The sequence below is a fragment of the Pantoea sp. FN0307 genome (genome assembly GCF_050113815.1).
Taxonomy (GTDB): domain Bacteria; phylum Pseudomonadota; class Gammaproteobacteria; order Enterobacterales; family Enterobacteriaceae; genus Mixta; species Mixta alhagi.
This window is the reverse complement of the sequence record NZ_JBNJSO010000005.1, coordinates 115,343-173,013: the sequence shown is the minus strand read 5'-3', so window position 1 is coordinate 173,013 and position 57,671 is coordinate 115,343. Positions and strand designations below refer to the sequence as shown.

The 57,671-nt window shown below is 53.7% G+C and carries 49 protein-coding genes and 1 pseudogene (1 of these 50 cut by a window edge); 18 read left to right on the top strand and 32 right to left on the bottom strand.

Annotation, left to right across the window (positions count from 1 at the left end; all coding sequences use genetic code 11):
- Nucleotides 1–463 precede the first annotated feature (463 nt).
- The 5 genes and pseudogenes from ACQE3Z_RS15570 to pdhR all read right to left on the bottom strand — a co-directional run bounded on the left by ACQE3Z_RS15570 (nucleotide 464) and on the right by pdhR (nucleotide 9,255).
- Nucleotides 464–1,606 (bottom strand): annotated as a pseudogene (locus ACQE3Z_RS15570) (acyltransferase family protein).
- A 504-nt stretch (nucleotides 1,607–2,110) separates the two neighbouring features.
- On the bottom strand, nucleotides 2,111–3,535 hold the full coding sequence (gene lpdA, locus ACQE3Z_RS15565) for a dihydrolipoyl dehydrogenase (protein WP_085067978.1): 1,425 nt from the start codon (nucleotides 3,533–3,535) through the stop codon (nucleotides 2,111–2,113).
- 219 nt (nucleotides 3,536–3,754) lie between these two features.
- Complete coding sequence (gene aceF, locus ACQE3Z_RS15560; protein ID WP_426974489.1) at nucleotides 3,755–5,638, bottom strand: pyruvate dehydrogenase complex dihydrolipoyllysine-residue acetyltransferase; 1,884 nt, start codon at nucleotides 5,636–5,638, stop codon at nucleotides 3,755–3,757.
- Between the two features lie 13 nt (nucleotides 5,639–5,651).
- Nucleotides 5,652–8,315: a pyruvate dehydrogenase (acetyl-transferring), homodimeric type gene (gene aceE, locus ACQE3Z_RS15555; RefSeq protein ID WP_426974488.1), complete on the bottom strand. Its 2,664-nt coding sequence runs from the start codon at nucleotides 8,313–8,315 to the stop codon at nucleotides 5,652–5,654.
- A gap of 175 nt (nucleotides 8,316–8,490) precedes the next feature.
- A complete protein-coding gene (gene pdhR, locus ACQE3Z_RS15550; RefSeq protein ID WP_085067981.1) occupies nucleotides 8,491–9,255 on the bottom strand; it encodes a pyruvate dehydrogenase complex transcriptional repressor PdhR in 765 nt (254 codons plus the stop codon).
- A 537-nt stretch (nucleotides 9,256–9,792) separates the two neighbouring features.
- Between pdhR and aroP the strand changes: the two genes are divergently transcribed.
- From aroP to ACQE3Z_RS15535, 3 genes are all read left to right on the top strand, one after another.
- A complete protein-coding gene (aroP, locus tag ACQE3Z_RS15545; RefSeq protein WP_426974487.1) occupies nucleotides 9,793–11,148 on the top strand; it encodes an aromatic amino acid transporter AroP in 1,356 nt (451 codons plus the stop codon).
- Nucleotides 11,149–11,313: 165 nt separating this feature from the next.
- Nucleotides 11,314–12,729 carry a glycoside-pentoside-hexuronide (GPH):cation symporter gene (locus ACQE3Z_RS15540; RefSeq protein ID WP_426974557.1) on the top strand — a complete coding sequence of 472 codons (1,416 nt, stop codon included), beginning with the start codon at nucleotides 11,314–11,316 and terminating at the stop codon, nucleotides 12,727–12,729.
- Complete coding sequence (locus ACQE3Z_RS15535) at nucleotides 12,726–13,700, top strand: glycoside hydrolase family 43 protein (protein ID WP_426974486.1); 975 nt, start codon at nucleotides 12,726–12,728, stop codon at nucleotides 13,698–13,700. The genes ACQE3Z_RS15540 and ACQE3Z_RS15535 overlap by 4 nt, the downstream gene beginning before the upstream one ends.
- On the opposite strand, the gene ampE is transcribed toward ACQE3Z_RS15535, so the two are convergent.
- Entirely contained in the window at nucleotides 13,671–14,525 is an 855-nt protein-coding gene (ampE, locus tag ACQE3Z_RS15530; RefSeq protein ID WP_426974485.1) for a beta-lactamase regulator AmpE, read from the bottom strand. The genes ACQE3Z_RS15535 and ampE overlap by 30 nt on opposite strands.
- Nucleotides 14,522–15,097 (bottom strand): 1,6-anhydro-N-acetylmuramyl-L-alanine amidase AmpD, encoded by a 576-nt coding sequence (gene ampD, locus ACQE3Z_RS15525; protein ID WP_426974484.1) that lies wholly within the window; start codon nucleotides 15,095–15,097, stop codon nucleotides 14,522–14,524. The genes ampE and ampD overlap by 4 nt, the downstream gene beginning before the upstream one ends.
- 346 nt (nucleotides 15,098–15,443) lie before the next feature.
- On the opposite strand from ampD, the gene nadC reads away from it, so the two are divergent.
- The 4 genes from nadC (at nucleotide 15,444) to hofC (ending at nucleotide 19,536) form a co-directional block, all read left to right on the top strand.
- The gene (gene nadC, locus ACQE3Z_RS15520) at nucleotides 15,444–16,334 is read left to right on the top strand and encodes a carboxylating nicotinate-nucleotide diphosphorylase (protein ID WP_426974483.1); all 891 of its coding nucleotides are present in this window, start codon (nucleotides 15,444–15,446) and stop codon (nucleotides 16,332–16,334) included.
- Between the two features lie 193 nt (nucleotides 16,335–16,527).
- Nucleotides 16,528–16,968, top strand: coding sequence for a prepilin peptidase-dependent pilin (ppdD, locus tag ACQE3Z_RS15515; protein WP_426974482.1), 441 nt, complete (start codon nucleotides 16,528–16,530; stop codon nucleotides 16,966–16,968).
- The gene (gene gspE / locus ACQE3Z_RS15510) at nucleotides 16,968–18,344 is read left to right on the top strand and encodes a type II secretion system protein GspE (RefSeq protein ID WP_426974556.1); all 1,377 of its coding nucleotides are present in this window, start codon (nucleotides 16,968–16,970) and stop codon (nucleotides 18,342–18,344) included. Before ppdD ends, gspE begins: the two co-directional genes overlap by 1 nt.
- Entirely contained in the window at nucleotides 18,337–19,536 is a 1,200-nt protein-coding gene (gene hofC / locus ACQE3Z_RS15505) for a protein transport protein HofC (RefSeq protein WP_426974481.1), read from the top strand. The genes gspE and hofC overlap by 8 nt, the downstream gene beginning before the upstream one ends.
- Here the strand turns inward: hofC and ACQE3Z_RS15500 are convergent.
- Entirely contained in the window at nucleotides 19,533–20,573 is a 1,041-nt protein-coding gene (locus ACQE3Z_RS15500) for a GMP reductase (RefSeq protein ID WP_426974480.1), read from the bottom strand. The two genes, hofC and ACQE3Z_RS15500, sit on opposite strands and share 4 nt — an antisense overlap.
- 240 nt (nucleotides 20,574–20,813) lie before the next feature.
- Between ACQE3Z_RS15500 and coaE the strand changes: the two genes are divergently transcribed.
- Genes coaE through yacG form a run of 3 tightly spaced genes read left to right on the top strand, consistent with a single transcriptional unit; the run spans nucleotide 20,814 to nucleotide 22,390 of the window.
- The gene (gene coaE, locus ACQE3Z_RS15495; protein ID WP_426974479.1) at nucleotides 20,814–21,425 is read left to right on the top strand and encodes a dephospho-CoA kinase; all 612 of its coding nucleotides are present in this window, start codon (nucleotides 20,814–20,816) and stop codon (nucleotides 21,423–21,425) included.
- A gap of 4 nt (nucleotides 21,426–21,429) precedes the next feature.
- A complete protein-coding gene (gene zapD, locus ACQE3Z_RS15490) occupies nucleotides 21,430–22,173 on the top strand; it encodes a cell division protein ZapD (protein WP_426974478.1) in 744 nt (247 codons plus the stop codon).
- Between the two features lie 10 nt (nucleotides 22,174–22,183).
- Nucleotides 22,184–22,390, top strand: a complete 207-nt coding sequence (gene yacG / locus ACQE3Z_RS15485; protein ID WP_085067994.1) for a DNA gyrase inhibitor YacG — start codon at nucleotides 22,184–22,186, stop codon at nucleotides 22,388–22,390.
- A gap of 27 nt (nucleotides 22,391–22,417) precedes the next feature.
- On the opposite strand, the gene mutT is transcribed toward yacG, so the two are convergent.
- Nucleotides 22,418–22,816 (bottom strand): 8-oxo-dGTP diphosphatase MutT, encoded by a 399-nt coding sequence (gene mutT / locus ACQE3Z_RS15480; RefSeq protein ID WP_426974477.1) that lies wholly within the window; start codon nucleotides 22,814–22,816, stop codon nucleotides 22,418–22,420.
- A gap of 480 nt (nucleotides 22,817–23,296) precedes the next feature.
- On the opposite strand from mutT, the gene ACQE3Z_RS15475 reads away from it, so the two are divergent.
- Nucleotides 23,297–23,593, top strand: a complete 297-nt coding sequence (locus tag ACQE3Z_RS15475) for a hypothetical protein (RefSeq protein WP_426974476.1) — start codon at nucleotides 23,297–23,299, stop codon at nucleotides 23,591–23,593.
- Between the two features lie 155 nt (nucleotides 23,594–23,748).
- Nucleotides 23,749–23,937 (top strand): hypothetical protein, encoded by a 189-nt coding sequence (locus ACQE3Z_RS15470; RefSeq protein ID WP_426974475.1) that lies wholly within the window; start codon nucleotides 23,749–23,751, stop codon nucleotides 23,935–23,937.
- A 241-nt stretch (nucleotides 23,938–24,178) separates the two neighbouring features.
- Here the strand turns inward: ACQE3Z_RS15470 and ACQE3Z_RS15465 are convergent, their stop codons facing one another.
- From ACQE3Z_RS15465 to ilvI, 22 genes are all read right to left on the bottom strand, one after another.
- Complete coding sequence (locus tag ACQE3Z_RS15465) at nucleotides 24,179–24,634, bottom strand: Hcp family type VI secretion system effector (protein ID WP_426974474.1); 456 nt, start codon at nucleotides 24,632–24,634, stop codon at nucleotides 24,179–24,181.
- 210 nt (nucleotides 24,635–24,844) lie between these two features.
- On the bottom strand, nucleotides 24,845–27,550 hold the full coding sequence (secA, locus tag ACQE3Z_RS15460) for a preprotein translocase subunit SecA (protein ID WP_426974473.1): 2,706 nt from the start codon (nucleotides 27,548–27,550) through the stop codon (nucleotides 24,845–24,847).
- Between the two features lie 77 nt (nucleotides 27,551–27,627).
- Nucleotides 27,628–28,137, bottom strand: a complete 510-nt coding sequence (gene secM, locus ACQE3Z_RS15455) for a secA translation cis-regulator SecM (protein WP_250651829.1) — start codon at nucleotides 28,135–28,137, stop codon at nucleotides 27,628–27,630.
- Nucleotides 28,138–28,422: 285 nt separating this feature from the next.
- Nucleotides 28,423–29,340 carry a UDP-3-O-acyl-N-acetylglucosamine deacetylase gene (gene lpxC, locus ACQE3Z_RS15450; protein ID WP_085072222.1) on the bottom strand — a complete coding sequence of 306 codons (918 nt, stop codon included), beginning with the start codon at nucleotides 29,338–29,340 and terminating at the stop codon, nucleotides 28,423–28,425.
- 100 nt (nucleotides 29,341–29,440) lie between these two features.
- The gene (gene ftsZ, locus ACQE3Z_RS15445) at nucleotides 29,441–30,598 is read right to left on the bottom strand and encodes a cell division protein FtsZ (protein ID WP_085068000.1); all 1,158 of its coding nucleotides are present in this window, start codon (nucleotides 30,596–30,598) and stop codon (nucleotides 29,441–29,443) included.
- A gap of 72 nt (nucleotides 30,599–30,670) precedes the next feature.
- Nucleotides 30,671–31,927 (bottom strand): cell division protein FtsA, encoded by a 1,257-nt coding sequence (gene ftsA, locus ACQE3Z_RS15440; protein WP_038628246.1) that lies wholly within the window; start codon nucleotides 31,925–31,927, stop codon nucleotides 30,671–30,673.
- Nucleotides 31,924–32,766, bottom strand: a complete 843-nt coding sequence (gene ftsQ, locus ACQE3Z_RS15435; protein ID WP_426974472.1) for a cell division protein FtsQ — start codon at nucleotides 32,764–32,766, stop codon at nucleotides 31,924–31,926. Before ftsQ ends, ftsA begins: the two co-directional genes overlap by 4 nt.
- Nucleotide 32,767: 1 nt before the next feature.
- Nucleotides 32,768–33,688, bottom strand: a complete 921-nt coding sequence (locus ACQE3Z_RS15430) for a D-alanine--D-alanine ligase (protein WP_426974471.1) — start codon at nucleotides 33,686–33,688, stop codon at nucleotides 32,768–32,770.
- The gene (murC, locus tag ACQE3Z_RS15425) at nucleotides 33,681–35,156 is read right to left on the bottom strand and encodes a UDP-N-acetylmuramate--L-alanine ligase (RefSeq protein ID WP_426974469.1); all 1,476 of its coding nucleotides are present in this window, start codon (nucleotides 35,154–35,156) and stop codon (nucleotides 33,681–33,683) included. Before murC ends, ACQE3Z_RS15430 begins: the two co-directional genes overlap by 8 nt.
- Nucleotides 35,157–35,201: 45 nt before the next feature.
- Nucleotides 35,202–36,263, bottom strand: a complete 1,062-nt coding sequence (gene murG / locus ACQE3Z_RS15420; RefSeq protein WP_426974468.1) for an undecaprenyldiphospho-muramoylpentapeptide beta-N-acetylglucosaminyltransferase — start codon at nucleotides 36,261–36,263, stop codon at nucleotides 35,202–35,204.
- Nucleotides 36,260–37,477, bottom strand: a complete 1,218-nt coding sequence (gene ftsW, locus ACQE3Z_RS15415) for a cell division protein FtsW (RefSeq protein ID WP_426974467.1) — start codon at nucleotides 37,475–37,477, stop codon at nucleotides 36,260–36,262. The genes murG and ftsW overlap by 4 nt, the downstream gene beginning before the upstream one ends.
- On the bottom strand, nucleotides 37,477–38,793 hold the full coding sequence (gene murD / locus ACQE3Z_RS15410) for a UDP-N-acetylmuramoyl-L-alanine--D-glutamate ligase (protein ID WP_426974466.1): 1,317 nt from the start codon (nucleotides 38,791–38,793) through the stop codon (nucleotides 37,477–37,479). The genes ftsW and murD overlap by 1 nt, the downstream gene beginning before the upstream one ends.
- A 2-nt stretch (nucleotides 38,794–38,795) precedes the next feature.
- Nucleotides 38,796–39,878 carry a phospho-N-acetylmuramoyl-pentapeptide-transferase gene (gene mraY, locus ACQE3Z_RS15405; RefSeq protein WP_085068007.1) on the bottom strand — a complete coding sequence of 361 codons (1,083 nt, stop codon included), beginning with the start codon at nucleotides 39,876–39,878 and terminating at the stop codon, nucleotides 38,796–38,798.
- On the bottom strand, nucleotides 39,872–41,233 hold the full coding sequence (murF, locus tag ACQE3Z_RS15400; RefSeq protein ID WP_426974465.1) for a UDP-N-acetylmuramoyl-tripeptide--D-alanyl-D-alanine ligase: 1,362 nt from the start codon (nucleotides 41,231–41,233) through the stop codon (nucleotides 39,872–39,874). Before murF ends, mraY begins: the two co-directional genes overlap by 7 nt.
- Nucleotides 41,230–42,717 carry a UDP-N-acetylmuramoyl-L-alanyl-D-glutamate--2,6-diaminopimelate ligase gene (murE, locus tag ACQE3Z_RS15395; protein WP_426974464.1) on the bottom strand — a complete coding sequence of 496 codons (1,488 nt, stop codon included), beginning with the start codon at nucleotides 42,715–42,717 and terminating at the stop codon, nucleotides 41,230–41,232. The genes murF and murE overlap by 4 nt, the downstream gene beginning before the upstream one ends.
- Nucleotides 42,704–44,473, bottom strand: coding sequence for a peptidoglycan glycosyltransferase FtsI (locus ACQE3Z_RS15390; RefSeq protein WP_426974463.1), 1,770 nt, complete (start codon nucleotides 44,471–44,473; stop codon nucleotides 42,704–42,706). Before ACQE3Z_RS15390 ends, murE begins: the two co-directional genes overlap by 14 nt.
- A 15-nt stretch (nucleotides 44,474–44,488) precedes the next feature.
- Complete coding sequence (gene ftsL / locus ACQE3Z_RS15385; RefSeq protein WP_085068011.1) at nucleotides 44,489–44,809, bottom strand: cell division protein FtsL; 321 nt, start codon at nucleotides 44,807–44,809, stop codon at nucleotides 44,489–44,491.
- Nucleotides 44,806–45,744 (bottom strand): 16S rRNA (cytosine(1402)-N(4))-methyltransferase RsmH, encoded by a 939-nt coding sequence (gene rsmH / locus ACQE3Z_RS15380; protein WP_426974462.1) that lies wholly within the window; start codon nucleotides 45,742–45,744, stop codon nucleotides 44,806–44,808. Before rsmH ends, ftsL begins: the two co-directional genes overlap by 4 nt.
- A 2-nt stretch (nucleotides 45,745–45,746) precedes the next feature.
- Nucleotides 45,747–46,205, bottom strand: coding sequence for a division/cell wall cluster transcriptional repressor MraZ (mraZ, locus tag ACQE3Z_RS15375; RefSeq protein WP_426974461.1), 459 nt, complete (start codon nucleotides 46,203–46,205; stop codon nucleotides 45,747–45,749).
- A gap of 539 nt (nucleotides 46,206–46,744) precedes the next feature.
- Nucleotides 46,745–47,749, bottom strand: a complete 1,005-nt coding sequence (cra, locus tag ACQE3Z_RS15370; protein ID WP_426974460.1) for a catabolite repressor/activator — start codon at nucleotides 47,747–47,749, stop codon at nucleotides 46,745–46,747.
- A 194-nt stretch (nucleotides 47,750–47,943) separates the two neighbouring features.
- Nucleotides 47,944–48,435, bottom strand: coding sequence for an acetolactate synthase small subunit (gene ilvN / locus ACQE3Z_RS15365; protein WP_085068015.1), 492 nt, complete (start codon nucleotides 48,433–48,435; stop codon nucleotides 47,944–47,946).
- A gap of 2 nt (nucleotides 48,436–48,437) precedes the next feature.
- Nucleotides 48,438–50,162 carry an acetolactate synthase 3 large subunit gene (gene ilvI, locus ACQE3Z_RS15360; RefSeq protein ID WP_426974459.1) on the bottom strand — a complete coding sequence of 575 codons (1,725 nt, stop codon included), beginning with the start codon at nucleotides 50,160–50,162 and terminating at the stop codon, nucleotides 48,438–48,440.
- Nucleotides 50,163–50,899: 737 nt separating this feature from the next.
- On the opposite strand from ilvI, the gene leuL reads away from it, so the two are divergent.
- From leuL to leuD, 5 genes are all read left to right on the top strand, one after another.
- Nucleotides 50,900–50,998 carry a leu operon leader peptide gene (gene leuL / locus ACQE3Z_RS15355; RefSeq protein WP_420851615.1) on the top strand — a complete coding sequence of 33 codons (99 nt, stop codon included), beginning with the start codon at nucleotides 50,900–50,902 and terminating at the stop codon, nucleotides 50,996–50,998.
- Nucleotides 50,999–51,097: 99 nt separating this feature from the next.
- Entirely contained in the window at nucleotides 51,098–52,663 is a 1,566-nt protein-coding gene (leuA, locus tag ACQE3Z_RS15350; RefSeq protein ID WP_426974458.1) for a 2-isopropylmalate synthase, read from the top strand.
- A 2-nt stretch (nucleotides 52,664–52,665) separates the two neighbouring features.
- Nucleotides 52,666–53,757, top strand: a complete 1,092-nt coding sequence (gene leuB, locus ACQE3Z_RS15345) for a 3-isopropylmalate dehydrogenase (protein ID WP_250651816.1) — start codon at nucleotides 52,666–52,668, stop codon at nucleotides 53,755–53,757.
- A gap of 2 nt (nucleotides 53,758–53,759) precedes the next feature.
- The gene (gene leuC / locus ACQE3Z_RS15340) at nucleotides 53,760–55,160 is read left to right on the top strand and encodes a 3-isopropylmalate dehydratase large subunit (protein WP_426974457.1); all 1,401 of its coding nucleotides are present in this window, start codon (nucleotides 53,760–53,762) and stop codon (nucleotides 55,158–55,160) included.
- A gap of 10 nt (nucleotides 55,161–55,170) precedes the next feature.
- The gene (gene leuD, locus ACQE3Z_RS15335) at nucleotides 55,171–55,776 is read left to right on the top strand and encodes a 3-isopropylmalate dehydratase small subunit (RefSeq protein ID WP_426974456.1); all 606 of its coding nucleotides are present in this window, start codon (nucleotides 55,171–55,173) and stop codon (nucleotides 55,774–55,776) included.
- A 55-nt stretch (nucleotides 55,777–55,831) separates the two neighbouring features.
- On the opposite strand, the gene ACQE3Z_RS15330 is transcribed toward leuD, so the two are convergent.
- Entirely contained in the window at nucleotides 55,832–57,010 is a 1,179-nt protein-coding gene (locus ACQE3Z_RS15330; RefSeq protein ID WP_250651814.1) for an MFS transporter, read from the bottom strand.
- Between the two features lie 329 nt (nucleotides 57,011–57,339).
- On the opposite strand from ACQE3Z_RS15330, the gene sgrR reads away from it, so the two are divergent.
- Nucleotides 57,340–57,671, top strand: the 5' portion of a protein-coding gene (gene sgrR / locus ACQE3Z_RS15325; RefSeq protein ID WP_426974455.1) for an HTH-type transcriptional regulator SgrR. Its footprint extends 1,330 nt past the window's final position; 332 of the gene's 1,662 nt are visible here — the first part of the coding sequence; it begins with the start codon at nucleotides 57,340–57,342; the stop codon falls past the right edge of the window.

The window sequence follows — 57,671 nt, the reverse complement described above, 5'->3', positions numbered from 1 at the left end:
AGCCGCTTATTCTTTCGATTGCCTTTTTAAAGCATTGATGTTTATCTCGCCTGGCTGGATGAAAACAATGTATTACAACCGATAGTAAGTGAAGGCGAATTTTGTTGGGAACAGAGTCGGGTTTCAGTACGCCGATCCTGGTGGCAAAAACAGTGCGGGGCATTTACATGCCCGAAAGATGAAGCCCTTGAGCTGTTCCGCAAAAAGCAGCACCGTCCAACAGCACACGTTATTTTGGTAACGCCAGCTGGAGAATCACCTTATTACAGCAAACAATTTGGGTTAACTGGCCGAGCTAAATGCGCATAGATAAAACGAGCATAACAAGCTGCCCCGTCACTACCGGAAGAGAATGAAAGATTACTGAAACCACAAAAGCTATGGAAGACGCTAATCACCGTTCAAATAATAATCCCCGCTGGCGCGGGGATTTTTTAAACCGGACAAAGCTAACAGGGAGCACTTATCCCGTTACATCTTGTGCAGAGGGACGCGGAGCCAGTACACGTTTACCCAGCTGAATACCCGGTTTTTCTACAAAGCGGTACAGTAACGTAGCAATACCATAAGTAAGCGGCAGGCAGATGCCACAGATGATCGCAAACCGCAGCGGCGCACTTAACGCGTCCATATTATAGTCCCGCAGCAGCAGAGCGATGGCAGGCACCACAATCAACAAATGCACCAGGTAGACGGAGTAAGAAACATCACCTAACCAGGTACTGACACGATTCGTCAGAATGGCGCGCGGCAGTTTTATTAACTTTTCCATCAGCGAGCCTGGACGGTGTTGCCAGAGCACTGCCGTCATGCCAATAATCATGGCCGCCTCAAAGACAATCTGCAGTTTACTAACGCCGATGGCGATAATAGCGCTGACTACGGGTGCGATTAATGCCAGCAGCAAATAAACCAGCTGTTTTTTACGCACCGCTTCTGCCATCAACATTCCGGCAATAAACACATGCAGCTTAATCAGAATCATCGACGGCATAATAAAGGCTTCATAATAGCCTGCCAGCACAAAACGGCCGATGGTACATAACAGCATGATCAGCAACAGGGTTGGCACATATCCAAGCCGCAGCGTCAGTAACATAATAAACGGGAATAGCATATAAAACTGCATTTCCAGCCCGATGCTCCAGTCAGGAAGCACGGTATTGAAACCATATTCAGGTAATAAACCAAAGATAAAACTGATATGCGCAATTATATTGGCAACCGACTGATCGGAATAGCGAGATGTCTCTGTCGCAGTGCTCGGATAAAACTGAGCAATCGTATCGCGCATTTCACCAAACCACGGGCCGTAAGCCACAGCGATAATCAGCAATAAATAGTACGCGGAGCAATACGGAAAAACCGTCTAATCCAAAATTTCTTAACGGTGTTTGCGCTATTCCACGGCTCTTTTTCCTGGCGCTCGATTTTTCGGCATCAGATAACCTGAAAGCAAGATAAACAGATCGACGCCAATACTGGGCATAGAAACGATAGGGATCGCGCAATGCACCAGTAGGCTGGCATGCCCCAGCAATACCCAGAGCGAAGCAAATCCGCGCAGGCCCTCTAATTCAGTTGACCACCCTCTTGTCGTTGACATTTTTACCTCTGGTTAAGCCTGGTAATAGATAGAGGAAGGGCAATGAAATAGGATTGCTAAACAATGTTAATGTATCCTAAAAGTAAATTATCAGAAAAAACTTAGCGCATGTGTGGTAAAAAAAGGCCTCTTAAGCCTGTAAAAATGCGGAAACAGAGCGGTAAAATAAATAATATTATCTTGTAATTACCTAACACGGTTAAATTTCAATACTATAAAACTTAAGCCAGTGTAATTCATATTGTAAAACCGGGGGTTATGTACTGAAGGAAGCGTTAATTTACTGCACCCGTCATGCTTAAACTGAATTGTGGATCTTAAGTCAAATCCCTGCTGACGGCGGAAAACATGTCCTGATTGTCCATATAGTCATAATCAGAATCGGTCTCCCCCGTTAACGAGCAGAACGAAAAAGCTGTGCGGAAACCGCTAACGTTTCCTTTTAAAACGCAAAAAAAACGGCCCCTTTCGGAGCCGTTAGCATTTTTCTTACCCGCAGAAGCGTTATTTTTTCTTCGCTTTCGGGTTAGGCAGATCGGTGATGCTGCCTTCGAAAATCTCTGCTGCCAGACCAACCGACTCATGAAGCGTCGGGTGGGCGTGGATGGTCAGCGCGATATCTTCCGCATCACAGCCCATTTCGATCGCCAGGCCGATTTCGCCCAGCAGCTCGCCGCCGTTGGTGCCGACAATGGCGCCACCGATCACACGATGAGTCTCTTTATCGAAAATCAGCTTGGTCATACCGTCTGCACAGTCAGAAGCGATAGCACGACCAGAAGCAGCCCACGGGAAGGTGGCCGTTTCATAGCTGATGCCTTGCTCTTTCGCTTCTTTCTCAGTCAGACCAACCCATGCGACTTCTGGCTCGGTGTAGGCGATGGACGGAATAACTTTCGGATCGAAGTAGTGCTTCTTACCGGCAATAACTTCTGCCGCAACGTGACCTTCATGTACGCCTTTGTGCGCCAGCATCGGCTGGCCGACGATATCGCCGATAGCGTAGATATGCGGTACGTTAGTGCGCATCTGTTTATCAACGCGGATAAAGCCGCGCTCGTCCACTTCTACGCCCGCTTTACCGGCATCCAGGTTTTTACCGTTCGGCACACGACCGATAGCAACCAGCACTGCGTCGTAACGCTGCGCTTCGGCAGGCGCTTTTTTGCCTTCCATAGAGACGTAGATGCCGTCTTCTTTGGCTTCAACTGCAGTCACCTTGGTTTCCAGCATCAGGTTGAATTTCTTGCTGATGCGTTTGGTAAAGACCTTAACCACGTCTTTATCGGCAGCCGGGATCACCTGGTCGAACATCTCAACCACGTCAATTTCTGAACCCAGCGCATGATAAACGGTGCCCATTTCCAGGCCGATAATACCGCCGCCCATCACCAGCATACGTTTCGGTACTTCTTTCAGCTCAAGCGCAGCTGTGGAATCCCAAACGCGTGGATCTTCATGAGGAATGAAAGGTAGCTGAATCGGACGTGAACCCGCCGCAATAATGGCATTATCAAAGTTGATGGTGGTCGCGCCGTTTTCACCTTCAACCACCAGCGTATTTGCACCGGTGAATTTACCGAGGCCGTTAACCACTTTGACTTTACGACCTTTCGCCATGCCAGACAGACCGCCGGTCAGCTGATTGATGACTTTTTCTTTCCAGGTACGGATCTTGTCAATGTCGGTTTGCGGTTCGCCAAAAACGATGCCGTGTTCCGCCAGCGCTTTCGCTTCTTCGATAACTTTCGCTACGTGCAGCAGCGCTTTAGAAGGGATACAACCTACGTTAAGGCAAACACCGCCAAGGGTGCTGTAACGCTCTACCAGTACGGTCTCCAGACCTAAATCCGCGCAGCGAAAGGCTGCAGAGTAGCCCGCAGGACCTGCCCCAAGCACAACGACCTGGGTTTTAATCTCTGTACTCATCATGACCTCTTAATTGACTATCCGGCGGTCAGACGTCACTTACCTGATTCACAGTACGCCCTTCATCCACCGGGACGCGTTCACCGCAAGAGTTTACAGAATTGTTAACAGACTGCAAACCGCTTCGGCTCAGTAAGATCCCATTTCCCAACTTCAGACCGGCTTAGCATGGAAAAGCTGGCCTGTTAAAAGGCCGGCATAAGCCGGCCTTTATTGTTACTACATCACCAGACGGCGGATATCGCTTAAGGTGTTGTTGATGATGGTGATGAAACGCGCACCATCCGCACCATCGATAACACGGTGATCGAAGGAGAGAGAGATCGGCAGCATTAAACGCGGCACAAACTCTTTACCATTCCACACCGGCTCCATTGAGGACTTAGAAACGCCCAGAATAGCCACTTCCGGCGCGTTCACAATCGGCGCGAAGTGGGTAGTACCCAGGCCGCCGATGCTGGAGATGGTGAAACAGCCGCCCTGCATTTCGCCAGCGGTCAACTTACCGTCACGCGCTTTTTTGGAGATGGTCATTAGCTCGCGGGAAAGTTCAATGATGCCTTTCTTGTTAACATCCTTGAACACCGGAACCACCAGGCCATTCGGCGTATCAACCGCCACGCCGATGTTAATGTATTTCTTCAGCGTCAGCTTCTGGCCATCTTCAGACAGTGAGCTGTTGAAGCGCGGCATCTGCTCCAGCGCGGCAGCAACAGCTTTCATGATGAAGACTACCGGAGTGATCTTCACATCCAGCTTACGCTTCTCAGCTTCGGCGTTCTGCTGCTTACGGAACGTCTCCAGCTCGGTGATATCGGTTTTGTCGAAGTGCGTAACGTGCGGGATCATCACCCAGTTACGGCTCAGGTTAGCACCAGAAATTTTCTGGATACGTCCCAGCTCAACCTCTTCCACCTCACCGAACTTGCTAAAGTCCACTTTCGGCCACGGCAGCATGCCCGGCAGGCCACCACCGGTTGCGGCAGCAGGCGCGGATTCAGCGCGTTTCACCGCATCTTTCACGTAAGTCTGGACGTCTTCTTTCAGAATACGTCCCTTACGGCCGGTGCCTTTGACTTTCGCCAGGTTAACGCCGAACTCACGTGCCAGACGACGGATAACCGGCGTCGCGTGTACATAGGCGTCATTCTCAGCAAACTCATCTTTACCGGATGCTTTTGCCGGAGCGGATGCAGCCGGAGCCGCCTGCTCAGCTTTTGCTGCTGGCGCGGACGCTTCTTTCTGTGCTGCCGGAGCAGCGCCTTCCACTTCAAACAGCATAATCAGCGAGCCGGTGCTGACTTTGTCGCCGGTGTTGATTTTGATCTCTTTAACCGTACCCGCGAACGGTGCCGGCACTTCCATTGAGGCTTTATCGCCTTCAACGGTGATCAGCGACTGCTCGGCGGTGACTTTATCACCCGCCTTCACCAGGATTTCGGTCACTTCAACTTCATCACCGCCGATATCCGGTACGTTCACTTCTTTGGTAGCCGAACCGCCAGAGGCTGCAGGCGCGGTAGCCGCTTCCTCTTTTACCTGCGGTTTAGCTGCTGCCGCGTTACCGGAAGCTGCGGTTTCAAATACCATAATCAATGAACCGGTGCTGACTTTGTCGCCGGTGTTGATTTTGATCTCTTTAACCGTACCTGCGAACGGCGCCGGTACTTCCATTGAGGCTTTATCGCCTTCAACGGTGATCAGCGACTGCTCGGCTTCAACCTTGTCGCCAACTTTGACCAGGATTTCGGTTACTTCGACTTCGTCGCTGCCGATGTCCGGGACATTCACTTCTTTGCTTTCCGCAGCGGCGGCAGGCTGTGCATCAGCCTTTTTCTCGGCGGCCGGTGCTGGCGCTGCTTCTGCAGCGCCCTCCGCTTCAAAAATCATAATCAGCGAGCCGGTTTCTACTTTGTCGCCGGTGTTGATTTTAATCTCTTTGACCACGCCCGCCTGCGGCGAAGGCACTTCCATTGAAGCTTTATCGCCTTCAACGGTGATCAGCGACTGCTCGGCTTCAACCTTATCGCCAACCTTTACCAGGATTTCGGTCACTTCAACTTCATCTGCGCCGATGTCCGGGACATTAATTTCGATAGCCATTAATCTTTACCTCTTATGCCAGACGCGGGTTGACTTTATCTGCATCGATATTGAATTTGGTAATGGCGTCTGCCACTACTTTCTTATCGATTTCGCCGCGTTTAGCCAGTTCACCCAGCGCTGCTACTACCACATAGGATGCGTCCACTTCAAAGTGGTGACGCAGGTTTTCACGGCTGTCAGAACGGCCAAAGCCGTCGGTGCCCAGTACGCGATAATCGCTGGCCGGGATATAGCTGCGAACCTGTTCCGCAAACAGTTTCATGTAGTCGGTAGACGCAACGGCCGGTGCATCGTTCATCACCTGAGCGATATACGGCACGCGCGCTTGTTCTGTAGGATGCAGCATGTTCCAGCGTTCACAATCCTGGCCGTCGCGTGCCAGTTCAGTGAAGGAAGTCACACTGTAAACGTCAGAGCCGATACCGTAATCTTTCGCCAGGATCTCTGCCGCTTCGCGTACGTGACGCAGGATAGCGCCGGAGCCCAGCAGCTGTACTTTACCTTTGCTGCCTTCCAGGGTTTCCAGCTTGTAGATACCCTTACGGATACCCTCTTCTACGCCCTGCGGCATTGCCGGCATGCGGTAGTTTTCGTTCAGCGTGGTGATGTAGTAGTAAATATTTTCCTGCGCTTCGCCATACATGCGCGTCAGGCCGTCCTGCATGATCACCGCGACCTCATAGGCATAAGCCGGATCGTAGGAGATACAGTTCGGGATCGTCAGCGCCTGAATGTGGCTGTGACCATCTTCATGCTGCAGACCTTCGCCGTTCAGGGTAGTACGACCGGAGGTACCGCCGATAAGGAAGCCACGCGCCTGTTGGTCGCCCGCCGCCCAGCAGAGATCGCCGATACGCTGGAAGCCGAACATTGAGTAGTAGATGTAGAACGGAATCATCGGCAGGTTGTTGGTGCTGTAAGAGGTCGCAGCAGCCAGCCAGGACGCGCCTGCACCCAGCTCGTTGATCCCTTCCTGCAGAATCTGGCCTTTCTCATCTTCTTTATAGTAAGCAACCTGCTCACGGTCCTGCGGCGTGTACTGCTGGCCGTTCGGGCTGTAAATACCGATCTGACGGAACAGGCCTTCCATACCAAAGGTACGTGCTTCATCAGCGATGATCGGCACCAGACGATCTTTGATCGACTTGTTCTTCAGCATCACGTTCAGCGCACGCACAAAGGCGATGGTGGTAGAGATTTCTTTGTTCTGCTCTTCCAGCAGCGGCGCGAAATCTTCCAGCGACGGCAGCTCAAGCTTCTCGGTGAAGTTTGGCTGACGGCTTGGCAGATAACCACCCAGCTTCTGACGCTGGCCGTGCAGATAGGTGTACTCTTCAGAACCTTCTTCGAAGGTCACATACGGCAGCGTTTCCAGGTTTTCATCGGTTACCGGAACATTAAAGCGATCGCGAACGTAGCGCACGCCTTCCATGTTCATTTTCTTCACCTGGTGAGCGATGTTTTTACCTTCAGCGGTGTCGCCCATACCATAGCCTTTAATGGTATGTGCCAGGATTACCACCGGCTTGCCCTTGGTCTCCTGCGCTTTTTTAAATGCCGCATAGATTTTCTTCGGATCGTGACCGCCACGGTTCAGAGCGAAAATCTCGTCGTCGGACATATCTTTCACCAGCGCAGCGGTTTCCGGATATTTACCGAAGAAGTGCTCACGCACATAGGCGCCGTTGCGGGATTTAAAGGTCTGATAGTCGCCGTCAACGGTTTCGTTCATCAGCTGGATCAGCTTGCCGCTGGTATCTTTACGCAGCAGTTCGTCCCAACGGCTGCCCCAGATCACCTTGATCACTTCCCAGCCGGCGCCGCCAAAGATGCCTTCCAGTTCGTTGATGATCTTGCCGTTGCCGGTTACCGGACCATCCAGACGCTGCAGGTTACAGTTGATAACGAAAACCAGGTTATCCAGCTTTTCGCGGGTGGCGATAGTGATCGCGCCTTTAGATTCCGGCTCATCCATTTCGCCATCGCCAAGGAAAGCGTAAACGGTCTGACCAGAGGTATCTTTCAGACCACGATGCTCCAGATATTTCAGGAACTTCGCCTGATAGATCGCCGACAGCGGACCCAGACCCATAGAAACGGTCGGGAACTGCCAGAAGTCCGGCATCAGCTTAGGATGCGGATAGGAAGAGAGACCTTTGCCATGCACTTCCTGACGGAAGTTGTTCATCTGCTCTTCGGTCAGACGACCTTCAAGGAAGGCGCGTGAATAAACGCCCGGAGAGATGTGGCCCTGGAAATACACCAGATCGCCGCCGTCTTTATCGTTGCGCGCGCGGAAGAAATGGTTGAAACACACTTCATAAATGGTCGCCGATGACTGGAAAGATGAGAGGTGACCGCCCAGCTCCAGATCTTTTTTCGACGCACGCAGTACCGCCATCATGGCGTTCCAGCGAATTGCGGAACGGATACGACGCTCCAGAGAGGTATTGCCCGGATAGTCCGGCTCTTCTTCAACGGCGATAGAGTTAACATAGTTGCTGACAGCAGAGCCTGCAGCGACATTCACGCCGCCTTTACGCGCTTCACTCAGAACCTGATCGATCAGGAACTGCGCACGCTCAACACCTTCTTCACGGATGACCGATTCGATCGCCTGTAGCCAGTCGCGGGTTTCGATCGGATCCACGTCATTATGTAAACGTTCTGACATGGGGGTATTCCTTATCTGTGTCTAATTCGTTGAATTGTCTGGAGCCTGTCTCCCTGCATTCTGATTCAGTCCAAAATGCAAGGAGACAGGCCCGTCGTTAGTTGCCGCGTATCCCTTTTGTTTTACAGGTTGATGAGCTAACCCTGCAAAATATGTGGTTATATCAGTTTACGCGTTATTCCTTACGTTGCTGTAAACGACGCAGGGAGCGTTCACGACGCGTCTGCTCCCGACTTCTGTCCAGCAATATCTCCTCGATAAACGCCAGATGGCGGTGTGAAGCCTCGCGCGCCTTTTCCGGCTCGCGGGCGACAATCGCCTCAAAAATACTGGCGCGATGACTGCTTACCTGCGCCAGCATTTCCCGGCGTGAGTAGAGCAATTCAAAGTTTTGACGAACGTTTTTTTCCAGCATCGGGCCCATTGAGCGTAGCAAATGCAGCAGCACCACATTATGCGCCGCCTCTGTTACGGCAATCTGATACTGCATAACCGCATCGGCTTCGGCATCCAGATCGCCGCTCTGTTGGGTATGCTGGATAGCCAGATGGCAATCGCGTATGCGCTGCAAATCTTCTTCGGTTCCCCGCAGCGCAGCGTAATAAGCCGCGATACCTTCCAGCGCATGACGGGTTTCCAGCAGGTCGAACTGAGATTCGGGGTGATCGGCGAGTAACGCCACCAGAGGATCGCTTAGGCTTTGCCAAAGATTCTTCTGAACAAAGGTGCCACCGCCCTGTCGACGCAGCAGAAGCCCTTTTGCCTCCAGACGCTGTATCGCTTCACGCAAAGAGGGGCGAGAAACGTCAAACTGCTTAGCCAGCTCCCGCTCAGGGAGAAGCTTTTCACCCGGACGCAGCGTTCCCTCCATGATCAGGGACTCAAGCTGTTGCTCAATTGCATCCGAGAGCTTTGGTTGGCGAATCTTACTGTAGGCCATTGTCCCTTCTTCTGCCAGGCACCGAAGTCAATTGGTAATACCAATTGCAAAAAAGTGAAGCTAAAGTAACAAAGTATTCACCTTCTGTCTATATGGCATCTGCCAGAAGCAGGGTGAAGGTCACGTCCTTAAATGGACGAAAACAGTAACGAAAATGCGTTATTTCCGGTGGGATGCTAAATATCGCCGCTAATTTTTACCAAACCTTACACAGATTTAGATCCGAATCTCATTTTATGTCATAAGCGAAAGCTATTCGTCTTTATTCGAATTAAATGGCACAAAAAAGAAATTCTGGCGTGACGGCAGCAACGTTTTTTATGGCGCGCTGCGTACCGGCAGAGAAAGCAGGTGCATTCGGGCGCGCTTAACATTATTCTTGGCGTCGGGGTAGCATCGCAGGCAATTTGCACTAACCCAAACTGTAAAATAAACAATACAAAAAGCGTAACGGTATAAATACAAGCGTACCGTCTGTCTGCGGGCATTACAGCGCCAACTCTTCAGGGAAGGCGAAGAACTAACACGAGGGTTTTTATGGAACAACAGCAGGGCGATACGCTGAAGCGCGGATTAAAAAACCGTCATATTCAGCTGATTGCATTGGGCGGTGCCGTGGGTACTGGCCTGTTTCTGGGAATCGGGCAAACCATTCAGATGGCCGGGCCATCGGTCTTATTAGGCTATGCCATCGGCGGTTTTATCGCGTTTCTGATTATGCGTCAGCTGGGCGAAATGGTGGTGGAAGAGCCGGTTGCCGGATCCTTTAGCCACTTCGCCTATAAATACTGGGGCAACTTTGCAGGCTTCGCTTCTGGCTGGAACTATTGGGTGCTGTATGTGCTGGTTGCAATGGCTGAACTCACGGCTGTCGGCAAGTACATTCAGGTCTGGTGGCCTGACTTTCCCTCGTGGGCCACTGCCGCTGTGTTCTTCGTTCTGATAAACGCCATCAACATGACCAACGTAAAAGTTTACGGTGAGATGGAGTTTTGGTTCGCCATTATTAAAGTTGTCGCGGTTGTTGGCATGATCCTGTTTGGCGGCTGGCTGCTGCTGAGCGGTCAGGGCGGCCCGCAGGCTTCGGTCAGCAACATCTGGGCGCAGGGCGGCTTTTTCCCGCACGGCATTAGCGGGCTGGTTATGGCGATGGCGGTGATTATGTTCTCGTTCGGCGGTCTGGAGCTGGTCGGCATTACCGCCGCTGAAGCGGATGATCCGTCGAAAAGCATTCCGCGTGCCACTAACCAGGTGATCTACCGCATCCTTATTTTCTATATCGGTTCGCTGGCGGTGCTGCTGTCGCTCTATCCGTGGGTCAAGGTGGTTGGCGAAAGCAGTCCGTTCGTGATGATTTTTCACGACCTTGGTGAAACGCTGGTGGCCAACGTGTTGAACGTGGTGTTTCTGACGGCGGCGCTCTCGGTCTATAACAGCTGCGTCTACAGCAACAGCCGTATGCTTTATGGCCTGGCGAAACAGGGCAGCGGCCCGCAGGCGCTGCTGAAGGTCGACCGTCGCGGCGTTCCTTATGTTGCGCTGGGCGTATCGGCGCTGGCTACGGCGATTTGCGTACTGATTAACTATTTGATGCCGGGCGAAGCCTTCGGCCTGCTGATGGCGCTGGTGGTTTCTGCTCTGGTGATTAACTGGGCGATGATCAGTCTGGCGCATCTGAAATTCCGTAGAGCGAAAGATCGTCAGGGCGTGCAGACCCGTTTCCGCGCCATTCTCTATCCGGCCGGTAACTGGATCTGTTTGGTGTTTCTGGCCGCGATTCTGGTGATTATGCTGATGACGCCGGGCATGGCGATCTCCGTCTGGCTTATTCCGGTCTGGCTGGTAGTGTTGGCGATGGGTTACGCCATCAAAAACCGATCGCAGCGAAGCTGATAATTTACCGGGCGCATAAGCGCCCGGTTTTGTTTGCGCCAATAGTTACGCTCTTCACACTTTTCTCTTCGCAGTTATTTTGTCCATCTTGATGACCAACCTGTATTAGTGCCCGCAATCGTTAAGCCGTAATAATCATTCCAGTGCTCACAGGAGAATAAAATGATGAAAGGCTCTGCGCTTCCTTTTAGAGAAAAGCTGGGTTACGGCATGGGCGACGCTGGCTGTAATATGATTGGCGGCGCCATTATGCTGTTCCTTAGCTACTTCTATACCGATGTCTTTGGCCTGTCGCCTGCGCTGGTCGGCGTGTTACTGCTTTCCGTACGCGTATTGGATGCGGTAACCGATCCTCTGATGGGCGCGATCGCCGATCGCACCCAAAGCCGCTGGGGCCGCTTTCGTCCCTGGCTGCTGTGGGTATCAGTTCCGTATGTAGTATTTAGCGTACTGATGTTTACCACGCCGGACTGGAGTTATGAATACAAGGTGGTCTACGCCTTTGTCACCTACTTCCTGATGTCGCTGGCCTACACGGCAATTAATATTCCCTACTGCTCGCTGGGCGGCGTCATTACTAACGATCCCCATGAACGCGTTTCCTGCCAGTCTTACCGGTTTGTAATGGTTGGCATCGCGACGCTAATCTTGTCGCTTACCCTGTTACCGATGACCGAGTGGTTCGGCGGCGGCGATCGGGCGCGGGGCTATCAGATGGCGATGGGCGTAATGGCCATTATCGGACTGCTGATGTTCCTTTACTGCTTCGCTACCGTGCGCGAGCGTATTCGCCCTGCTGTGCCGAGCAATGACGACCTGAAAAACGACCTGCGCGATGTCTGGAAAAACGACCAGTGGGTGCGAATTTTGCTGTTGACCTTTTGTAACGTATGTCCGGGCTTTATTCGCATGGCGGCCACCATGTATTACGTGACCTGGGTGATGGGTCAATCCACCCACTTCGCTACGCTGTTTATCAGTCTTGGCGTGGTTGGCATGATGATCGGCAGCACGCTGGCGAAGGTCATGACCGACCGCTGGTGTAAGCTGAAAGTCTTTTTCTGGACCAACATCGCGCTGGCTATTTTTTCCTGCGGCTTTTATTTCCTTAATCCACAGGCCACGGTGCTGGTTACCCTGATGTATTTTCTGCTCAATATCCTGCACCAAATTCCCTCTCCGCTGCACTGGTCGCTGATGGCGGATGTAGATGACTATGGCGAATGGAAAACCGGCAAGCGTATTACCGGCATCAGCTTCTCCGGGAATCTCTTCTTCCTGAAGGTCGGTCTGGCGGTAGCCGGGGCGATGGTAGGTTTCCTGCTCTCATTTTATGGCTATGATGCGGGCGCTAAGCAGCAGGGCAGCAGCGCGCTGAACGGTATTGTGTTGCTGTTCACCGTGATCCCCGGCATCGGTTATTTGATTACCGCAGGCGTGGTTCGCCTGTTAAAAGTCGATCGTCATTTAATGCAAACCATTCAGCAGGATCTGGCGAAACGGCGTGAAAACTATCGTGAGCTGAGCGCGCTGCGCGAAGGCAATGCTTTTGATATTAAACCAGAAGGAACGGCATCATGACTCAGTGGCCCAACCCGTTAATTGAACAACGCGCGGACCCCTTTATTTTACGCTACGAGGATCGCTACTACTTTATCGCCTCCGTTCCTGAATACGATCGCCTTGAGCTACGCTGCGCCGACACCCTCGTCGATCTTGCCGCAGCGCAGCCGGTGGTAGTGTGGCGTAAGCCTGATGTCGGTCCGATGAGCGCATTAATCTGGGCACCGGAGATTCATCATATCGATGGGCAATGGGTGATCTACTTCGCCGCAGCACCAACGCGCGAGATTAAAGAAGGTCTGTTTCAGCATCGGATGTACGCCCTGACCTGTGATGATGCCGATCCGTTAAGCGGCAACTGGCAGGAGCGTGGTCGTATCCGCACTCCTATCGACAGCTTCTCGCTGGATGCCACCACCTTTCATCATCAGGGCAAACAGTGGTATTTGTGGGCGCAAAAGGATCCGGCAATCCCGGGTAACTCAAACCTTTATCTGGCAGAGCTGGAGAATCCCTGGACGCTAAAAGGCAAGCCGGTGATGCTCAGCCGTCCTGAATATGAATGGGAATGTGCCGGCTTTAGCGTCAACGAAGGGCCAGCGGTAATTCGTCACGGCAACCGACTGTTTGTGAGCTATTCAGCCAGCGCAACGGATGAAAATTACTGCCTGGGGCTGCTGTGGATCGATGTGGATGACGACCCAATGCAACCAGCCAACTGGAACAAATCAGCCCGACCGGTTTTTTCCACCAGCTGGGAAAACCAGCAGTATGGACCGGGCCACAACAGCTTTACCGTAGATGAGGCGGGTAACGATCTGCTGGTCTATCACGCACGCAACTATACGGAAATTGAAGGCGATCCGCTGTGGGATCCGAACCGCCATACGCGCATTAAAGATATTCGCTGGGATGCTAACGGCATGCCTGACTTCGGCGTGCCGCCAGCCGATACGCTGCTAAACCAGCGTGCCGTAAATAGTCAGTAACGCGACTACGACCACGATCACCAGCGAGACCTTTTTGGCCAGCGCCACGGCTATCCGTGGCGTTTCCACGCTGTCCCACCGCTCGTCGCGCTCCAGCGAATACTGCGCCAGATGCGTTAACACCTGATACTGCGGGCGACGTAGGTCGCTCAGCACAGCAAACCAGGCCGGCAGCGCCCGCTCGCCATGTCCCAGCAGTGCATAAGCCGCACCAGCCAGCCGAACCGGTATCCAGTCGACCCAGTGCAGAATACGGTCGATCCCGGAGCGGGCACGCTCAAGCGGCGTATGGTGCTTTGCCAGCCAGCTCTGCCATGCACGCAGAAAAGCGTAACCCACCAGCAGCACCGGCCCGTAAGCACCGCCAACTACAAACCAGAACAGCGGCGCCAGATAAAAACGGTAATTGATCCACAGCAGCGCGTTTTGCAGCTCCTTCAACGTTTCCTGCTGGTTGCACTCCACCGGCATGCCGTGAATCAGCGTCAGCTCTTCCGCCATCGCGCTACAGGCATTGGCATCGCCATGACTGGCCGCCTTCAGATAAGCATGGTAATGCAGCCGCACCGAGCCCGCGCCGATACACAGTATGCCAATCAGGATCCAGAACAGCAGTTGTACCATGCCAAAAAACAGTCCGCGCAGCGACAGAATCACCACCAAAACCACCAGCATCACCACCAGCGTCATGGCAATGGTTCGCCAGAGTGAAAAGTGACGGCGTTGACGGAAAAAAGGCTCCAGTCGATGGTCAAGCTGCCAGTGTTCGCTCATTTTAAACAGGCGCTCCCAACCTAAAACCAGTAACAAGGAAAAAAGCGTCATGCATTCCGCTCCGGTAAATGTAAGCTGGCGGCTTCCGGCAAGCCGCGCAGAAAGCGAGCCCAGTCAAATGCCGGGCCAGGATCGGTTTTACGCGCCGGTGCAATATCACTGTGCCCGGTAATTTGCGCAGGTGTAATCGGATAATGCTGCATCAGCAGATGCGTCAGGGCCTGTAAAGCCTGATACTGCGCGTCGCTGTAGGCCAGCGTATCGGTGCCTTCGAGTTCAATGCCAATCGAGAAATCATTGCAGTTATCGCGGCCCTGCCAGCAGGAGATACCTGCATGCCAGGCGCGCTTATCGAAAGGAACATACTGCACGATTTCCCCATCGCGTCGAATCAGGCAGTGGGCCGCCACGCGCAGATGCGCAATATTGGCAAACCAGGGATGTGCCTCAGGGTCGAGCGTGCCGGTAAACAAAGCATCAATCCACGGGCCGCCAAACTCGCCGGGCGGCAGGCTGATGTTATGCACCACCAGCAGGCTGGGAGCCTCTCCCTGCGGGCGAATATTGAAATGCGGCGACGGCACATGGCGAACGCCCATTAGCCAGCCATCTTTTAACTCCATGCCTGGGTCTCCTGTTCGTTTTTTTCCACAGCCTAACATGAATTTGTCACTCTCTTTACATTCCTTGTGCCACTGTTAAAAACAGGTCTCCAGCGCCGGTAGGGAGACATCAGTTAACAGGTGCCGTCCGGTAACCGACAGGCCTTTTGTGGGCAGGTTAAAGAGAACATTTACCGTTTCCTTTGCAACCAATTTATTCACCAATACCCTGGCGATAACAAAAGCGCCACCATAAAAACCTTTGTAGCAAAATTGTTTAGTGCACTAAACTTTTTCACGCTCTACTGGTGCCAGCCAGCCGTCCAGGCTACATTAAGCCCACACTAAAAACCATGACGGGAACCCTATGACACAGCGACGTTATAATCCAGAGAGCCGACGGGCGGCGCTGCTTTCACGTATCGAAGATGACATTCCAGGTAGCGTAGAGCAAGCATTACGCGAAGATCTCGGCGGCGAAATTAATGCAGATAATGATATTACCGCCAGTCTGCTGCCTGCCGATAAACAGGCACAGGCCACCGTTATCACGCGGGAAGCCGGTGTTTTCTGTGGTAAACGCTGGGTAGAAGAAGTGTTTATTCAGTTGGGCAATCAGGCGCAGCTAACCTGGCATGTTGCTGACGGTGACACCATTGAGCCGGAACAAAAACTTTTTGACGTTGCCGGTCCGGCGCGCCTGTTGCTTACCGCTGAGCGTACCGCGCTTAATTTCGTACAAACGCTTTCCGGCACCGCCAGCGAAGTAAAGCGCTATGTCACGCTGCTGGAAGGCACACAAACCCGGCTGTTGGATACGCGCAAAACCCTGCCAGGCCTGCGTACTGCCCTGAAGTATGCGGTTTTATGCGGCGGCGGCGAGAACCATCGCCTGGGCTTATCCGACGCCTTTCTGATCAAAGAGAACCATATTATCGCCAGCGGCTCGATTCGCCAGGCGGTTGAAAAAGCGCTCTGGCTTCACCCGGATGTGCCGGTTGAGGTAGAAGTGGAAACGCTGGATGAGCTGGCGCAGGCGTTGGCCGCCGGGGCCGATATTGTGATGCTGGATAATTTTACCGTTGAGCAAATGCGCGAAGCGGTAAATATCAACCAGAGCCGCGCGCTGCTGGAGGTTTCCGGCAATGTTACCGACCAGACGTTACGCCTGTTTGCAGAAACCGGCGTTGATTATATTTCGGTTGGCGCCCTGACCAAACATGTCCGCGCGCTGGACCTTTCAATGCGTTTTCATTAATTCCGCCTGTGGCGCCAGGTTTGCGCGCCACCTTCCCTCAGCCAGATATGCGATCCCGCTTCCAGCCTGCGAGCCATCCAGAGTAACAAACTCATCTTTTTTCCAGTCCTGCTTCCTGTTTGTTTGTCCCGTTCTCGCCTCGCCTTGCTCTGTAAATTAACGTCTGCCGGGTTATCAACATGGAGGGTTACATATGCAACAACAGGGTTTTACGCTAATTGAGCTGATGATTGTTATTGGGATCGTCGCCATACTCAGCGCTATCGGCATGCCGGCTTACCAGAGCTATCTGCAAAAGGCAGCCCTTACCGATATGCTGCAAACCATGCTGCCTTATAAAACGGCGGTTGAGCTTTGCGCCGTTGAGCATGGCGCAACGTCTGGCTGTAGCGCGGGCAGCAATGGCGTTCCCACCGCGAAGGGCTCGCGCTATGTCTCTGCGGTAAGTGTGGCATCTGGCACCATTAAGCTGACCGGACAGGAGAGCCTGAATGGCCTGACCGTAACGCTGACGCCGCAGTGGCAAAGCAATGAGGGCCAGATGAACTGGCAACGCAGCTGTGACAGCAGTAACGGCAGCCTGAAAGATAACTGTCGCGCTGTTTTCCGCTTTGATGATATTGAGAATCCATGATGAGAGAGCCAGAAAGCAATCTGCGCGAGCTATGTCGTCAATATCAGGCGGTGCTGCTCAATGAAGACGAGAAAACCATTACCGTTGCGCTGGCTGGAGTGCCCTCTGCCGAGATGCTGGAAGCGCTGCATTTCACCAGCCAGCGGCGCGTGCAAACCGAACGCTGGCCGCAGGCGCGACTGGAGCAATATCTTCAGTCAGAGGGCGACAACGCAGAAAAAGCGCAGGAGCCGATTACGCCACTGGTCAATCATCTCCTGTTGCAGGCTTTTCAACGCCGCGCGTCAGATATTCATATTGAACCCTGTGCTACAGGTATGCGGGTTCGGCTGCGTATTGATGGAGTGCTGCAGCCGCTGCAAAACATTAGCGAAACCCAGCAGGCGGCGCTGATCGCTCGCCTTAAAATTCTTGGCAACCTTGATATCGCCGAACGACGACTGCCGCAGGATGGACAATTTACCCTGCAGCTGCAGGGCTTACAGGCAGCTTTTCGGCTTTCGACCCTGCCCGTGCGTACAGGAGAAAAAGCGGTGATCCGCCTGCTGCAAAGCGAAGCGCAGGATCTGGCGCTGGACAAGCTGGGTATGCCGCCGGATGCCCTTGCCCATTTTCGCCACGCGCTGGCCCAGCCGCAGGGCTTGATTCTGGTTACCGGCCCTACCGGCAGCGGCAAAACCTTTACGCTTTACAGCGGGTTACACGCGCTGAATCAGCCGGGAAGAAACGTGTGCAGCGTTGAGGATCCGGTGGAGATTCCCCTGCCGGGCGTTAACCAGACGCAAATTAACCCGCGTGCCGGACTCGATTTTCAATGCGTATTGCGCGCCCTGCTGCGCCAGGATCCTGATGTTATTATGCTGGGTGAAATCCGTGATGCGGAAAGCGCCGGGATTGCGGTTAAGGCGGCGCAAACCGGTCATCTGGTGCTATCCACGTTGCACACTAACTCCACGACAGAAACGCTGACCCGACTGGGGCAAATGGGCATTCCAGGCTATCTGCTGGCCTCAGCGCTGCGCCTGGTCATTGCGCAGCGTCTGGTGCGCCGTCTTTGCCCGCACTGCCGCGCTCCGGCAGAAACCCTCCACGATTTGCCTGAGCAGAACAGGACTGGCCCACTGCAGACCTGGCAGGCGGTGGGCTGCGATCACTGCTTCTCTGGCTATTATGGCCGGCTGGCGCTGTTTGAAATGCTTCCCATAAACAGTGAGTTACAAACGGCTATTGCCGGAAACGCCAGTAGCGAAGCCTTAATTCTGCTGGCTCAGCGACAACAGCTTAACAGTCTGTTTATTGAAGGGCTGAACGCAGTCAATCGGGGAGAGACCTCACTGGCGGAGGTTTATCGGGTAATAGGTGTCGGCCATGGCTAACTGTCGTCTCTGGCACTGGCAGGCGATGAATCAGCAAGGCGAAATCGTTGCGGGAAGCTGGCTGCTGTCGGAAGAGCAGCAAATTATGGCCATTATGGCGCAGCAGCATCTCCTGCCGCTTTCCTGTAAACGCGGCAGATATTACCGCTCAAGAGACTGGAAAACGCCGCAAAAAATTGCGTTGATGCATCAGTTGGCAACGCTGTTAAAAGCGGGCTTAACGCTTTCCGTGGGGCTGCATCTGTTAAGCGAAGGCGAGACGCATGCTGGCTGGCGCGCCCTGCTGCTGGCGTTGCAGGAAGAAGTAGCGCAGGGAACACCTTTTTCTGCCGCGCTGGCAAAGTGGCCGATGATCTTCCCGCCGCTCTATGCGGCCCTGATGCAGGTTGGCGAGCTGACCGGTCAGTTGGATCGCTGCTGTTTACAGTTGGCGAGCCAACAGGAGCGGCAGTTGCGCTTACATAAAAAGGTCGTGACCGCATTGCGTTATCCAGGATTTATTTTACTGGTTGCCCTGACGGTGGCGCTTGGCATGCTGTTACTGGTGCTGCCGGAGTTCGTGGCTATTTATCATGCGTTTAATGCGCCGCTGCCCGCGTTTACCGCCGCCGTGCTGGCTCTCTCCGCCGCGCTGCAACGGCTGTTTGTTCCGCTGGCGCTCGCTATAGCGTGCCTGTTTGCCGCATGGCGCTATCTGCGTCAACATCGGCCCGGCTGGCAACGTCGTGAACAACGCTGCCTGTTGCGTACGCCTCTGCTGGCAACCTTATGGCGTGGGAGCCTGCTTAGCCAGATATTTACTACCCTCACTTTAACGCAGCAGGCAGGGCTGCCCTTGCTGCAAGGGCTTCAGGCGGTTGAAGATACCCTCACGCCGTTACTGTGGCGCGAAGCAATGCAGCAGCTACAGAGAAAGATTGCTGACGGTACCCAGCTACATCAAGCGATTGCGGATAGCACGCTTTTTACGCCGCTTTGTCGTCAACTGATAAAGGTAGGTGAGGAAGCCGGGGCGCTGGATAACCTGCTGGCACGCCTGGCGCAGTGGCATGAAAACCAGACGCATGAACTGGCGGATACGCTGGCAGCGACGCTGGAACCGGTAATGATGATCATTACCGGTTCCATTGTCGGAACGCTGGTGGTTGCAATGTACCTGCCCATCTTTAACCTGGGCGAGGTGATTGGTTAGCGGTTAAAAACGCGGTTTTCCTGCTCCGCTACGCGAATAAAAGTCGTGCGCTTCGTCAGCTCTTTTAGCCGCTCCGCGCCCACGTAAGTACAAGCGGAACGCAGGCCGCCCAGAATATCGCGCGCCGTTGCCTCTACCGGGCCGCGCAACGGGAGCTTAACCGTCTTGCCTTCGGCGGCGCGATACTCCGCTACGCCGCCAACGTGGCGCTTCATAGCGGATTCAGAACTCATGCCATAAAACAGCATGAATTTTTCACCGTTTTCTTCCACTACGCGCCCTTCGCATTCATCATGCGCGGCCAGCATGCCGCCGAGCATCACGAAATCTGCGCCGCCGCCGAAAGCTTTCGCCACATCGCCCGGCACTGAACAGCCGCCATCGCTGACAATTTGCCCGCCCAGACCATGAGCGGCATCGGCACATTCAATCACCGCCGACAGCTGCGGATACCCTACGCCGGTTTTTACCCGCGTGGTGCACACCGAGCCGGGGCCAATCCCTACTTTCACGATATCCGCACCCGAGAGAATCAGCTCTTCGACCATTTCACCGGTCACCACATTACCGGCACAGATGGTTTTATCCGGGCAGGCTTCGCGTGCGCGCTGCAGGAATTGTACGAAATGTTCAGAATAGCCGTTGGCCACATCGATACAGATAAATTTGAGTGCGGGAGAAAGCGCCAGTATCGCCTGCAGTTTAGTGAAGTCCGCATCCGAGGTTCCGGTGGATACCATGACATGCTGCAGTACCTGTTCAGGCACGCGTTGAACAAAGGCACGCCACTCATCAACGCTGTAGTGTTTATGCACCGCAGTCAGGATATCAAAGCTGGCCAGCACTTCCGCCATGCGAAAGGTGCCCACGGTATCCATATTGGCGGCAATGATGGGAATACCAGACCAGGCGATGCCGGAGTGTTTAAAAGTAAACTCACGGCTCAGCTCCACCTGCGAGCGGCTTTTCAGAGTAGAACGCTTGGGACGAATCAGCACATCTTTAAAACCAAGCTTTAGATCTTCTTCAATACGCATAACATCATTCCTGGGTTTTTGGCGACGATCTGACGATCGGGTGCTGCTGCCAGCTCCAGTGACGTTATCATACGCGCTAAAAACGCGCGTACAAGACTGCGAAAATGGCTTTAATTACGCTACAATCCCGTAAATTTACCTGAAGATAGTTAATGTGATCGCCACGGCAAAATTTATAGCTGTCGCTAGCGGTTAATCGCAGGCAACCAGGTGTTTACAGGCGAAGCAGGAACTGAACAGATGTCTTATACAGTCGCGCTGACCGGTGGAATCGGCAGTGGAAAAAGTACCGTTGCTGCCGCCTTTGCCGGGCATGGCGTGGAAATTATTGATGCGGACATTATTGCCCGTCAGGTAGTAGAACCAGGCCAGCCCGCATTGCAGGAAATTGCGACGCGCTTTGGTCCAACGATTCTCCATGCGGACGGTACGCTAAATCGCGCCGCGCTGCGTCAGACTATCTTTAACTCCCCGGCTGAGAAAGCCTGGTTAAATCAGTTATTACATCCACTTATCCATGCCGAGACGCGCCGACAGCTGGCGGCAGTCCGCTCGCCCTGGTGCTTATGGGTGGTGCCGCTGCTGGTAGAAAACCGGTTGGAAAAACTGGCCGATCGGGTACTGGTGGTTGACGTTGAGCCTGAGGTTCAGATTCAACGAACCATGGCCCGCGACCAGATCACGCGCGAACAGGCTGAAAAAATCATTGCAGCCCAGGCCACGCGTGCGGCGCGGCTGGCCGTAGCGGATGACATTATTGAAAACAGCGGGCAACCTCACAAAGTGTTGCCGCTGGTCGCCGAACTGAATCAGCGCTATCTGGCGCTGGCCGGAGCGATAAAACAGGATTAACAGCATGAGCAAAATCGTTCTTTTTGAACACCCGTTAAATGAGAAAATGCGTACCTGGCTAAGAATTGAGTTTTTGCTCCAGCAGCTGCAGGCCAGTATCAATATCACCAGTCACCTTACCGCTCTGACATTTTTCCGCAACATCAGTGAGCTGTTGGATGTTTTTGAACGTGGAGAGCTGCGTACCGAGATCCTTAAAGAGCTGGAGCGCCAGCAACAAAAACTGCTGGCCTGGAGCGATGTCCCGGGCGTGGATATCCAGCGTGTAGAAGCGCTGCGTCAGCAGCTAAAATCACGCGCCAGCGAGCTAATGGCTGCGCCGCGTATTGGTCAGGCCTTACGAGAAGATCGCCTTATTGCGCTGGTGCGTCAGCGTTTAAGCATTCCCGGCGGCTGCTGCAGTTTTGATTTGCCAACGCTCCATGTCTGGCTGCATCTTGATCAGTCGTTGCGGGATACGCAGGTCGCCAGCTGGATGGAAACGTTGGATCCGCTACGCCAGGCATTGTTTATGATTCTGGAGCTGATCCGCCAGTCCGGCGTTTTCCGCCATCAGACCAGCCTGAACGGCTTTTATCAGGATAACGCTGAAGGTGCCGATTTGCTGCGCCTGCAGCTACCGCTGGAAGTCAGTCTGTACCCGCAGGTTTCGGGCCATAAAACCCGTTATGCGATTCGTTTTTTACCGCTCGACAGCGAACGTGGCGAAATTCCGGCACGTCTCGATTTCGAGTTGGCCTGTTGTTAGAGGTGTAATGATGAACAATGATGTGACTACCGTCGCCTGCCCAACCTGCGGCAAGGCGGTTATCTGGGGTGAACAGAGCCCGTTTCGGCCTTTCTGCTGTAAACGCTGTCAGCTTATCGATTTAGGCGAATGGGCTGCTGAAGAGAAACGTATCGCCAGCAGTAACGATCTGTCAGACAGCGATGACTGGAGCGAAGAGGATATTCCCCGTCATTAATTGTCAGGGCAGCAAAGCTGCCTCTGATTACGGGCGCGCCTCGGCCAGCAGGCGCGCAACCAGCTTGTGATTGGCTGGCGGAAATTCGTCAGCAATCAGCTCACGCTGTGGCACCCAACGCTGCGGCTGCCCTTCCCGTCCCCACGGCTCGCCTTGCCACTGTTCAACCAGAAAGAAGTGCAGCGTGACGCGCACATCCTGGTAGGTATGATCGGCATTGCCAAATGCGGTAGCCGCGATGACGGCAATGCCGGTTTCTTCCAGCAGCTCACGCTTCAGTGCCTGCTCAGGCGTTTCGCCTGGCTCGATTTTGCCGCCCGGGAACTCCCACATATTCGCCATATGGGAATTGGCCGGACGACGCGTCAGAAAGATTTCCTGCTGCGCATTACGGATGATGCCAACAGCTACCTGAAGATGTTTCATTTTCGCATCCTTGTTAATGGAATGAAGGGCAGTATAGCTTGATTTTGTTACGCTTTATACCGTTCCGGCTGCGGATACGAGCGGCTCATCTCGCCTCTCCACCGCCCTGTTCTTTGCGCTTTCTGTTATTTAACGCCACGCCAGAACAGGCCTTGTTAACAGGTCAATTAATGCGCAACTGTTTTCAAGCGGTTATAATGCCAGCGTTTGTTTTATTATGGATGATAAACAATGAATGCTTCGCTTTATTTAAAACGGCAATTACTCGCCGAGAGGAAAATAGCGCAATCGCTGGAAAAAGGGATGCGAGCATCCTTTATTTCGGCGGAGTAAACGCTGGATGATATTTATCATGGCGCGGAGCGTATCTCCTGGTACTCAAGCTGCTTTATCGAGAAGCATCATGATGTTTGCCAGCAGCTAAAAACGGAAGATGTGAGGATGTGTAAAGCCTTACTGTCACTTTACAAAAGAAAGGATGTGATCGCCGAACTATTTCAATATTACATTGATTATGTTTTACAAAACATGGAAGTTGAGCAGGCTAAAGTTATTGCGTTAAAGACATTCGGCTTTAATACAGAGAGGCTTACCGCAAAAACAACTAATAAAGCACTGGCTTACTCATTAGCGAAAGGAGTTTCTGAATCTCTTGTTATTAGTGCCACCGTAAGAAGCGTATTAAACACAACGGCTTTTAGTGGTTTCAGCATTATTCAATTTTATGGCAAATCTCAAAAATCAGCCTTAGCTGCGCGTCGATTGATAGTATTGTAGCCAAAATTTTATAACATTCTCTATCTCTATCAGGCAAATATAGAAATGCTTTATATCTATGTTGAACCGGTTCTCTATAAAACAATCACAGAAATAAAGGCGTTACCTGATCCCCACCTGGAAGATATCATTGATATTTTAAGAATGAGTGTTTCATGATAAAGTTTTTAAAAAAAGCACTTTTAGAATTTGTTTTACTGGAAACCGCTCCCATTATTGCTATTATCTTGCTTGGCGTTTTCTTCTCTGCATATTTCCCCGAACATTGGTGGAAACTGATGCTACTTAGCATTATGTTTGTTTATTACTTTTTCATAAAGTTATTTACCCCTCTGGATAAGTAAATGACTATTTTCTAATTAAAGCGATAGCATAATTCGCACAAGACCATAATTAACGTTCAAAACTCTAAAAACAGGGCTATTGGCCCATTGATGTATTTTATCTTTTTTATATTAATCATAATAGTATCTGTTTTATTACTGCCAGTTGCAGGAGGAAATTAACAATAGTAACTATCCCAGCACTCTGTTGTTACTGGGCCGATTTACATATGTGATCAAATAAGAGGCGATGTCCTTCTGCTCAAAAAACAGAATGATGATTTTTAATATCCCAGCCGTAGCGGGTTTCCGCGCCTTTGCCGCCTTTGGCCGTCTGCTCCCAGTACTGCATTTTCACCGTATCCGCTTCAAACTGATATTCTATGCTGCCCAGATCGTCACCGTCATTTAACACCACCTGAGCGACAAATACATTCTCCAGCGTAATACGATAGTATTCGATACCACCAGAACCCGCTTTACAGGCTGACAGCTCTACTTTACGGATCCTGCTGCCGTTAGATGCATAAAGCAGCAGCGTTGGTGTGGCTTTATCTATCAGCGCATGGACCGTTAAATTTCTATACTCAACCAGGGCATTGCCTGCGGCACTTCGGCGGTTTCCCCAATTATGGGAAAGTACATCGATCCAGCCTGCGTGATGTGCGTCCTGTGATTCACCAGCTACGTGTTCAACTTTGAGATAAAGACTGCTCATAACTCTGCCATCCTTAAGCGGTTATACTCTGAGCAGGCGAGTATAGCTTTCCTGATTTTTAAAATCTTTAACGGTTCAGTTAATTACGCTGCTGATTTACAAAGATTTTTCACCAGCAAGATATTAAAAATTTCTTAGATCGCGGCGCTACCAACTAATGCACCCAATAAAAAAGGGAGCCTTTTGGCTCCCTTTTCGCATTCGCGTCTATCAGGCCAGGCGGCCGTGACACTGCTTGTATTTTTTACCGGAACCACATGGGCAAGGATCGTTACGTCCAACCTTACGCTCGCCGGTTTCAGCAGCCAGTGCGGCGGCCGCTTCCGTAGCATCATCAACGTGGCTTAACTGCTGCTGCTGTGCCAGACGCTCTGCATCTTCACGGCGCTGTGCTTCCATCGCCTCGACTTCTTCCGGCATACGCACCTGTACTTTGCTCAGGGTGCTGATCACTTCATATTTCAGTGATTCCAGCATGGCAGCAAACATAGCGAAAGATTCACGCTTGTACTCCTGCTTCGGATCCTTCTGTGCGTAGCCGCGCAGATGAATACCCTGACGTAAATAGTCCATCGCCGCCAGATGCTCTTTCCACAGCGAATCCAGCGTTTGCAGCATGACGCCTTTTTCAAAGCTGCGCATCATCTCGGCGCCGACCACTTCTTCTTTACGCTGATATTCTTCTTTCGCCTGCGTCATAATACGCTCGCGCAGCGTTTCCTCATGCAACTCAGGCTCTTTATCCAGCCACTGGCGAATCGGCATATCCAGATCGAAATCGTTTTTCAGGCGCTCTTCCAGCCCGGCAACATCCCACATCTCTTCCAGCGACTGCGGCGGAATATAGCTGTCGATGGTGGACTTAAATACGTCCTCGCGAATGCTGTTGATGGTTTCGCTAACGTCAGCCACGTCCAACAGTTCATTACGCTGTGAGTAAATAGCACGACGCTGATCGTTGGCAACATCATCATATTCCAGCAGCTGCTTACGAATATCAAAGTTGCGGCTTTCCACTTTACGTTGCGCGTTGGCAATGGCCTTGGTAACCCAGGGGTGCTCAATGGCTTCGCCCGGCTTCATCCCCAGCTTACGCATCATATTCGATACGCGATCGGAGGCGAAAATACGCATCAGCGCATCTTCCATCGACAGATAGAAACGGGATGAACCCTGGTCGCCCTGACGGCCTGAACGGCCGCGCAGCTGGTTATCGATACGACGCGACTCATGGCGCTCAGTACCGATAATATGCAGGCCGCCCGATGCCAGTACCGCATCATGACGCGCTTTCCAGGCCGTCTTAATGGCAGCAATCTGCTCTTCGGTCGGGTTTTCCAGCGCAGCAACTTCTGCCTGCCAGCTACCGCCCAGCATAATGTCAGTACCACGACCCGCCATGTTGGTGGCGATGGTCACCGCGCCCGGCTGACCAGCCTGCGCCACGATATCTGCCTCACGCGCGTGGAACTTCGCGTTCAGTACATTGTGCTTGATACCGGCACGCGTCAGCTCGTTAGATACCACTTCCGATTTTTCGATCGAAATCGTACCAACAAGGATCGGCTGACCGTTGGCGGTACGCTCACGAATATCCTCAATGATCGCATCGATCTTCTCTTTCTCGGTCATGTAGACCAGATCGGGCAGATCCTTACGCACCATCGGGCGGTTGGTGGGGATAACAATCGTATCCAGTTTGTAGATAGAGCTAAATTCAAACGCTTCGGTATCCGCTGTACCGGTCATCCCGGCCAGCTTCTCATACAAGCGGAAGTAGTTCTGGAAAGTGATCGAGGCCAGCGTCTGGTTTTCATTCTGAATCTCAACGCCTTCTTTCGCTTCAATCGCCTGATGCAAGCCATCTGACCAGCGGCGGCCCTGCATAGTACGGCCGGTATGCTCATCGACGATAACCACTTCGCCGTCTTTAACGATGTAGTCAACGTCACGCGTGAACAGCACATGCGCACGCAGGGCAGCAGTAACGTGGTGCATCAGCATGATATTGGTCGGCGAGTAGAGTGATTCGCCTTCCGCCATAATGCCTTCCTGCACCATCAGCTCTTCAATAGCGACCAGACCACGTTCGGTCAGGTGTACCTGACGGGCTTTTTCATCTACCGAGAAATGGCCTTCGCCCTGGAAAGTGTCAGAATCTTCTTTCTCCTGACGGATCAGGTTCGGGATGATTTTGTTTACTTTGATATAAAGTTCAGAGCTGTCTTCTGCCGGGCCGGAGATAATCAGCGGCGTACGCGCTTCATCGATAAGAATGGAGTCCACCTCATCCACCAGCGCATAGTGCAGTTTACGCTGAACGCGCTCTTCCGGGCTGAACGCCATGTTATCGCGCAGATAGTCAAAGCCATATTCGTTATTGGTGCCGTAAGTAATATCGGCGGCGTAGGCTTCACGCTTGGCGGGCGCGGGCATGCCCGGCAGGTTGATGCCCACTGACAGACCAAGGAACTCAAACAGCGGACGGTTGTTTTCCGCGTCGCGCTGCGCCAGATAATCGTTGACGGTCACCACGTGTACGCCTTTACCGCTCAGCGCATTCAGATAAGCAGGCAGCGTCGCGGTCAGGGTTTTACCTTCACCGGTGCGCATTTCAGCGATACAGCGATCGTTCAGTACCATGCCGCCAATCAGCTGCACGTCAAAGTGGCGCATGCCGAATACGCGCTTGCTCGCCTCGCGAACGGTGGCAAAGGCTTCCGGGAGCAGGCTGTCCAGCTCTTCGCCTTTTTCCAGACGAGCGCGAAACGCCTGGGTTTTCGCTTTCAGTTCATCATCAGAGAGCTTTTCGAAATCGGGCTCCATCTTGTTGATGATTTCTACCGTTTTACGCATGCGGCGCAGCGTACGGTCGTTACGACTGCCAAATACCTTGGTTAACAACTTAGTTAGCATAATAAATACATTCTCATTTTTACCGCCGTGTTTGCGGTTCATTTTTTTATAGTATATGGATTAGGACTGCTCAGGCTTCAGCTGAGAATGTAAGGTCCGGCGCGGATACCCTGTACCTGGGCCAGCCAGATGCCGATATGATAATCTGGCGTAACAGAAACGGCAGGTTGTTGCGTATGGCGGATAATAACCGGCTGACGCGGCTCGTGCGTGAGCAGTGCGTTAAGCGTATCTAACAGCGCCATTTTCTGCACGGCGAGCGGCAGGGTCTCTTCCGCATCAGGCAGATTTTGTGGCGTAAGCGCAAAGGAGAGGTGGCGAATGACGGTGCGGATCGCATGCTGATGCCAGTAATCCACGCTGAAGTTGGCGCGACGGACATTCCCCTGCAGCAGCACAAGATTATCAACCCGTACAGCGCTACCGGTAATCAGTTTTTTCGCTGTGGCTTCAGGGCGACTATTTTGTTCAGCATTCTGGGCGTGCGCAGCAGGCAGGCCAAGGCTTGCCGCCACCATGCCAAATAACAGATGCGGCCAAAAGTAACGCCTGCCTAATTGTCGCCAACGGTGAAAAATAGCGATCACAACGGTTTCCGTCTGGCAGGTAGCGACCTGCCCTTCTTCAATGAATAATTAGCGGCTTTGTTCCATCTGGCGTATCAGGCCGGTTGCCGCCTTTAGCAAGGGCAAATCTTATCATCATTGCGTGCGTTAAACATCAGATCGTAGCGGGAGGAGAAGAAAAGAGCGACAGTCTGAACGACAACGGCGCAAATAATGCGCACCGCAATGCAGAAACAAAAACGACTGGCTTTGCTGGCCGGAGAGAGTGAGCCAACGCTACCAGTCGTTTTAAAAGGTTATAGCCTGTTAAGCCAGAACCAGATTTGTTGCCTTGAACGCCACCGGCAGTTCAGCTTCGTCTTCAAAGGTCGCCCATTCCCAGGCTTCCTGTTTCGCCAGCACCGCCTGCAGCAGTTTATTGTTCAGCGCATGGCCTGATTTGTAAGCGGAAAACGCACCTACAATATTATGGCCGCACATGAACAGGTCACCGATAGCATCCAGCATTTTATGGCGAACAAATTCATCTTCGAAGCGTAAACCTTCTTCGTTCAGTACGCGGAAATCGTCTAAGCCTATCGCGCAATCTAAACTACCGCCCAGGCACAGGCCTTTGGACTGCAGGTATTCGATTTCACGCATAAAGCCGAAGGTTCGCGCACGGCTGATCTGACGCATGAACGCTTCCGTAGAGAAATTCAGCTGATAACGCTGTGAGCTGGAATCAATCGCCGGGTGTTTAAAGTCAATGGTGAAATCGAGTGAGAAACCGTTATAGGGTTTGATCTCAGCCCATTTGTCGCCATCTTCAACACGCACAGCCTGTTTAACACGCACGAATTTCTTCGCGCTGTTCAGCTCTTCAACGCCCGCGTCAACCAGCAGGTAGACGAAAGGCGCGGCGCTGCCGTCCATAATCGGCACTTCAGGCGCATTCACTTCGACAATGATATTGTCGATGCCAAGGCCAGCCAGCGCGGCGTTCAGGTGCTCTACGGTGGAAATACGTACGCCTTCATCATTCACCAGGCAAGTACTTAGCATGGTGTCGCGCACGAATTTTGCATCAGCCGGGAAATCAACCGGTGGATTCAAGTCAGTGCGACGATAGATGACCCCGGTATTAGCCGGCGCAGGGCGTAACGTCAGAGAGACTTTCTTGCCGGTATGCAAACCGACGCCAGTCGCCTGAACAATACGTTTTAATGTCCGTTGTTTGATCATCGTATTATCTCGCAAAATCATCATCCGACCGTCAGTCTATATCACTGACGGGCGAATATTTTAGCACAAAGAGCGGAGAATCCCAATTCTCGGGTTATTCCTAATCCGCCTGCTTGCGCAGGAAAGCAGGAATATCCAGGTAGTCAGGCTCTTTGCCAGGCTGCGAGCTTTGATCGTTGACCACTTTCGCAGCGGGCTTTTGCTCTTGCGGCAGCGGAGACATGCCGTGCTGCTGATAGCGATGATCCATTACCGGTTGGCTGCTTGCCTGCTTGTTGGTTACCAGGGTGATTTCCGGACGTTTGTCCATGCCAATCCCGGTAGCCACCACGGTAACACGCAGTTCATCGTTCATTTCCGGATCCAGAGAAGTACCGATAACCACGGTAGCATTATCAGATGCGAAAGCACGAATCGTGTTACCTACGGTCTCGAACTCATCCAGACGCAGGTCGAAACCAGCGGTGATGTTTACCAGCACGCCGCGAGCACCGGAAAGATCGATATCTTCCAGCAGCGGGCTGGAAATAGCCATTTCTGCCGCTTCTTCAGCGCGATCTTCACCACAGGCCACGCCGGAACCCATCATGGCATAACCCATTTCGGACATCACGGTACGCACGTCGGCGAAGTCGACGTTCATCAGACCCGGACGGGTGATCAGCTCGGCAATACCCTGTACCGCGCCTTTCAGTACGTCGTTAGCCGCACCAAACGCATCCAGCAGTGAAATGCCACGGCCCAACACTTTTAACAGCTTATCGTTGGGGATGGTGATCAGTGAATCAACGTGCTTGGAAAGCTCGGCGATGCCCTGCTCGGCAAACGCCATACGCTTTTTGCCTTCAAAGTTGAACGGCTTGGTCACCACCGCAACGGTCAGAATGCCTAACTCTTTCGCGACTTCAGCCACGACCGGCGCTGCACCAGTACCGGTACCGCCGCCCATGCCGGCTGCGATAAAGACCATGTCCGCGCCGTCCAGCGCAGAACGCAGCGCTTCACGATCTTCTTCTGCAGAAGTACGCCCTACTTCAGGGTTCGCGCCTGCACCCAGACCTTTAGTAATGTTGGTACCGATTTGGATAGTCTGGCCAACTGCAGTTTTGCGCAACGCCTGCGCGTCCGTATTCACCGCGAAGAACTCAACGCCTTCGATACGCTCGCGGACCATATGCTCGACGGCGTTGCCACCGCCCCCGCCGACGCCGATGACTTTAATCACCGCGTCGTTGGTTAATTCCATAGGTTCAAACATAATTTCTCTCCGTTATGTGCCTGTCGCCTGGAGATCATAAAATAGTGCTAGCATGATCCCCTTTTAGAAAAATTAAAACTCTTTTTTCAGCCAGCTGTTGATACGTTTAAACCAGTTGCCAACTGAAGCACGTTTTTCAACATCCGCCTCACCGCTCAGGTGAGACTCTTTTCCATAGTGCAGAAGACCTACAGCCGTTGAGTAGTAAGGCTCCTGCGCATAATCCGTTAATCCGGTAATGTTCAGCGGCTGACCGATGCGCACCTGCGTATGAAACACACGTTGCGCGCAGGCGGCTAACCCTTCAATCTGCGCCGCGCCGCCGGTAAGCACAATCCCTGCTGCCAGATGATGCTTAACGCCCTGCTGGCGTAACTGTTCCTGCAACTGCAAAATTTCGTCGTTAACCAGATTCAGCAGCTCGGTATAACGTGGCTCAATCACCTCGGCTAATGTCTGACGCTGTAGACTACGCGGCGGGCGTCCGCCCACGCTTGGCACCTCAACGTTCTCATCCTTGCCGACAATCGAGCCCAGCGCGCAGCCATGACGAACCTTGATTGCTTCCGCATCGGTCGGCGGCGTGCCGAAGGCATAGGCGATATCGCTGGTTACCACATTCCCTGCATAGGGAATGACTTTGGTATGGCGCAGCGCGCCGCCGGTATATACGGCGATATCCATCGTACCGCCGCCGATATCAACCACACAGACGCCCAGCTCACGTTCATCTTCGGTCAGCACTGCAAAGCTGGATGCCAGACCGGCAAAAATCAGTTGGTCCACTTTCAGGCCGCAACGTTCAACAGCCTTAACGATATTTTTCGCCATATCGTTGTGACAGGTGATCAAATGCACTTTTGCCTGCATGCGCACGCCCGACAGCCCAACCGGGTTTTTAATCCCTTCCTGATAATCGATCGCGTACTCCTGTGGAATCACATGCAGGATGCGATGCTCATCACGCACGCGCACCGACTTAGCGGTATGCACAACGTTTTCAACATCTTCCTGTGTCACTTCCTCTTCAGAAATCGGAACCATCCCGATTTCGTTCTGGCAACTGATATGTTTACCGGATAAAGCAAGGTAAACGGACGAAATCTGACAGTCCGCCATCAGCTCCGCCTGATCGATAGCGCGCTGTACGCATTTCACTACCGATTCCAGATCGTTTACGCCGCCTTTATCCATACCGCGGGACGGACAACTGCCGACCCCAATAATATTGACCATGCCATCGGGCAGAATTTCCCCTACTAAAGCGGCGACCTTGGCGGTGCCTATCTCAAGTCCTACTACCAGTTTTCTGTCCGTCGCCTTGATCATTGTTGTTTAGCCTGTGCCTGATTCTGTTGCTGATTACTGTCCTGAGGCTCAATAAATGCCGGAGCCCAGCCAACGGCAGCGCCGGAGTCATAGCGCAAATCGACATAACTGACGCGCTTGTTTTCCGCGGTGGCCTGCTGCTGGAGCATCGGCCAGAGTTCAATAAACCGCTTAAGACGCTTCATGTTATCGCTACGGCCCAGCTCAATACGTACATCGTCGCCCGTGACCAATTGCCAGGAGTGGCGAGCAGTCATTGATGCTGCTTTTACGCTAAACTTGCTGGCCGCCAACATTTCATTCATTTGACGATAGCCAGCCAGTACATCCTGCTCGTTTCCTTCAGGGCCATACAGCAACGGTAGCGTTTCTTTGCCGATATGGTTAGCTGGCACGCTAAAAGATTTGCCTTCCGCATCAACCATATGTAAATCATTCCACCGTGCTACCGGCACATACTCAACCAGATGAATCTTTAATTCGTCCGGCCATTGCTTGCGTACGCTGACCTGTTTAATCCACGGCAGACGTTCAATCTGCTGCTGTATCACATTTACATCTTGTGACATAAAAGTGCCGGGCGCGCCCAACGACAGGATGGCCTGACGGATATCGTCGTTGGTGGTGTAATGCGTTTTTCCCGTCACCACCAGTTTTGAAAGCGGCAGACGCGAAGCATCATTCATCCACTTCAGCACCACGAAGCCGCCCGCCAGCATCGTGCCGATCACCAACAGCAGAAACAACATTCCTGCTAACCGAGAGCCATTGCTGCGGCCGGTGCGCGCTTTCGCTTTCTCCTGCGCGTCCCGACGTACGTTCAGAGCCGCCTGCGACATCTTAGTCGGCCAGCTCCAGAATACGCGCCACCAGCTGGGAGAAGCTCATCCCTGCCTGCTTCGCCGCCATTGGCACCAGACTGTGGCTGGTCATGCCAGGAGAGGTATTCACCTCCAGCAGATAGAAGGTGCCGTCACCGTCCATCATTACATCCACACGTCCCCAGCCGCTGCAGCCCAGAGTACGCCAGGCGTTCAACACCAGCGCCTGCAGCTCCGCCTCTTTTTCCACGCTCAGTCCGGCCGGGCAGAAGTACTGTGTATCGTCAGAAATGTATTTTGCTTCATAGTCATAGAAGTCGCTGGCTGGCTGAATACGGATCGAAGGCAAAATTTGATCGCCAAGAATGCCCACCGTGTATTCAGGACCGCTAATAAACTTTTCAATCAGCACATCATCATCATGACGAAACGCTTCTTCCAGCGCCGCTGGCAGCTCTGCAGGCTGATTAACGCGTGAAATACCCACGCTGGAGCCTTCGCTGCTGGGTTTAACAAACAGCGGCATACCCAGCTGGGCGATACGCTGCACCAGCGTCTCATCCAGTCCAGCTTCCATCTGCTGGCGGTTGATCCATACATAGGGCGCAACCGGCAGGTTAGCGCCCTGCCAGAGCAGCTTAGAGCGCCATTTATCCATAGTGATCGCCGAAGCCATCACGCTGCTGCCGGTATAGGGGATCTGCAGGAAATCCAGAACGCCCTGTAAAGTACCATCTTCACCGCCACGACCGTGCAGGGCGATGAACACTTTTGTGTAGCCTTCTTCTTTCAACCGCATAACGGGGAAATCGCGCGGATCAACGCCATGCGCGTCAATACCCGCCTCTTTCAGACCCGCAATCACCGCCTCGCCAGACATTAACGAGACGTCGCGTTCAGCGGAGGTACCACCCAGCAGTACCGCTACTTTATCAGCCATGATGTTCCTCTTCATTGGTCTGCGGTTTCAGTTTTTGGTCAGCCAGTCGACGAGCAATCTTACCAATGTTACCCGCGCCCTGAACCAGGATCAGATCGTTGCCGCTTAATGTCGGGGCAAGGAAATCAAGGATCACATCATGATCTGGCACCAGGATCGGATCCACCTTGCCACGTCCCCGGATCGTCCGGCACAGCGATCGGCTGTCTGCGCCAGGGATCGGCGTTTCACCGGCGGAATAGACATCCAGCATCAGCAATACATCTACCTGCGACAGTACATTGGCGAAATCATCATAAAGATCGCGTGTGCGTGTATAGCGATGCGGCTGAAAAATCATCACCAGTCTTTTATCCGGCCAGCCTGCTCGCGCCGCCTTGATAGTGGCATCCACTTCGGTCGGATGATGGCCATAATCATCAACCAGCATGGCGGAACCAACGGTGCCGTTTACCTGCTGCAGCGGGAACTCGCCGAGGAAGTCGAAGCGACGCCCGGTTCCCTGGAAGCTTTCCAGCGCGCTGAGGATCTCTTCATCATCAATGCCCTCTTCCGTGGCAACGGCAACCGCCGCCGCCGCGTTTAAGGCGTTATGACGACCCGGTGCGTTGAGCGTCACGCGCATCAGCGGCTTGTCATGACGCACCAGCGTAAAGTGCCCTTGCGCGCCGTGCTGCTCGTAATCTTCGATGCGCACGTCAGCATCTTCGCTAAAGCCGTAGGTGGTGATCTGACGTCCCACTCGCGGGATCAAATCGCGGATCACCGCATCATCCACGCAGAGTATGGCCCGGCCATAAAACGGCAAATTGTGCAGAAAATTAATAAAGGTCTGCTTCAGATTTTCGAAGTCGCCCTGGTAGGTATCCATATGGTCAGCTTCGATATTGGTTACAATCGCCACCATCGGTTGCAGATGCAGGAAGGAGGCATCGCTCTCATCCGCTTCCGCAATCAGGTAACGGCTACTGCCCAGACGCGCATGCGTTCCCGCCGCTTTAACCAAACCGCCGTTAACAAAGGTGGGATCGAGTCCGCCTTCGGCATAGATGCTGGTCACCATCGCCGTGGTGGTGGTTTTACCGTGCGTACCGGCCACGGCGATCCCGTGACGGAAACGCATCAGCTCAGCCAGCATTTCAGCTCGGCGGATCACCGGAATACGCGCTTCACGCGCGGCGATAATCTCCGGGTTATCCTGCGTAATCGCACTGGAGACCACCACGACACTGGCATCGCTGACGTTTTCCGGGCGATGATGAAAATAGATGGTGGCGCCCAGCGCGGTCAGATGCTGCGTCACGGCATTAGGCGCTAAATCGGAACCGCTAATCTGATAACCTTCATTGGCCAACACTTCGGCAATACCGCCCATGCCGGCACCGCCGATGCCGACAAAGTGAATGTGCCGGACGCGACGCATCTCGGGCACAATAGAACGCAGTTTCGCCAGTTGTTGAGTATTCATCTTTTCTTTTGCCTGTCGGTACCGCAGTACCTTCTCTTAATTCTGTTAGCGCGCTACGGCGCTGACTTCTGCCGCTACCCGTTCGGTGGCATCGGGAATCGCTACCTGACGCGCCTTTTGCGCCATCAGCAGCAGCGTGGGTCGATCCCACTGCTTTAACGTTTCCGCCACCCCATTCGCAGTAAACTGCGGCTGCTCAAAAATTTTGGCTGCGCCCGCTTTTTCCAGCGGGAGCGCATTCCAGTACTGCTGACGATCTTTATGCTGAAAAGGCACAAAAATAGCAGGAAGGCCTGCAGCAGCGACTTCGCTTACCGTCAGCGCGCCGGAGCGGCATACCACCACATCGGCCCACGCATAGGCCGCCGCCATATCGTCAATAAACTCAGTGATTTTATGCTGATGCGCACCATCCGCTGCGGCATAAGCGGCCAGAACATCGCTCTGTGCCCCTTTCCCGGTCTGATGCCACAGCGTAATGCTATCGCCCATCAGCGCCGCAACCTGCGGCATCGTCTGGTTAAGCACGCGCGCGCCCTGACTGCCGCCAACGACCAGAACCCGAGTCGGACCTTCACGGCCAGCCAGACGTTGCTCCGGGCGGCTGAGTGCCAGCACATCGGTGCGCACCGGATTGCCCACTACCTCGGCATGCGGAAACGCGCCGGGAAATGCCTGCATCACTTTCGTTGCCAGCTTCGCCAGCCATTTATTGGTTAACCCGGCAATGCCATTCTGTTCATGCAGCACCACCGGAATACCGCAGCTCCAGGCCGCCAGCCCGCCGGGCCCTGAGACATAGCCGCCCATGCCAAGCACGACATCAGGCTTCCAGGCTTTCATAATACGGCGGGCCTGACGCCAGGCGTTGAAAATCCGCACCGGCGCAGCCAACATCGCTTTAAGCCCTTTGCCGCGCAATCCGCTAATGCGGATAAAATCGATTTCGATACCGTGTTTCGGCACCAGCTCGGCTTCCATACGATCGGCGGTTCCCAGCCAGCGTACCTGCCAGCCCTGCGCCATCAGATGATGCGCAACGGCCAGGCCCGGGAACACATGTCCACCGGTACCGCCAGCCATTACCATCAACCGCTTTCCACTCATCGCGCACCTCGGGTAAACGCCTGCGCTTTGCTCAGACGCGTCTCATAATCTATGCGTAACAACAACACGATGGCCGTCGACATAATGATCAGACTGGAACCACCGTAACTAATTAACGGCAACGTCAGGCCCTTAGTAGGCAGCATACCCGCTGCCGCGCCGACGTTCACCAACGCCTGGAAGCTAAACCAGACGCCAATCGAGCAAGCCAGAAAGCCGGAAAAGCGCTGATCGATCTCCAGCGCACGTCGGCCAATCGACATCGCCCGAAAAGCGACGAAGAATACCATTAACAGCGCTAAAACCACACCGATATAACCGAGTTCTTCCCCGATAATGGAGAAAATGAAGTCGGTATGCGCCTCTGGTAAATACTCCAGTTTTTGCACAGAGTTACCTAATCCCTGCCCCCAAAACTCACCGCGTCCGAACGCCATCAGCGACTGGGTTAACTGGTAGCCGCTGCCAAACGGATCTTCCCAGGGATCCCAGAAGGAGGTGACGCGGCGCATACGATAGGGTTCGGCAATGATCAACAGGATCACCGCAAAGATACCGGATCCGATAATTGCCAGAAATTGCCACAGCTTGGCACCAGCCAGGAACAGCATCGCCAGCGTAGTAACAAACAGCACCACCACCGTTCCCAGATCCGGCTGGGCCAGCAGCAGCACCGCCAGCACCACCATCACGCCCATCGGTTTACAAAAGCCCCAGAAGTTATTACGTACCTCTTCGACTTTGCGCACCAGGTAGCTGGCGAGATAGCAAAACAGCGAAAGCTTGGACAGCTCGGCTGGCTGAATACGCAGTGGTCCCAGCGCAATCCAGCGCGATGCGCCGTTTACCGAGCTACCAACCACTAATACAATCAACAGCATCAATACCGAGGCCAGTAGCATCATATTGCTGTAACGCTGCCAGACCGCCATCGGGATACGCAGCGTGATCAGCGACATCCCCAATGCCAGCAGCAGATAAAACGCATCACGCTTGGCAAAGTAAAACGGATCTTCTGACAGGCGCTGTCCTACCGGCATAGAGGCGGAAGTCACCATCACAAAGCCGATAATCGCCAGCCCGAAGGTCAACCACAGCAGGGTACGGTCATACAGCACCATGGTGGCCGTATCGCTATTTTCCCGGCTGCCCATTACCCATTCGCGCAGACGCACCGCTACGCCGCCCGCCAGCCCTAAGCCTGGAATACGCATCAGCCCAGCTCCCGTGCCAGCTGGGCGAAACGATCGCCGCGCTGTTCAAAATTACGGAACTGATCAAGACTGGCGCAGGCCGGAGACAGCAGAACGATATCGCCCGGCTGCACCTGCGGCGCGATAGCCCGCATAGCCTGCTCCAGCGTTTCTGTCTGGCTGGAAATTTCCGGGCGCAGCGCCGCCAGTGCCGCACCGTCACGGCCATAACACCAGACACGGATAGCATCACCCTGCAAATAACGCGTCAGCGAGGAGAAATCGGCAGATTTGCCATCGCCGCCCAACAGCAGCCACAGCGTACCCTGCGCTTTTAATCCGCTGAGCGCCGCTTCCGTGCTACCGACGTTGGTCGCTTTAGAGTCATTGATCCAGCGTACGCCGTTGCGTTCATGCACCAGTTGAAAACGATGCGCCAGCCCACGAAAAGTGGTTAAGGCTTTCAGACTGCTGGCGCGAGGAATGCCGACCGCATCCGCCAGCGCCAGCGCAGCCAGCGCATTGGTATAGTTATGCAGCCCAACCAGCGTCATCTCATCGGTATTCAGCACCTTTTCACCCTGCACCCGCAGCCAGATGCTGCCCTGCTGGCGGTTGAGATGATAATCACCTACGTCAACGCCGAAGCTAACGCAGCGCTTATCGGCACCGCGTACCGGCATGGTTAACGCATCATCAGCATTCACTACGCAAACCGCCGCATTTTCATAAATACGCAGTTTGGCGGCACGATATTGCTGCAGCCCCAACGGATAGCGATCCATATGATCTTCACTGACGTTCAGAATGGTTGCCGCTGCCGCTTTCAGGCTGTGGGTGGTTTCCAGCTGGAAGCTGGAAAGTTCCAGTACATAAAGCTGGGCCGGCTGCTGCAACAGACTGAGCGCCGGCAGGCCGATATTGCCGCCCACGCCTACGGCCCAGCCAGCAGCACGCGCCATTTCCCCTACCAGGCTGGTGACAGTACTTTTTCCGTTAGAACCGGTGATCGCCACCACTGGCGCCTGTGCTTCACGACAGAACAGTTCAATATCACCAATAATTTCAACGCCCGCCTCTGCCGCTTCCATCAGTAGCGGATGCGCCAGGGCCATGCCCGGACTGGCGACAATCAGATCGGCCGCCAGCAGCCAGTCGCCGTTAAGCGAGCCCAAATAGCGCTCCACGCTATCAGGCAGCTTATCCAGGCCAGGCGGTGACACTCGGGTATCCATCACGCGCGGCGTTACGCCCTGCGCTAAAAAGAAATCAACACAGGAGAGGCCGGTCAGCCCCAGCCCGATAATGACCACTTTTCTACCCTGATAGTCAGCCATAGTTAACGCACCTTAAGGGTTGCCAGGCCAATCAGCACCAGCATCAGCGAAATGATCCAGAAACGCACGATGACACGCGGCTCCGGCCAGCCTTTCAGTTCATAATGGTGATGAATGGGTGCCATACGGAAAATACGCTGGCCGCGCAGCTTAAAGGAGCCTACCTGCAGAATCACCGACAGCGTTTCTACTACAAACACGCCGCCCATAATCACCAGCAGAAACTCCTGGCGCAGCAGCACGGCGATAGTGCCCAGCGCGCCGCCTAAAGCCAGTGACCCCACATCGCCCATAAACACCTGAGCGGGATAGGTGTTAAACCATAAGAAGCCCAGCCCGGCGCCCACAATAGCGGTGCAGACAATCACCAGTTCACCGGCGTGGCGCAGATAAGGAATATGCAGATAGCCAGCAAAATTCATGTTACCGGTGGCCCAGGCCACCAGCGCAAAACCGGCGGCCACAAAGACCGTTGGCATAATTGCCAGGCCATCCAGCCCGTCGGTCAGGTTAACCGCGTTGCTGGTGCCAACGATAACAAAGTAGGAAAGCAGAATATAAAGCAGCCCCAGTTGCGGCATCACATCTTTGAAAAACGGCACCACCAGCTGTGTCGCCGGTGTATCTTTCCCGACAGCATACATGGTGAAGGCTACCGCCAGCGCAATCAGCGACTGCCAGAAATATTTCCAGCGGGCGATCAGGCCTTTGGTATCTTTACGCACGACTTTGCGGTAATCATCCACAAAGCCCACAATGCCATAGCCGATCAGCACTGTTAACACGCACCAGACGTAAGGGTTAGAAGGATAGGCCCACATCAATACTGAAATGGTAATGGAGGTCAAAATCATGATGCCGCCCATGGTCGGCGTGCCGCGCTTGCTAAAGTGCGACTCCGGCCCTTCGCTACGCACTACTTGTCCAATCTGCAACTTTTGCAGCCAGGCGATCAGGCGCGGCCCCATCCACAGCGAGATAAACAGTGCGGTCAGCAGGCTGACAATGGCGCGAAACGTCAAATATGAGAAGACGTTAAAGCCGGAATAAAAAGCGACCAAATGTTCGGCCAGCCAAACTAACATGTTCCTTTCTCCTGTAAGGTTTGTATTACCTGCTCCATGGCGGCACTACGAGAACCTTTAACTAAAACGGTAATCACCTGATGCTCAGCAAGCAGCGATAATAAACGCGCGCTCAGCGCCGCTTTATCGCTGAAGTGTTCGCCGACACTGCTGGCATCGCTGATATGCTGGCTTAACGATCCCACGCTCAGTACCTTATCGATACCGGCATGACGGGCGGCCTCGCCAACCTGACGATGGCATTCAACCGCCTCCTCGCCCAGCTCCGCCATATCGCCGGTAACCATCACGCGATAGCCCGGCATATCCGCCAGAACCTGCGCGGCGGCGGTCATTGATCCGACATTGGCGTTATAGCTGTCGTCCAGCAGCAGCTTTTGCGGACCGAGAATAATAGGGAACAGACGCCCGGGCACCGCCTGCAGCGTGGCTAACCCCTGAGCAATGGCCTCAAGCGGCGCGCCAACCGACAGCGCCAGCGCACTGGCTGCCAGTGCATTAGCGACATTGTGGCGTCCCGGCAGCGGCAGCAGCACCGCCACATCGCCCTGCGGCGTATGCAGCGTAAAAGCCGTTCCCTGTGATTTCACCATCACATCGGTGGCGCAGAAATCTGTGGTTGCCCCTTCGGCGGCGGAAAATCGCCAGACGCGCTGCTGGGTTAACTGGGTTTGCCAGCGCGGCCAGTCATTGCTGTCGGCATTGATAATGGCTGTGCCCGTTGGCGGCAGCCCAAGGAAAATTTCGCCTTTCGCTTTCGCCACGCCCGCCAGAGAGCCGAAGCCCTCCAGATGCGCAGCGGCGAGGTTGTTGACCAGCGCGCTTTCCGGACGCGTTAATCCGGTTGTCCAGGCGATCTCGCCCTGATGATTAGCGCCCAGCTCAATGACTGCGTACTGGTGCGCCGCAGTAAGACGCAACAGCGTCAGCGGCACGCCGATATCATTGTTCAGGTTGCCTGCGGTATAGAGGGTTTCGCCGCACTGACGCAGAATGGCAGCCGTCATCTCTTTTACCGAGGTTTTACCGGAGGAGCCAGTCAGCGCCACCACGCGGGTATTGACCTGTTGGCGAACCCAGGCAGCCAGCTCGCCCAGCGCGATACGCGTATCGCTTACCACCACTTGTGGCACATCAATTTGCAAGCGCTTACTCACCAATAATGCTGCCGCACCTTTAGCAACCGCTTCGCTGGCAAAATCATGCGCATCAAAGCGCTCGCCCTTCAGGGCGATAAACAAACAGCCCGCGCTGACCTTACGCGTATCGGTGGTCACTTCGGCAATCTGCAGATTGCCGCCGATCAGCGTGCCGTTAGCAATTTGCGCCAGCGTTTCCAGGGAAACCGGAATCATGCCATCACCCCCAGCAAACGTGCGACGGTAACGCGGTCGGAATAGTCCAGACGGCGATTACCGACAATCTGATAATCTTCATGTCCTTTACCGGCAACCAGTACGATATCCTGCGGCCCGGCCTGCATAATGGCGTTGGTTACCGCTTGTGCGCGTCCCGCCATTATGCGAGCACGGCCCGGGTCGAGCAGACCGGTGAGAATATCTTCAACAATCGCGCCCGGATCTTCGCTGCGGGGATTGTCGTCCGTGATCACTATAATATCGGCAAACTGTTCAGCAATGGCGCCCATTAATGGCCGTTTGCCTTTATCGCGGTCGCCACCACAGCCAAAGACGCACCAGAGCTGCCCCTGGCAATGCAGACGCGCCGCTTCCAGCGCTTTTTCCAGCGCATCCGGCGTATGGGCATAATCCACCACCACCGTTGGCTTGTCTGGCGCGCTAAAAACTTCCATCCGTCCGCAAACCGGCTGCAGCTGACGTGCGCTGGCAATTAACAGCGCCAGCGGATAATTCAGCGTTAACAGCGTCGCTAACGCCAGCAGCAGATTGCTGACGTTGAAAGCGCCCATCAGGCGGCTTTCCAGCTCGCCATCGCCCCAGCTGGAAGCGAAACGAATCGTGGCACCGTTATCGTGATAATGAATGTCGGTGGCTTTCAGCCAGCGGCCATGTTGAGCGGGCAGTACGTTGTCAGCCATGGTGACGGCAACCGCATCGGGCAGCCTCTCCAGCCAACGCCGCCCCACCTCATCGTCGGCATTGATAATCGCTTCGCCCACCTGATGCTCGGAAAACAGCAGCCACTTCGCAGACTCATAGCGAATCATATCGCCATGGTAATCCAGATGATCGCGGCTCAGGTTGGTAAACACCGCTGCAGCAAAAGGCAGCGCCGCTACACGATGCTGCACCAGCCCGTGAGAGGAAACTTCCATCGCTGCCAGGGTCGCTCCCTGCTCAACCAGCGAGTTCAGCATATGCTGCACATCAACCGCCGAGCCGGTGGTATTTTCAGTGGGGATCAGATGACCATACAGGCCGTTACCCACGGTGCCCATTACCGCGCCGGTTTCGCCGAGCAGATTCGCCCACTGCGCCAGCAGTTGCGTGGTAGTGGTTTTACCGTTGGTCCCGGTTACGCCGATTAAACGCAACTGCTCGCCAGGCTGCTGATAAAAACGCCCGGCAAGCGCCGATAAACGCTGCGGCAGCTGCGACAGATAGACAACCGGTACGCCATGCATTTCGCGAATTTCACCATCCTCCGCCTCGCCGGCGGCTTCAGCGATAACTGCCGAAACGCCCTGAGCGATAGCCTGAGGGATAAAACGTCGCCCATCAACGTTATGGCCGGCAACAGCCACAAACAGATCGCCGGACGCCGCCACGCGGCTGTCCAGTGTCATTTCACGAAGCGGACGCTCCGGCGCGCCAGGCACCCACGGAGCCAGTAAGTCGCGCAAGTTACGATCTGTCACTTGATTCCTCTTTCTTGTTGTTGACAAGGTCATTCTTTTCAACCGGGGTCGGCAAGGCATCTGGCTCAATATTCATGGTGCGCAGAACGCCGCCCATGATGGCGCCGAATACCGGTGCCGACACCGCACCGCCATAATATTTACCCGCCTGGGGATCGTTGATGACCACCACCAGCGCAAAGCGCGGCTGGCTGGCTGGCGCCACGCCAGCGGTATAGGCAATATATTTATTCACGTAGCGGCCATCAGGACCGACTTTTTTCGCGGTCCCGGTTTTGATGGCGATACGATAACCTTTGATCGCGGCTTTGACGCCGCCGCCGCCGGGCAGCGCGACGCTTTCCATCATATGAACCACAGTTTTCACCACCGATTCAGGGAAGGCGCGTTCGCCCGGTACCGGCGGATCCACTTTCGTGATTGAGAGTGGACGCGCAATGCCATAGCTGCCGATGGTGGCGTAAACGCGCGCCAGCTGTAACGGCGTTACCATCAGCCCATAGCCGAATGAGAAGGTGGCCCTTTCAATATCGGACCACCTTTGTTTATGGGGATACAGGCCACTGCTTTCCCCGACCAACCCCAAATTGGTTGGTTTGCCCAATCCAAAGCGTGAATAGGTTTCCACTAGTGCTGAGGAGGGCATCGCTAACGCCAGCTTTGATACACCGACGTTACTCGACTTCTGCAGAACCCCGGTCAGGGTCAGTTCGTTGTAGCGCGCCACGTCTTTGATTTCATGACCATTAACGCGATAAGGCAGCGTATTCAGCACGCTGTTTTCGCGCACGACGCCGCGCTGCAGTGCGGTCATCACCACCATTGGTTTCACGGTGGATCCGGGTTCAAAGATGTCGGTGATAGCGCGGTTGCGCATCACATCTTTTGGCGTATTGCTGAGATTGTTGGGGTTGTAGGCCGGGCTGTTAGCCATCGCCAGCACTTCGCCAGTGTTGACATCAACCAGCACCGCCGTGCCGGATTCCGCCTTGTTAAAGGCCACGGCATTGTTCAGTTCGCGATAGACCAGCGCCTGCAAACGTTCATCGATACTGAGCGCCAGATTATGCGCTGCCTGACTGTCTACCGAAGAGATATCTTCAATCACGCGGCCAAAGCGATCTTTACGTACCGTTCTCTCGCCTGGCTGGCCTGTTAGCCAGCGGTCAAAGCTTTTCTCGACGCCTTCAATGCCCTGTCCATCAATGTTGGTAAAACCGATAAGATGAGAGGTCACCTGACCTGCAGGATAGTAGCGGCGGGATTCTTCCCGTAAGTGGATACCGGGCAGCTTAAGCTTTTTGATATAGTCGCCAATCGCCGGATTGACCTGGCGGGCCAGATAGACAAAGCGGCCTTTAGGATTGGCATTTACGCGGTTAGCCAGCTGATCGAGAGGCACAGAGAGCGCGTCGGCCAGCGCTTTCCAGCGGCTGTCGAGCGTGATGCCGCCGCGATCGTGCAGCTCTTTCGGATCGGCCCAGATGGCGTTAACCGGCACGCTAACAGCCAGCGGCCTGCCGGCACGGTCAGTGATCATTCCGCGCGCGGTAGGAATCGACTGAACGCGCAGAGAACGCATATCACCTTCGCGCACCAGCCTGTCGGGATTAATGACCTGCAAATAGGCAACACGCAACAGTAGTCCGATCAACGCAAGTAAGATGCCGCCGCACAGCAACGCAAAACGCCAGCTGACAAAGCTGGCCTGATCTTCCTGTTTTTTCAACTTAAGCGCTTTGGTAGCGGATCTCATGGAGTCCGGAATTCCTTATTGCTGTACCACAATATTTTCCTGTGCCGGGTCGACATGCTGCATCTGCAATTTTTCCGTCGCCGTGCGCTCAACGCGGCTATGATCGCCCAGCGCGTTCTCTTCCAGAATCAGGTTACGCCACTCAATATCCAGCGCGTCGCGTTCCAGAACCAGCTGTTCACGCTGAGCGGTCAGCAAACGCGTTTTATGCGCGGTTGTAACCACCAGCACCGCTGAAATCAGCACAGCAACCAGCAGCAGCAGCGGAATCTTAGCGTGCCGCAGCAGATCGCCGCCGATAACGCCGGGCAGGCTGTGACGTTCATTGCCGATCATGATGCGGTGCGCTCCGCAATACGCAGCACCGAGCTACGCGCACGGGGGTTTTCAGCCACTTCCGCTTCACCGGGCATCATTTTCCCCAGCGCTTTTAACTGGCGACCACCCAGCTTTTGCAACTGCGCTTCCGTCATTGGCAGCCCTGCTGGCACCTGCGGTCCACGGCTCTGCTCACGCATAAAGCGTTTTACCAGACGATCTTCCAGTGAATGGAAGCTGATAATTGAGAGACGTCCGCCCGGCGCCAGCGCAACCAGCGCGCCTTTTAATGCCTGCTCAATCTCTTCCAGCTCGCTGTTAACCCAGATGCGAATAGCCTGAAAGCTCCGTGTGGCCGGATGCTTGAATTTGTCCTTGATCGGCGTTGCGGCGGCAATCACCTCCGCCAGCTCTTTGGTACGAGTCATGGGCTGCAGGCGGTTACGCTCCACAATGGCGCGTGCAATACGTTTAGCAAAACGCTCTTCGCCATAGGTTTTCAGCACAAAAGCGATATCGTTCTCTTCCGCCTGCTGCAGCCACTCGGCGGCCGAAAGCCCGCGCGTTGGATCCATGCGCATATCCAGCGGCCCATCGCGCATAAAAGAAAAGCCGCGTTCGGCATCATCCAACTGCGGCGAAGAAACCCCTAAATCCAGTAAAATACCGTTGATTTTGCCGGTTAAATCACGCGCTTCAACGTAATCCGCCAGCGCGGAAAACGGACCGTGAATAATGGTAAAGCGCGGATCGTCAATCTCTGCGGCCGCGGCAATGGCCTGCGGATCGCGATCGATGGCAAACAGTTTGCCCTGCTCTCCCAACTGAGAAAGGATCAGACGTGAGTGTCCGCCCCGACCGAAGGTACCATCGATGTAGATGCCATCTTCTTTAATATTGAGCGCGTTGACAGCTTCATCCAACAGCACCGTGGTATGTATAAAATTATCCATAGTTATAACGACAAATCCTGCAACCGCTCTGAAAGCGGCTCCTGAGCGGTTTGCTCAGCGTCAATATCTTCCCTGACTTGTTGATACCAGGTCTGTTCATCCCACAGTTCAAACTTATTAAACTGTCCAACCAGCATCACTTCTTTTGTCAGACTAGCATGCTGGCGCAGCGTACCGGCCAGCAACAAGCGCCCCGCGCTATCCATCTGACATTCGCTTGCATGTCCTAACAGCAACCGCTGCACACGACGCTCTGCAGGGTTCATGCTGGATAAGCGAGAGAGTTTTTGTTCAATAATTTCCCATTGGGGTAAGGTATAAAGCAGCAGGCAAGGCTGATGGAGGTCAATGGTGCACACCATTTGGCCTTCCGACTCCTCAATCAGCGTTTCGCGATACCGCGTAGGCACAGCCAGCCGCCCTTTGCTATCGAGGTTGACTAAGGTGGCGCCACGAAACATGTCAGCAAATGCCCTCAGTTACCCTTTTTTGCCACTTTATCCCACAATTTCCCACGAAAGGAGTTTACGGAGCGGAGGAAATCATTGTCAAGCCACGCAATGGGCGAAGCGAAATTATTTCTTAAGGAATAAAAGGAGCAAAAGTTAAGAATGAACTGACTTCGCTAACATCTGAAAAAATAAACTAATGAATAGTGGTAAAAAAATCAGAGATAAAATAAAAATGGGCAAAAAGAATACAATGTTTATTGCCTGTCAGGCAGGGGGACGCTTTGCGACACAGGCGACATTTTAGGGACATTCTGATAAAGCTTGCATGACCCACCTGACGTCTGGCGCGGCGGTTGGCCTGCTGAAGGAAAAGAGAATAAGTGAAGTGGTAAGAGAAAAAAGCCCCCAGCCGCTTTACTTTAATTTACTTAATATGGCTTCAGAGCGCTTTAAAATAAGCCTGTTTTTTATTAGTGGCGATTTTAAAAGCAAAAATATTTAAATATGTAAAAAAGGCAGCAGCGCTGCCTTACAATTAACTATTCATGTTACGCGCGGCTTAATTTTCCGCGTCGAACCAGATTGCGCCTAATCCGGGTTAAACCTGGTTTTGGCCTGCGCGGTTCATCCAGACTTGCCAATACTAATTCCAGTACCCGCTCCGCAACATCGCGGTGACGCTGCGCCACCGCTAATACCGGGCACTCAAGGAAATCGAGCAGTTCATGATCGCCAAAGGTGGCGATAGCCAGATCGGTTGGCAGGCGCCCTTCTCGCTGCAGCGTGACATCCATTACGCCCTGCAACAGACCAAACGAGGTGGTAAAAAGCGCCTCAGGCATTGGATGATCTTCCAGATAATTTTCAAACAGCGTCGCAGCCGCTGCCCGCTCAAAACTGTTGGCATAGATGAAATCAATAGGACGCTTATCATCACGCCAGGCCTCGCGGAACCCCATTTCACGCAGGAAACTCACTGAAAGTTCAGGTAGCGCGCCAAGATAAAGCACGTTTTTTACCGGCAGCTGACGCAATTCAGCTGCCAGCGCCTGCGCATCTTCCTGATCGGCACCAACCACGCTGGTAAAGTGTTCACGATCCAGCGCACGGTCCAGCGCAATAATCGGCAGCGAATTATTCGCCCAGCGCTGGTAGAAAGGATGCTCCGGTGGCAGAGAGGTGGAAACAATGATGGCGTCGACCTGACGCTGTAACAGATGTTCAATGCAGCGCATTTCGTTATCCGGCTGGTCTTCTGAACAGGCGATAAGCAGCTGATAACCGCGCTGACGCGCCTGACGTTCCAGATAGTTGGCAATGCGCGTATAGCTGGTATTCTCCAGATCGGGAATAACCAGCCCGATTGAGCGCGTTCTGCCCGCTCGCAGCCCGGCAGCTACCGCGTTTGGATGGTAATTATGCTCGCGCACGACCGCCATCACTTTCTCCACGGTTTTATCGCTGACACGATACTGCCGGGCCTTGCCATTGATGACATAGCTGGCGGTAGTACGCGACACGCCGGCAAGACGCGCTATTTCATCCAGTTTCACAATCACTCCACATCGGTAATGCCATGGCGCAGGCCAATAGCCGCAGCATAGCTAAAGGTAAGCTTTTTTTACATCTAACCGCAGAAAGCGCCAGCGGGCAACCGCTTTTAATGGCAAAAATGAGGCATATCAGAAAATAAAAAAACCCGGCAGAACGCCGGGTTAGCAACAGAATGGATTATCACCAAGGATGATTAACGCATAATACGATCGCCGCGTGAAACGCCTACCACGCCGGAGCGCGCAACTTCGACAATTTCCGCTACGTCCCGCAACGTACTAAGAAACGCATCCAGCTTATCGCTGGTGCCGGCCAGCTGAACCGTGTAAAGCGTTGGCGTCACGTCAACGATCTGCCCACGGAAGATCTCCGCGCTTCGCTTTACCTCTTCACGCCCATAGCCGCTGGCCTGAATTTTCACCAGCATAATTTCCCGCTCAATATGCGCCCCCTGCCCCAGCTCGGTAACGCGCAGCACGTCCACCAGCTTGTGCAGTTGCTTTTCAATCTGCTCCAGCGCCTTTTCATCGCCAACGGTCTGAATCGTCATGCGTGACAACGTAGGATCGTCAGTCGGCGCGACCGTCAGACTTTCAATATTGTAGCCGCGCTGTGAAAACAGACCGACCACGCGGGACAATGCGCCAGATTCGTTTTCCAGCAGAACCGATAAAATACGACGCATAATTAAGTCCTCTCCGTTTTGCTTAACCACATTTCGTCCATACTGCCGCCGCGGATCTGCATTGGGTAAACATGCTCGCTGCCGTCCACGTTAACATCCACGAATACCAGACGCCCCTGCGCGACCGTTTCCAGCGCCAGCGCCAGTTTTTCTTCCAGTTCAGCTGGATGAGAAATAGAGATACCCACATGACCGTAGGCTTCCGCCAGCCGCACGAAATCCGGCAGCGATTCCATATAAGAATGGGAGTGGCGACCAGAGTAGATCATATCCTGCCACTGCTTAACCATGCCCAGATAGCGGTTGTTCAGGTTCAGCACCAGAACCGGCAGGTTGTACTGCAGCGCAGTGGAAAGCTCCTGAATATTCATCTGGATACTGCCGTCACCGGTAACGCAAACCACCGTTTCCTGCGGCAGCGCCAGCTTAACCCCAATCGCCGCAGGCAGGCCGAAGCCCATGGTGCCGAGGCCGCCAGAGTTAATCCAGCGGCGCGGCCGCTCAAAAGGATAGTAGAGCGCAGCGAACATTTGATGCTGGCCAACATCAGAGGTGACATACGCCTCGCCTTTGGTCAGACGCCACAGTGTCTCGATCGCCGCCTGCGGCTTGATCTTGTCACTGTTGCGATCGAACTCCAGACATTTACGCGCGCGCCAGCCTTCGATGCTCTGCCACCAGTCGCGCAGGCTATCGAAATCCTGACGCGTATCCCCTTCCGGCAGCAGCTCCAGCATCTGTTGCAGCACCTGCCGCGCATCGCCGACCACCGGAATATCCGCCGCAACGGTTTTTGAAATCGTCGTCGGATCGACATCGATATGCAGCACGGTAGCGTCCGGACAATATTTCGCCAGATTATTGGTGGTGCGATCGTCGAAACGTACGCCAACGGCAAAAATAAGGTCGGCGTTGTGCATCGTCATATTGGCTTCATAGGTGCCGTGCATTCCCAGCATTCCCAGATTTTGACGATGCGTGCCCGGAAATGCGCCCAGCCCCATTAAAGAATTCGTAACCGGCAGATTGAGTTTTTCCCCCAGGGCTTGCAGCTCTTCATGACAGCCGGAAAGAATGGCGCCGCCGCCCACGTACATTACCGGCCTTTTCGCCCCCAGCAATGCCTGAACCGCGCGTTTGATCTGCCCTTTGTGCCCCTGAGTGGTCGGGTTATAGGAACGCATGCTGACGCTTTCCGGCCAGACATACGGCAGCTTATTGGCAGGGTTAAGAATATCTTTCGGCAGATCGATCACCACCGGGCCAGGACGGCCGCTGGCCGCCAGCCAGAACGCTTTTTTGATGATGGTCGGGATCTCTTCGGTCTGTTTCACCAGAAAGCTGTGCTTTACGATAGGGCGTGAAATACCCACCATATCGCACTCCTGAAACGCATCGTAGCCGATAAGCGAAGAAGGAACCTGGCCGGACAGCACCACCATTGGAATAGAATCCATATAGGCAGTGGCGATGCCGGTGATGGCGTTGGTTGCGCCGGGGCCTGAGGTGACCAGCACCACGCCGACGTCCCCCGTTGCGCGCGCATAACCGTCGGCCATATGCACTGCGCCCTGCTCATGACGCACCAGTACATGGTCAATGCCGCCTACGGTTTGTAGCGCGTCATAAATATCCAGCACTGCCCCGCCGGGGTAACCAAAAACATGCTTTACGCCCTGATCGATTAACGATCGGACCACCATCTCAGCTCCTGATAACATCTCCATTTTTGCCTCCCGGCTTTCAGTTTGCTTTCTACTCAGGCCGTTACCCACCATCGTCGCGCAATGCACCAGCGCCTGGCGATGGCTCTACGCAGAGTTAAACAGTGTGTTAATGCTCAAACCCTGAAATGCATTTTCAGGGGCAGGTACAGGGGGAATAAAGCCCTTGCAGATTTTTATCTTGGCTTTGGACAATTAACATAACCGCAGAAATCTTGTTGGGTAAACCCTAAACTTGTCGACAGGTTCGCAGTGGTTTTCTTAATTTCGCTGTTAACCAGACCGATTGACAGAAAAAACGCTGAAGCTGCCGCTTAATATCAGCGCATTATGCTGTGTATCGGTTTATTCATAGCAAAAACTTATCATTATCAGTTTTTTTAGCGTAACCGAAGCCGTAAAAGAAAAAACGGGAAATTATCGCTGGTAAGATATTCTGCCATACCCAATAGATTTGCTATTTTGTCCGGCAAATGTGCCGACGTTTCGGGATAAAAAATTCTGCCTTGGCCTTAACAACGCCTTATCAATCAATACCCTTTACATGCCCAACATATTTAACCTTTTGATTTAAAAGAGTTAAGTAAAAGTAAAAATCAACAAATATCATATATTCTGTTGATAACATCTGCTGTGATATTTATCTCTTTTCCATCAACCCTTTTTATGCAATTTACGGCTCCCCTCAGGGTTGACATCACTCACGCGATCAAGTACCAATAAAAACAGCACAGAAATTAATGGAGCCTGATTCAATGATTCGTTCATTCCGCCTACTCGGACTACTACTAAACGCATATCACTTGCGCGGTAGTCGTGTGGGCGGAATCAGTCACTGATTCAGGCTAACAAAACGAAAAAACCCGCGCCAATGCGCGGGTTTTTTTATGCTCGTGACACAGGCGAACCGGTAAAAGCCAACTGAAAGGAAAAATACGATGAGCCAACAAGTCATTATTTTCGATACCACTCTGCGCGACGGCGAGCAGGCTTTGCAGGCCAGTCTGAGTGTTAAAGAAAAACTGCAGATTGCACTGGCGCTGGAGCGTATGGGCGTTGACGTCATGGAAGTCGGCTTTCCGGTTTCCTCTCCTGGTGACTTTGAGTCCGTGCAGACCATCGCCCGCACCATTAAAAACAGCCGCGTCTGTGGGCTGGCACGCTGCGTGGAGAAAGATATCGATGCTGCTTATGAAGCGCTGCGCGTGGCGGAGGCTTTCCGTATTCACACCTTTATCGCCACTTCGCCGATGCATATCGCCACCAAGTTACGCAGTACCTTGCCAGAGGTGATTGAGCGTGCGGTCTATATGGTAAAGCGTGCGCGTAACTACACCAGCGACGTTGAATTCTCCTGTGAAGATGGCGGTCGTACGCCGATTGATGATCTGTGTCGCGTCGTGGAAGCAGCAATTGATGCTGGTGCCACTACCATCAATATCCCGGATACCGTTGGCTATACCCTGCCGCACGAATACGCGCATATTATCGCTTCGCTGCGTGAGCGGGTGCCCAACATCGATAAAGCGATTTTATCAGTGCATACCCATGACGATTTAGGCATGGCGGTTGGCAACTCCATCGCGGCAGTCATGGCTGGCGCGCGCCAGGTTGAGGGGACGCTGAATGGATTGGGTGAACGCGCCGGTAACTGCGCGCTGGAAGAAGTGATTATGGCAATAAAGACCCGCGCCGCCATGATGGACGTTCACACCAATATTCATCACCACGAAATCTGGCGCACCAGCCAGACCGTTAGCCAGATCTGTAATATGCCGATCCCGGCGAATAAAGCAGTGATTGGTTCCAATGCTTTCGCCCACTCCTCTGGTATCCATCAGGATGGCGTGCTGAAAAATCGTGAAAACTACGAAATCATGACGCCGGAGTCGATTGGTCTGAATCAGGTTCAGCTGAACCTGACATCACGCTCCGGCCGCGCGGCGGTAAAACACCGCATGGAAGAGATGGGTTATCAGGAAAGCGATTATAACCTCGATTCGCTGTATGACGCCTTCCTGAAACTGGCGGATAAAAAAGGTCAGGTATTTGACTATGACCTGGAAGCGCTGGCCTTTATTAACAAACGAAACGAAGAGCCGGAATATTTCCAGCTGAAGGATTTCAACGTCCAGTCAGGCTCCTCCATCACTGCCACCGCCTCGGTGCATATGATCTGCGGCGATGAGATTCAGTCAGAGGCCGCCACCGGCAACGGCCCGGTAGATGCCGTTTACCAGGCGATTAACCGTATCACCACCTTTGATACTGAACTGGTGAAATATCAGCTCACCGCAAAAGGCCACGGCGAGAATGCGCTGGGCCAGGTTGATATCGTGGTTGACTACAACGGGCGGAAATTCCACGGCGTGGGCCTGGCGACCGATATTGTTGAATCCTCCGTTAAAGCGATGGTTAACGCATTAAATACTATCTGGCGCGCCAAACAGGTAGAGCAGGAACTGCAGCGTAAATCGATTAAAGAACAGAAGGAAACGGTATAACCATGACGCAAACTCATCATATCGCAGTATTACCGGGCGACGGTATTGGTCCTGAAGTCATGGCTCAGGCGATAAAAGTACTGGAGGCGATTCGTCAGCGTTTTGGCATGCGCATTACCACCAGTGAATATGACGTAGGGGGCATTGCCATCGATCGTCACGGTGAACCGCTGCCTGCCGCCACGGTGACCGGTTGTGAACAGGCGGACGCAATTCTGTTTGGTTCGGTCGGCGGGCCAAAGTGGGAGCATCTGCCGCCTGCCCAACAGCCGGAGCGCGGCGCACTGCTGCCCCTGCGTAAACATTTCAAGCTGTTCAGCAACTTGCGTCCCGCCAGCTTATATAAAGGTCTGGAAGCTTTCTGCCCGTTGCGCAGCGATATAGCCGCGCGTGGCTTCGATATTCTCTGCGTTCGTGAACTGACCGGCGGCATCTATTTCGGTCAGCCAAAAGGCCGTGAAGGCAGCGGTATGCATGAGAAAGCCTTTGATACTGAAGTGTATCACCGCTTTGAAATCGAACGCATCGCCCGTATCGCCTTTGAGTCGGCGCGCAAACGCCGCAGCAAAGTGACCTCCATTGATAAAGCAAACGTACTGCAAACCTCGGTTATGTGGCGTGAGATCGTCAGCGAAGTGGCGAAAGATTACCCGGATGTACAGCTGAGCCATATGTATATCGATAACGCCACCATGCAGTTAATTAAAGATCCGTCGCAGTTTGATGTGCTGCTCTGCTCTAACCTGTTTGGCGATATTTTGTCTGACGAGTGCGCAATGATTACCGGCTCGATGGGTATGCTGCCCTCTGCCAGTCTGAACGAGCAGGGGTTTGGTCTCTACGAACCAGCTGGTGGCTCCGCTCCGGATATCGCCGGTAAAAACATTGCTAACCCAATTGCGCAAATCCTGTCGCTGGCGCTGCTGCTGCGCTATAGCCTGGATGCGGATGAGGCAGCTAACGCCATTGAAAGCGCCATTAACCGCGCGCTGGAAGAAGGTTATCGCACCAGCGATTTGGCCGGTAACGGTCCCTCTGTAAGCACCGACGAAATGGGCTCGATGATTGCCCGCTTTATCGCCGAGGAAGTATAAAAATGAGCAAAACATTATACCAGAAGCTGTTTGATGCCCATGTCGTGCATGAAGCGCCCAACGAGACGCCGCTGCTGTATATCGATCGTCACCTGGTGCATGAGGTAACCTCACCGCAGGCCTTCGACGGGCTGCGCGCTCATGGCCGCAAAGTCCGCCAGCCGTCAAAAACCTTTGCGACCATGGATCATAACGTCTCGACGCAAACCAAAGACATCAACGCCTCCGGCGAGATGGCGCGTATTCAGATGCAGGAGCTGATGAAAAACTGCGCTGAGTTCGGCGTGCAGCTGTATGACCTGAACCATCCTTATCAGGGCATTGTGCATGTTATCGGCCCGGAACAGGGGATGACGCTGCCGGGCATGACCATCGTCTGCGGCGATTCCCATACGGCGACGCACGGCGCTTTCGGCTCGCTGGCCTTTGGCATCGGCACTTCAGAAGTAGAGCATGTGCTGGCGACACAGACACTGAAGCAGGGCCGTGCCAAAACCATGAAAATTGAAGTCACCGGCCAGGCCGCGCCAGGCATCACGGCGAAAGATATTGTGCTGGCGATTATCGGCAAAACCGGCAGCGCGGGCGGTACCGGTCACGTTGTGGAGTTTTGCGGTCCGGCGATCGAAGCGCTGAGCATGGAAGGCCGCATGACCTTATGCAATATGGCGATTGAGATGGGCGCGAAAGCGGGCCTGGTTGCGCCCGATGACACCACGTTTAACTATCTGAAAGGCCGTCAGTTCGCACCGCAGGGCGAACAGTGGGAGCAGGCCGTTAATTACTGGCGTACCCTGAAATCAGACAGCGACGCGCATTTCGATGCCGTGGTGACGCTGGACGCCGCTGAAATAGCGCCGCAGGTTACCTGGGGCACCAACCCCGGTCAGGTGATCGCGGTTAATCAGCAGATCCCTGACCCCGCTTCTTTCACCGATCCGGTAGAGCGCGCTGCGGCGGAAAAAGCGCTGGCCTATATGAACCTGCAGCCTGGCATAAAGCTGACCGACGTGAATATCGATAAAGTCTTTATTGGCTCCTGCACCAATTCACGCATTGAAGATTTACGCGCCGCCGCAGAGATTGCCAGGGGGCGTAAAGTTGCACCGGGCGTGGTTGCTATGGTGGTGCCAGGCTCAGGCCCGGTAAAAGCGCAGGCGGAAGCAGAAGGACTGGATAAAATCTTTCTTGAGGCGGGTTTTGAATGGCGTCTGCCCGGGTGCTCTATGTGCCTGGCGATGAACAACGATCGCCTGAATCCCGGCGAGCGCTGCGCCTCCACCAGCAACCGTAACTTTGAAGGCCGTCAGGGCCGTGGTGGACGCACGCATCTGGTTAGCCCGGCAATGGCTGCCGCTGCCGCCATCGCTGGCCGTTTTGCTGATATTCGTGAACTGAACTGAGGAATCGATCGTGGCGAAAAAATTTACTCAACATACCGGTATTGTCGCCCCGCTGGACGCGGCTAACGTTGATACCGATGCGATTATTCCCAAACAGTTTTTGCAAAAGGTGACCCGTACCGGCTTTGGTCAGCACCTGTTTCACGACTGGCGTTTTGAAGATGATGCGGGTACGCAGCCGAACCCCAGCTTCGTGCTGAATAAGCCGCAGTTTCACGGTGCCAGCATCTTACTGGCACGGGAAAACTTTGGCTGTGGCTCATCGCGCGAACATGCGCCCTGGGCATTAACTGATTTTGGTTTTCAGGTGGTGATCGCGCCCAGCTTCGCCGATATTTTTTATGGCAACAGCTTTAATAATCAGCTGCTGCCGGTACGGTTAAGTGAAGAAGAAGTGGATGAGCTGTTCCGTTTGGTCGCGGCCCAGCCAGGCATTGAGTTTACGGTGGATTTAACCAGCCAGACGGTTAATGCCGGCGATAAAACTTACGCTTTTGAAATCGACAGTTTTCGTCGCCACTGCATGATTAACGGTCTCGACAGTATTGGCCTGACGCTGCAGCATGATGCGGCTATCGCCGATTACGAACAGAAACAGCCCGCTTTTCTGCGTTAATCAGTAACAGGCCTTCCGGCGGTTGGCGTCGGAAGGCCTGCTTTTCTATCCAGCCCTATGCGTTGCGTACCCGCGTCGCCAGCGCAAAAGACCCTAGCGCCAGCCCCAGTGCCAGCCAGTAAACCGTATAGTGTCCAAACGACTCCGCCAGCGTTCCCTGTAAGAGACCGGCGAGAATGGTGCCGGTTGAGATACTGTTAGTGAATAAGGTGGTTGCTGCGCCTGGTCGCCCTGGCATTAAATCCTGAAACCACAACATTCCGATTCCGGCGATAATGCCGATAAACAGCGCGTTAAAAACCTGCAAAAACATCAGCGCAGTGCGCGACTGAAACAGCACCAGCCCCAGATAAAACAGCACGCCGGAAGCGATGGCGATCAACATAATACGCCGCTTGCCGGTGCGTTTTACGTAATGTCCGGCTAACAGCATAATCGGGATCTCCAGCCCGGCGGCGGTGCCCATCAGCAGCCCAGCCAGCCGCTCGGGAAGCCCCAGCACCGTACTAATATAGAGTGGCATATCAATGATATACATGGTGTTGCAGGTCCACATCATCATGGATGCCACAAACAGCAGCCGCACATCTTTATTGCGCCAGGCGCTGATCTGCGTCAGCAGCACCTCCGGGGACTGCTCTACGCGCGGCACCGACGGCAGCGCAAAACCAACCAGCGCCAGACAAATCAGAAACAGGATCGCTGCCACCACAAACATCGTGGTAAAGCCGTAATTCAGCGCCAGCGCAAAAGAGAGCGGCGGCCCAATCACCCATGCCAGCGAAAGCTGGGCGCGCATGACCGAACTAAACATCACCACTTCACGCGCCGAACGGTCGGCATATTCCCGTGCCAGCGCAAAGATTTGCGGCATGGAAACGCTGGCCAGCGAAGAGAGCAGCACGCCAAGAGTAATCAGCGTCAGGTAATGACGGTTAAAGGCAAACAGCAGGGCATTCACCAATGCCATCGAGCAACAGAACAGGATCAGCTTACGGCGATCGCCCCGATTATCCGAGCGCTTCGCCAGCAGTAAACTGACTACAATCCCGGCTACCGCGTTAACGGTATAAAACAGGCCTACCCAAAAAGGCCGCACGCCGACTTCATGCGACAGGAACAGGCTCAGCGTTGGCGCCTGCAGAGCGCCAGCGATACCCACCATAAAAGAGACGGCCATAAAAGCGAGATAAACCGGATTCAGACGGCGGCGGCGCGTCAGCAGAAATTTCATAACGTTTCCTGTACCTGGAAAAAAAGAATGGTAAGCACCCGCAAAACAGACGCCGCAGGCAGACACACAAGCTGCATGGCTACGGTTATCGTTGTAGAAGAAAGCACAGGAAAACGAAAAAAGCCAGCAGCGTCAATGCCTGCTGGCGGTGTAATTGCACTCTACTCAGATGTTATAGCGGGGCGAGAGTTCCACAATATCGAACAGGCCCCGCCAGGATAAAAGTACGCCAGCCAATAAGGCCGCCTCCCGCACTTTTATCTGCCGTTATTATCGCCATAATAAGGAAATGGAAAAACTACCCAATCTTTTAACAGAGTTCCCCTTTTATGCCTTCATCACGCCTGCAACATCATTTTATTCGTCTGTGGCAGAGCTGTAACGGCCAGACGCAGGAAACCACGCTGCAAATGCTGGCGCAACAGATGCACTGCTCGCGTCGCCATATGCGTAACCTGTTAAATGCGATGCAGGCTGAAGGCTGGCTGCGCTGGGAGCCAGAAGCGGGACGCGGCAAACGTTCACAGCTGCATTTTTACGCCACCGGGCTGGCGCTTCGGCAGCAACGCGCCGAAGCACTGCTGGAGCAGGATCGCATTGAACAGTTGGTGCAATTGGTTGGCGATAAAAACCAGGCGCGACAAATGATCACTTCGCGCCT

Coding starts and splice junctions, on each gene's coding strand:
- lpdA (WP_085067978.1), bottom strand. CDS start 3,535: ATGAGTACAGAGATTAAAACCCAGGTCGTTGTGCTTGGGGCAGGTCCT.
- aceF (WP_426974489.1), bottom strand. CDS start 5,638: ATGGCTATCGAAATTAATGTCCCGGACATCGGCGCAGATGAAGTTGAA.
- aceE (WP_426974488.1), bottom strand. CDS start 8,315: ATGTCAGAACGTTTACATAATGACGTGGATCCGATCGAAACCCGCGAC.
- pdhR (WP_085067981.1), bottom strand. CDS start 9,255: ATGGCCTACAGTAAGATTCGCCAACCAAAGCTCTCGGATGCAATTGAG.
- aroP (WP_426974487.1), top strand. CDS start 9,793: ATGGAACAACAGCAGGGCGATACGCTGAAGCGCGGATTAAAAAACCGT.
- ACQE3Z_RS15540 (WP_426974557.1), top strand. CDS start 11,314: ATGAAAGGCTCTGCGCTTCCTTTTAGAGAAAAGCTGGGTTACGGCATG.
- ACQE3Z_RS15535 (WP_426974486.1), top strand. CDS start 12,726: ATGACTCAGTGGCCCAACCCGTTAATTGAACAACGCGCGGACCCCTTT.
- ampE (WP_426974485.1), bottom strand. CDS start 14,525: ATGACGCTTTTTTCCTTGTTACTGGTTTTAGGTTGGGAGCGCCTGTTT.
- ampD (WP_426974484.1), bottom strand. CDS start 15,097: ATGGAGTTAAAAGATGGCTGGCTAATGGGCGTTCGCCATGTGCCGTCG.
- nadC (WP_426974483.1), top strand. CDS start 15,444: ATGACACAGCGACGTTATAATCCAGAGAGCCGACGGGCGGCGCTGCTT.
- ppdD (WP_426974482.1), top strand. CDS start 16,528: ATGCAACAACAGGGTTTTACGCTAATTGAGCTGATGATTGTTATTGGG.
- gspE (WP_426974556.1), top strand. CDS start 16,968: ATGAGAGAGCCAGAAAGCAATCTGCGCGAGCTATGTCGTCAATATCAG.
- hofC (WP_426974481.1), top strand. CDS start 18,337: ATGGCTAACTGTCGTCTCTGGCACTGGCAGGCGATGAATCAGCAAGGC.
- ACQE3Z_RS15500 (WP_426974480.1), bottom strand. CDS start 20,573: ATGCGTATTGAAGAAGATCTAAAGCTTGGTTTTAAAGATGTGCTGATT.
- coaE (WP_426974479.1), top strand. CDS start 20,814: ATGTCTTATACAGTCGCGCTGACCGGTGGAATCGGCAGTGGAAAAAGT.
- zapD (WP_426974478.1), top strand. CDS start 21,430: ATGAGCAAAATCGTTCTTTTTGAACACCCGTTAAATGAGAAAATGCGT.
- yacG (WP_085067994.1), top strand. CDS start 22,184: ATGAACAATGATGTGACTACCGTCGCCTGCCCAACCTGCGGCAAGGCG.
- mutT (WP_426974477.1), bottom strand. CDS start 22,816: ATGAAACATCTTCAGGTAGCTGTTGGCATCATCCGTAATGCGCAGCAG.
- ACQE3Z_RS15470 (WP_426974475.1), top strand. CDS start 23,749: ATGATAAAGTTTTTAAAAAAAGCACTTTTAGAATTTGTTTTACTGGAA.
- ACQE3Z_RS15465 (WP_426974474.1), bottom strand. CDS start 24,634: ATGAGCAGTCTTTATCTCAAAGTTGAACACGTAGCTGGTGAATCACAG.
- secA (WP_426974473.1), bottom strand. CDS start 27,550: ATGCTAACTAAGTTGTTAACCAAGGTATTTGGCAGTCGTAACGACCGT.
- lpxC (WP_085072222.1), bottom strand. CDS start 29,340: ATGATCAAACAACGGACATTAAAACGTATTGTTCAGGCGACTGGCGTC.
- ftsZ (WP_085068000.1), bottom strand. CDS start 30,598: ATGTTTGAACCTATGGAATTAACCAACGACGCGGTGATTAAAGTCATC.
- ftsA (WP_038628246.1), bottom strand. CDS start 31,927: ATGATCAAGGCGACGGACAGAAAACTGGTAGTAGGACTTGAGATAGGC.
- ftsQ (WP_426974472.1), bottom strand. CDS start 32,766: ATGTCGCAGGCGGCTCTGAACGTACGTCGGGACGCGCAGGAGAAAGCG.
- ACQE3Z_RS15430 (WP_426974471.1), bottom strand. CDS start 33,688: ATGGCTGATAAAGTAGCGGTACTGCTGGGTGGTACCTCCGCTGAACGC.
- murC (WP_426974469.1), bottom strand. CDS start 35,156: ATGAATACTCAACAACTGGCGAAACTGCGTTCTATTGTGCCCGAGATG.
- murG (WP_426974468.1), bottom strand. CDS start 36,263: ATGAGTGGAAAGCGGTTGATGGTAATGGCTGGCGGTACCGGTGGACAT.
- ftsW (WP_426974467.1), bottom strand. CDS start 37,477: ATGCGTATTCCAGGCTTAGGGCTGGCGGGCGGCGTAGCGGTGCGTCTG.
- murD (WP_426974466.1), bottom strand. CDS start 38,793: ATGGCTGACTATCAGGGTAGAAAAGTGGTCATTATCGGGCTGGGGCTG.
- mraY (WP_085068007.1), bottom strand. CDS start 39,878: ATGTTAGTTTGGCTGGCCGAACATTTGGTCGCTTTTTATTCCGGCTTT.
- murF (WP_426974465.1), bottom strand. CDS start 41,233: ATGATTCCGGTTTCCCTGGAAACGCTGGCGCAAATTGCTAACGGCACG.
- ACQE3Z_RS15390 (WP_426974463.1), bottom strand. CDS start 44,473: ATGAGATCCGCTACCAAAGCGCTTAAGTTGAAAAAACAGGAAGATCAG.
- ftsL (WP_085068011.1), bottom strand. CDS start 44,809: ATGATCGGCAATGAACGTCACAGCCTGCCCGGCGTTATCGGCGGCGAT.
- rsmH (WP_426974462.1), bottom strand. CDS start 45,744: ATGGATAATTTTATACATACCACGGTGCTGTTGGATGAAGCTGTCAAC.
- mraZ (WP_426974461.1), bottom strand. CDS start 46,205: ATGTTTCGTGGCGCCACCTTAGTCAACCTCGATAGCAAAGGGCGGCTG.
- ilvN (WP_085068015.1), bottom strand. CDS start 48,435: ATGCGTCGTATTTTATCGGTTCTGCTGGAAAACGAATCTGGCGCATTG.
- ilvI (WP_426974459.1), bottom strand. CDS start 50,162: ATGGAGATGTTATCAGGAGCTGAGATGGTGGTCCGATCGTTAATCGAT.
- leuL (WP_420851615.1), top strand. CDS start 50,900: ATGGAGCCTGATTCAATGATTCGTTCATTCCGCCTACTCGGACTACTA.
- leuA (WP_426974458.1), top strand. CDS start 51,098: ATGAGCCAACAAGTCATTATTTTCGATACCACTCTGCGCGACGGCGAG.
- leuB (WP_250651816.1), top strand. CDS start 52,666: ATGACGCAAACTCATCATATCGCAGTATTACCGGGCGACGGTATTGGT.
- leuC (WP_426974457.1), top strand. CDS start 53,760: ATGAGCAAAACATTATACCAGAAGCTGTTTGATGCCCATGTCGTGCAT.
- ACQE3Z_RS15330 (WP_250651814.1), bottom strand. CDS start 57,010: ATGAAATTTCTGCTGACGCGCCGCCGCCGTCTGAATCCGGTTTATCTC.